We start from the raw sequence: 57,006 nt of genomic DNA, 5'->3' as shown, positions 1-57,006 counted from the left end.
GTCTGGGCGCAGGCGCATTATGTGGCGCTGGTCATCGCGCTGACGGCGTTTTTCTCGGTCTTCAACGTGCTGGAGGCCATGCAGCCGTCCCTCGTGTCGCGGGTTGCGCCGCCGACGGTCAAGGGCCTGGCCCTGGGTTTCTACAACACCAGCCAGGCCGCCGGGCTGTTCGTTGGGGGCGCGCTGGGCGGCTACCTGTCGTCGCACGTAAGTTCTTCGGCGGTATACGTATTGGCCGCCGTGCTCGCGGTAATATGGCTGATTGCCACCTGGCGGCTGACACCCCTGCCGCCACGCCGGACGGCGCGACAGGCCGCGGCGTCCTGATGGCGCCAGCGGGTCGTGCGTAACGGCTTGCAGGCAGGACCGAAATATCCGGGTCATACGAGCCACCCCGAATGGTGGCCCGGGCCCATCGAACGAATCATGACGGGCTGCGACCGGCGGCGTTCAGTGCCCCACCCGCCGACGCGCGCAGCCCGACATCGCAATTGAATCATTTGGAGAAAGTGGAATGGCATCCGTCAACAAAGTAATCCTCGTCGGCAACCTGGGACGCGACCCCGAAGTCCGCTACAGCCCCGATGGCGCGGCAATCTGCAACGTATCCATCGCCACCACGTCCAGCTGGAAAGACAAGACGTCAGGCGAAAAGCGTGAAGAAACCGAATGGCACCGCGTGGTGTTCTACAACCGCCTGGCCGAAATCGCCGGCGAATACCTCAAGAAAGGCCGCCCGGTCTACGTCGAAGGTCGTCTGAAGACGCGCAAGTGGCAGGACAAGGACACCGGCGCCGACAAATTCACGACCGAAATCGTGGCTGACCAGATGCAACTGCTGGGTGGCCGTGAAGGCGGCGGTGGTGGCGGCGGCAATGATGGCGGCGACCAGACCTACAACGCCCCGGCCGCCCGCCCGGCCGCGCGTCCGGCCAGCAGCCCGCGTCCCGCAGCGTCGCAGGGGTCGAACAACAATGCCGCGCCGAACTTTGCGGACATGGACGACGATATTCCGTTCTGATCGTTCAGGCAGTCTGGTACCCCGAACCCCGCGGCAACGCGGGGTTTTTCTTTGGGCACAACGCCACCCGTAGTCCAGCATGCTGCAGCATGGGCATAGGTGAGTCAGCCCCTCGCTCCATGGATCGACGGAAAGCCGATCCCTGATCATGCAGGTTTGGCCTTTTACGAGCAGAGGCCATCGCCAAGCGCAGGACGCGTTCGCGTTATTGCGTGGTTCGCGGCGCGCCGCTTCCCAGGCGCGTCAACCCGAACAACACCACCCCCAGCAGCAGCAACCCGCCGCCCCGCACCACCGTCTCCAGACTCTGCTGCGACGCCAGGAGCAGGCAACATCCGATCGACAGCCACGGCACGATGGTCGGCACGCGAAAGTGCTTCTCGGCAACGACGTCCTTGCGCAGCACAAGCACGGCAATGTTGGTGCTCAGGAACACCACCAGCAGCAACAGCACGACCGTGCCGGCCAGGACTTCGAGGGTGGACGTGAAGGTCAGGGCCATTGCGACGAGGGTGGTCCACAGGATGGCCATGCCGGGCGTGCGGCGCACCGGCAAGACGCTGGCGAGGCGGCTGGGCAGCAGGCCTTCGCGGGCCATGCCGTAGGTCAGGCGGCTGGCCATGATCATGGTGAGCAGGGCGCCGTTGGCGACGGCGACGAGGGCGATGACGGCGAACCAGCGGGGCGGGATGCCGAGGCCGGACGCGCGTACGACTTCCAGCAGCGGGGCCGACGAGTCGGCAAGTTGATCGATCGGGACGATCAACGATGCGGCCAGGGCCACCAGCACGTACACAAGGCCGGCGATAAGCAGCGACGCAAACAGGGCGATGGGGTAGACGCGGCGCACGTCGCGGACTTCTTCGGCCAGGTTGGCGGACGTTTCGAACCCGACGAAGGAATAGAAGGCAAGCAGGGCGCCGCCGAGCACGGCGACACCGGGCGACACGCCGGGGCGGAATTCGGTCAGCTGGCCGAAGTTGCCTTGTCCTTGAGACACCAGGTAGACGCCGCAGGCGATGACGATGAGCAGGCCCGAGAGCTCGATCAGCGTCATGACCAGGTTGGCGCTGAGCGATTCCTTGATGCCGCGGGCGTTGAGCAGGGCGATGGCGACCAGGAAGACGAGCGCGGCGGCGGTGGGGGGAACGGGAATGAACGCGCTCAGGTAGTCGCCCGCGAAGGCGACGGCCAAGCCGGCGGCGCTGGTCACGCCCGCGGCCACCATGCAGAAGCCGACCAGGAACGAGATGACCGGCCGCTTGAAGGCCTTGGCGGCATATACCGCGGCGCCGCCTGCGCGTGGATACTTGGTGACGAGTTCGGCGTACGACCCGGCCACCAGCAGCGCAAAGACCAGGGCGAGCAGCAGCGGGGCCCACAGTGCGCCGCCGACGCGGCCGGCGATGGTGCCGGCCAGGGTGTAGACGCCTGCGCCAAGCACGTCACCCAGAATAAAGAACAGCAACAGGGGGCCGGTAATGGCGCGGCGCAGGGGCTCACCGCTCACATCACGCATGGCCGGCTCACCGGTCGAAGGCAATTCCTGGGACGACATGGCATTCCTTGCGCGGCGCTAGGCATGCGCTTGAGTGAGAGTTGCCCCAACGTGCGGGCAGGGTCAGCGGCCGATAATCCGATAATCGAATACTGCGATAGTCCGATCCGCAAGCTCCGCCGATGGTGGCGTATCGCCCATCGCCAGACGCGAGCAATCGATCAGTCCAGGCTGCGCAATACCTTTCCGAGCTTGTCGAACAGTTCGTCGATCTGCGCTTTTTCGATCACGAGGGGCGGCGACAGCGCGATGATGTCTCCGGTGACCCGGATCAGCAGTCCATCGGCAAGGCGCGGCGGAAGGCTTCGAAGGCGCGTGCGCCGGGCTGCCCGGCTCGCGGCGCGAGTTCGATGCCGATGACCATGCCGATGGCGCGAATGTCGATGACGTTCGGCGCGTCGCGCAGCGCGAACGCGGCGTCGTGCCAGTACTCGACCACGCTTTGAGCATGTTCAAGAATGCCGTCCTGTTCAAAGATATCCAGCGTGGCGAGGCCGGCCGCGCAGGCCAGCGGGTGGCCCGAGTAGGTGTAGCCGTGCGCCAGTTCGATGCCGGCCGGGCCGTGCATGAAGGCGTCATACACATGCGGCTGGACCATGACGGCGCCCATCGGCACGACGCCGTTGGTGACCCCCTTGGCCGTGGTGACCATGTCCGGCATGACGTCGAAATAGTCGTACCCGAACGGGGTGCCCAGACGCCCGAAGCCGGTAATGACCTCGTCAAAGATGAGCAGGATGCCATGTTTGGTGCAGATGTCCCGCAGGCGCTTGAGGTAGCCCACGGGCGGGATGAGCACGCCTGTGGATCCCGACACCGGTTCGACAATCACAGCCGCGATGTTCGATGCATCGTGCAGCGTCACCAGCCGTTCCAGCTCATCGGCAAGCTCGGCGCCATGTTGCGGCACGCCGCGGCTGAAGGCGTTGCGGGCCAGATCGTGCGTATGCTGAAGATGGTCCACCCCCGGCAGCAACGATGCGTGGAAGGTCTTGCGATTGCCGGGAATGCCGCCCACCGACATGCCCCCGAAGCCCACGCCGTGATACGCGCGTTCGCGGCCGATGAAGCGCGTACGGGTCGGTTCGCCGCGCGCTCGATGGTAGCCAAGTGCAATCTTCAGTGCACTGTCGACCGATTCCGACCCCGACCCGGTAAAGAAGATCTGGCTGAAGCGGCCGCCGGTGTAGTCACGCAGGCGGTCCGCCAGTTCGAACGCCGACGGGTGACCCATCTGGAACGAGGGCGCGTAGTCCAGCGTGGCGACTGCCTTTTGCACGGCCGACACGATGCGCGGCTGGCTGTGTCCCAGGGGTACGCACCAGAGTCCTGCCGTTCCGTCGAGCACGGCGTTGCCGGCGTCGTCGCGGTAGTACATGCCTTCGGCCGAGACCAGCATGCGCGGGTGCGCCTTGAAGTCCCGGTTGGCCGTGAACGGCATCCAGTAGGCGGACAGGTCGGAAGGGGAGGGAGAGGAAGAGGAAGGGGATGCCATGCCGCAGCGTCGCTCAAGGAAGAGAGAGAACTGCGATTATGGCCAGCCGCGCCGCTGGCGGCCAGTCCCCTTTGGCTACGAGGTGAAAATCTGCCGGCGGGCCGCCTTGCTGCGCGAGGTACTCCGGAGGGCGATCAGTGCGGCCAACGGCACGCCGAACACCGCCAGACCCACCAGGATCTCGGTCAGCAGGGTCTGGCCGGCAAGGATGCCCCGGTGCCCATGCACAACCGTCGCGGCCAGCCACACGATGACGAAGGCCGCGTCGACGGCGCGGTTCGGCAGGCGCAACGCGCGCCCGGCGCCGAGCAGGATGCCAAGGAAGAGCACGCCGACAGCGGTCGCAATCAAGGTATGCATTGGGCGTCCTGAGAGATCTATGGATTTGCGGATACCGGCGCCCCCATCAGGCGTCAGCCTGGCTTTCAGCTCAGGCCAGGCCGCCGTTGGCGCGCAGAACCTGCCCATTCACCCAGCCCGATTCCTTGCTGACCAGGAAGGCCACGACCTTGGCGATGTCGTCGGTCTGGCCCAGGCGTTCCAGCGGGGGCATTTTGGCAAACTGCTGCACTTGCTCTTCGGTCTTGCCATTCAGGAACAGGTCGGTCGCGACCGGGCCCGGGGCCACCACATTGACGCGGATCTGGCGGCCGCGCAGTTCTTTCGAGAAGACCCGCGTAAAGGCTTCGACAGCGGCTTTCGTGCCGTTGTAGACCGCGTACCCCGGCAGGTTCAGGGCCAGGGTGGTGCTGGAAAAGTTGACGATGCGGCCGCCGTCATTGAGCCGCTTGCCGGCTTCGCGCAGGGTGTTGAAGGTGCCGCGCACGTTGACGCCAAAAGTCGACTCGTACAGTTCGTCGCTGGTCTGGGCCAGCGGCATCGTCGTCAGAATGCCGGCATTGTTGACAAGGACATCGACTTTGCCCAGTTGGCGTTCGGTCTCGTCAAACAGCCGCTGCACGTCGGCGGACTGCGCCACGTCGGCCTTCACGACAATGGCGCGGTGACCGTCGGCGGTCAGCGACGCGACCAATGCGTCGGCATCGGTGGCCCGGCTGGCGTAGTTGACCACGACGGCATAGCCATCATGGGCCAGGCGGCGGGCAATGTCCGCGCCGATGCCGCGGGATGCGCCGGTGATGATCGCGACGCCGGCATGCCCTGCGGCGGGGAGGGCATTCGGGGTGGCGTTCTGGGTCGAAGTCGTTGGGGTCGTCATGGCAAAAGCTCCTTGAATCAGCGTGGCAATGACTGCATGGTGCGCCATCGTGCGGGCCAGATAAAGCCCTTGGCCTTGACGTTATTATTCAAGATTGCACAACAATCTCCGTGCAACAATCGGTGTGCGCCCTTCTGGAATCCTTCCATGCCCATCGATACGCTTCGCGCGATGAAGGTCTTTGTCCGCATCTACGAACGCAAGAGTTTCACCCTTGCGGCCGACGACCTGAACATGCCCCGCGCGACCCTGACGCACACCATCAACGCCCTGGAAGCCCATCTGGGCGCCCGGCTGCTGGAGCGCAGCACCCGCCGGGTGGAGCCCACGCTGGACGGCGATGCCTACTACGAACGATGCCTGCACCTGCTGGCTGAAATCGAGGATGCCGAGAACGCCTTCCGTACCGTCGCGCCCAAGGGATTGTTGCGGGTGAACCTGCAAGGGTCGCTGGCGCGGCAGTTTGTCATCCCGGCTTTGCCGGCGTTCATGGACCGTTTTCCGGACATCGAACTGGCGGTGAGCGAGGCCGATCGTTTTGTCGATCTGGTGCGTGAAGGCGTCGATTGCGTGTTGCGGGCGGGAACGCTGGGCGACTCGTCCTTGACCGGCAGGCGGGTCGCTAGCCTGCAGCAGGTGACCTGCGCAAGTGCCGGGTACGTGCGGCAATTCGGCCGCCCCGCCTCGCTGGACGACCTGGCCAGCCACCGCGCGATCAACTATGTGTCGTCAACGGGCAGGCGCTATCCCTTCGAGTTCATGGTGGAGGGAACGCAGACAGATGTGGAGATCGGCGGCCGGGTGACGGTGTCCGGCGCCGAGGTCTATACCGCGGCGGGGCTGGCGGGGCTGGGCATGATCCAGGTGCCAAGGTATCGCCTTGCGACGCTGCTCGATGACGGCACGTTGATCGAGCTGCTGCCGCAGCACCCGCCGCCGCCCATGCCGGTGTCGGTGCTGTATCCGCAAAGCCGGCACATGTCGCCGCGCGTGCGGGTGTTCGTGGATTGGTTGACGCAGGTCTTTGCCGATGCCAAAACGGCAGGCGCGATCTAAGCGCAAGCGGCGAGCGCTTCCATCAGGGGCGAGCCGCGAGCGCTTCCATTACCGACGCCAGTGTCGGCATGCGCGCGGCCATCGCGGCGACCGACCCGGCGTCGACGACATCCAGGGCCGGCACTTCCGCCATCACCGGCACCCCGCCGAATCGTTCGATCGCTAAACGATTGCTCGGGGACGGCGGTCCGTTCATCACCACCCCCGCTACCGCGATGCCTGCTGCCTTCAACGCATGCAGGCTCAGCAGCGTGTGATTGATGGTGCCGAGCCCGCTGCGCGCAACCAGGATCACGGGCAGGGCCAGGCGCCCGATCAGGTCGATCATCATCGTGTCGTCATCGATGGGAACGAGCAGGCCGCCCGCGCCCTCCACCACCAACGGTGCGTGCGTTGCGGGGCAGGTCAGCGCATGGGTGTCGATCCGCACGCCCTCCAGCGGCGCGGCGGCCCAGGGGGGCAGCGGCGCCTGCAGCACCACGGCGGGCGCATGCACACGCGAGGGGGCCATGTCTGCCAGGAAGGCCACGCTGGGCGTATCGCCGGGCTCGTCCGCCACGCCGGTCTGCAATGGCTTCCAGTAATCGGCCTGCCAGGCCTTGGCCAGGATGGCGGATATCAGCGTCTTGCCGACGCCGGTGTCCGTGCCGGTGACGAAGACGCCGCGATGCGCGCATGTGGGGGTGTCGATCATGAAGCATCGCCCGCGCGTTGCCACACGCCATAGGCGATCTCGTACGTCACGGTGGCACCGTCATCCGTGAAGCGAGACAGCACCCGCCGAAAATCAGAAGGACGCAGCGCCCGGGCGCCCTCTCGCGGCAAGGTCGCGCCGATGCCTTTCAGGCTGCGCACAAAGCCCAGGCCGTCGGCAAAGCGCACGCGCTGTGGATCGATGGTGACGCTGCCGGCGTGGCCGGGCAGGGCGCGGGCAAGCGTTCCCGCATCGGGGTAATCCGGCGTGGCAGCCCGCAGATCGAAGTGGCGATGCGCGTCGCGCCATTCCTTGAAGGTATCGGCGGTCAGTGTACTGACGGCCAACGTGCCGCCCGGCGCCAGGCAGGCGGCCAGGCGTTGCAGTCCCGCGGGCAGATCGTTGAACCATTGCACGGCCAGGCTGGAACACACCAGGTCGTACTGCCCCACGTGGGATCCATCGGGATGTTCGCCGTCCAGGCAGGCGTAGTGCGCGGTACCCGTCAGGTCGATCCGACCCGTGTCGGCTGCCAGCCGGGTGGCAGCCACCATTTCTGGCGCAATGTCGGTAATCGTCCAGTCGGCCGCGGCAATATGCCGGGCCAACGCAGCAGTCAGCAGGCCCGTGCCGCAGCCGATTTCCAGGACCCGGGGGCGCAGCGGCAGGGGCAGCGCCGCGATCCGCGCAGCCAATGTCGACGCGGCATGCCGCTGCACGTCGGCATGGTCGTCGTAACGGGCCACCGCGCGGGCGAACCGTGCGGCGATCGCATCGCGCCGGGCGAGTGCGGTCATGAGCCGGACCCCGTCAGCGATACGTTCGGCGGCGCCTGCAGCAGCTGGATCACCCGCCGCACGGCATCCGCGCACTCGGCAGGGTGCGTCACCGGCAACAAGTGACCCCCTTCCGCAAGCATGACTGGCGGCGTGCTCGAACGCGTCGCGAACGTCATCGCCGTCATGGCCGGCGAAACGATGGGGTCGTCGTCAGCGGCCACCGCCACGATTGGCACCGGGCACGCTGCCAGTGCAGCCCGGACATCGTCATCGCGCAGCGCCGACAGGTCCGCGAACAGCGCATCCACATCGAGCCCGGTCGTTGCCGGATAGGGCGCCGCGCCGCATCGGGCCCGGAACGTGTTGACCACGCCCATCGGATCCTGCCGCAGCCGCTGCAGCATCCGGTCGATCAGCCGCAAGGGCGTCCCCGCAGCAAAGTCCGGCGCCGCCGAAAAGCGTGCAAAGCCGTTCAGGCAGACGATGCCCATGCAGTGCGGCGCCAGGTTCTTCAGTACACGCATCATTCCGAATGAATGCGCGACGGCGATGAAGGGCTCAATGGGGGGCTGAAGCAGCGCCGAACCCACGTAGCCGGCGTCGTAGCGAAGCTGCGAGATCGGCTGCGAAACTGACTGCGACGTCGACCGCGAAATCGGCTCCAATCGATCCGCCAGCGCATCGAACACGCCTGCATCGAAGCCCCACCCATGCACGAACCACAGCACCGGCGTCATGCCGCACTCCGCAGCGGATCGCGCGCCAGGGCGTCGAGCAAACGGTCCACATCGTCTTCGGTATGCGCGGCACTCAACGCAATGCGCAGGCGGCTCGTGCCTGGGGGCACCGTGGGTGGCCGGATCGCCACGGCCAGCATGCCGGCGTCGTTCAGCCGCGCGCTCAGGGCGACGGCGTCGCCCGCATCGCCCACCATGGCGGGCACGATCTGCGTCGACGACGCACCGGTATCCCGACCCTGCGCACGCAGCCCGTCACGCAGGCCTTCCGACAGCCGCGCCAGATGCGCGCGGTCGGTGTCCATGCCAGGAACGAGGTCCAGCGCCGCATCCATGGCCCCCAGGACCGACGGCGGCAGCCCGGTCGAATAGATGAAACCCGAGCATGTATTCACCAGGAAGTCGCACAGCGCCTGCGACCCTGCCACGTACGCACCAAAGCCCCCCAGGGCCTTGCTGAATGTCCCCATGATCAGGTCGACGCCACCCGGCGCCAGTCCCGACAGCCCCATGCCATGCGGGCCGAGTACGCCCGTGGCATGGGCTTCGTCCAGATACAGGAAGACCTCGTGCCGATCCGCCAACGCCGCCAGGGCCGGCACGTCGGCACGATCGCCATCCATGCTGAACACGCTTTCGGTCACGATGATCCGGCGCACGCCGGCTGCGGCCCGCTCGGTCAGCAAACGATCCAGGTGCGCCAGATCGTTGTGACGGAAACGGATCTGCCTGATCCCCGCGGCCTGGCACCCGTGATGCATGCTGGCGTGTACCAGCTTGTCGGTATAAACCTCGACCTGTCCGCGCGTCCCCAGTCCCCGGATCAGCGCCGGCAGCACACTGGCGTTCAGTTGCCAGCCACTGGCAAACAGCAACGCCGCCTCGGTTCCCTTCAGCCGCGCCAGCTTGGCTTCGACCTGGGTGTGCGCATCCAGGGTGCCCGTGACCAGCCGCGACGCCTGCGCACCCGCACCGTAGCGCTGCGCCCAATCCGCCGCGCGCTCGGTCAATAGCGGGTGCCTTGCCAGGCCCAGGTAATCGTTGCCCGAAAAATTGAGCAGCTCGCGGCCCGCGCTGACGATGCGTCCCGGCGCGGCCGCGGCAAGCGGCCGGACGCTGCGGCGCATATTGCGCGCGGTGGCATCGGCAAGGACCTGCTCGAAGCAGGGATCGAACTTCGACATGAATGAACTTGAAGATCAGAAGGGTGGCAAGGTCGGCAACGTCATTCGCCGAGGGCGAAGTGTAGTGGACAGGGCTCATTGCGCACCGCAGGCTCTATCCACGTCGCAATACGGCCTGCGCCGTCTGACCATAGGCGGCCCGGAAGCAGCGGCTGAAGTGCGACAGATCGCTGAAACCGAAGGCGAGGGCGGCATCGGTCACGCTTTGCGCCGACCCATTGGATAGCGCTTCATGGGTTGCCCGCAAACGCTGCGCCAGCAACCAGCGCATGGGCGTGACGCCTTCCGCCGCGAACATGCGGATCAGTGTCCGGGTCGATACATGGTGCGTGTGCGCGATGGTGACCGTATCGAGATCAGGATCGCCCAGCCGGTCCAGCATGTAGCGCTTGACCTCGCGCAGCCTCCGCGTCGCCGCGGTATCGCGCGCAGCCCGTTGCTCGCCTGCGTGATCGAGCGAGCTGTCCAGAAGGGTTGACCAGATATCCAGCGCCGCGTCGCACAGGCGGTCTGCCGTGGCGTCTGTCAGGCCTTCTGGCGATCGTGCGACCTGCCGCGCCAGGGTGGCCGACAGTCGTGCAAGCGGCATGTCCCGGGCGATGCGTTGGGCCACCATGCGTTCGGCGCCAGGAACGCGCGCCGTCAGACACGCACGAGGCATGACCACCATGATCGCCGCCGACGTCGATGCAAACGTCAACGAAAACGGACGGGCCTGGTCATGCAACGCCAGATCGCCGGGCGCAAGAACGGCAGTTCGTCCGTCCTGCTCGATCCACGTCGTTCCGCTTCGGGCGATCCACAGCAGGAAGTCGTCACGCGGATCGCGCCGGATATCGGCAGGTGAACGCGTGACTTCGAGCTGATCGCCATTCCGAAGTTCGGAGGCGATCTCGCTGATCGCGACGGGCCCGAAGGGGCGCACTCGCACGCTTGCCCGGAAGTGCTGGTCCGGGACGCCGCGGCTTTGCGTGGTCGAGTAGTTGCGGCAGGTGGCGTGGTGCCAGGTTTCGAAGCTATCGCCAGGCCGGACAAGGGCATAGGGCTGCATGGACAACTCCTGCGACGGAAGGATGGATGTCGCTCATGGCAAAGCGCGTGGCGCCTGCGGTCAAGCGTCTCGCATCCGGAAATTCTACTGTGGGATTTCTGTGTTCCCTTGCCTGGAGTCCACCATGCCGTATCAGCTCGAATCCATCGATCCTCGCAAGACCGCGGTCATCGTCGTCGACATGCAGAACGATTTTGTCGCGGATGGCGCGCCGCTCCAGTCCCGGCAGGCTGCCGAGATGATGCCCCGGCTCGCACGCACGCTTGACGCCTGCCGTGAACGGGGCATCCGTGTCATCTACACGTCGCACGTGCATCGCAGCGACGGCTGCGACATGGGCCGCTATAGCGATTTGTACCCGCCGGTCGCCAGCCGGGCCGCGCTCATCGATGGCACGGCAGGTGTGGAGATCCATCCCGGGCTGGCGCCGGCACCTGGTGAGCACGTGATCAAGAAGCACCGCTACAGCGGCTTTTTTGCGACCGACATGGATCTGATCCTGCGCGAATGGGGCATCGATACCGTGGCCATCACCGGGACGACGACCGAGAACTGCTGCCATGCCACGGCGCGGGACGCGATGTTCCACAACTATCGCGTCGCCTTCCTGTCGGATGCGACCGGAACGTTCGACTATCCGGATCTGGGCTTTGGCGCCATGAGCGCAGCGCAAGTGCACCAGGCGACGTTGACCATCCTGGCTTTCTCGACCGCCCACGTCATGACCTGCGAGGATTTCCTGGGGCGCGCTCTGGCCAGGTAGTCCGGGGGCCACACCCCGACATGGCTACACTCTGGTCGACTTGGTCTCCCGACCTGCTCGCACGGATGTGCCCATGACGCGTTCCCCCTCCTGGATCGAAGACGGCAGCCGCCATATCTGGCTGCCGTATACCCAAATGAAGACGGCCGCGCCGCCCTTGCCGGTGGTGCGCACGTCCGGCACGCGCATCGAACTGGCGGATGGCCGCAGCCTGGTCGATGGCATTGCATCGTGGTGGACAGCCTGCCATGGCTACAACCATCCGCACATTGCCGATGCCATCCGCGCGCAGTTGGAGGTCATGCCGCACGTCATGTTCGGCGGGTTGACGCATGAACCGGCGCTGCACTTGGCGCAGCGGCTGGCGGGCTTGCTGGGCCCAGGCCTGGACCGGGTGTTCTTTACCGAATCCGGGTCGGTGGCGGTCGAAGTCGCCATGAAGATGGCGATGCAGTATTGGCTCAATCGCGGCGAGCGGGGCCGGTCGCGTTTCCTGGTCTTCAAGGGCAGCTATCACGGCGACACGTTCGGCACCATGGCCGTGTGCGATCCCGAGGACGGCATGCATGCCCTGTTCAAAGGACTGCTCGCGGCGCACGACGTGGCGGCGCTGCCGGTGGATGATGCATCGATGGTGGCGCTCGATGCCCACCTTGCGCAGCATGCTGACAAACTGGCAGGCATCCTGGTGGAACCGTTGGTGCAGGGCGCAGGCGGCATGCTGATGCACTCGCCTGTCGTGCTGCAACGATTGCGCACGCTGGCCGACCGTCACGGTCTGCTGTTGATCTTCGACGAGATCTTTACCGGCTTCGGACGAACAGGCAGCCTGTTCGCGTTCGAGCAGGCGGGCGTCAAGCCGGACATCATCACGCTGTCCAAGGCGCTGACGGGCGGCACCTTGCCGCTGGCCGCCACCGTGGCAAGCGAACGCGTGTTCGACGCGTTCCTGTCCGACAATCCCGGCCATGCGCTGATGCATGGCCCCACCTTCATGGGCAATGCGCTGGCCTGCGCGGCGGCGCATGCGTCACTGGATCTGTTCGAACGGGAACCGCGCCTGGATCAAGCCGCGGCGATCGGCGCGGCGTTGCGCGAGGGGCTGGCGCCGTGCAAGGACTTGGCGTGGGTGAAGGACGTGCGCACGCTGGGCGCGATCGGCGTCGTGGAACTGACCCGCATCGACGACATGAACCGGCTCAAGCAGCGGCTGATCGATCAGGGGGTATGGGTGCGGCCGTTCGGGCGCATCGTGTATCTGACGCCAGCATTGACGATGGCGCCCGATGACCTGGAACGGCTGATCCTGGCGGTGAACACGGTGGTGGCGGCAGGGCCGCCCTGATCCCGAGCGCGCGGCGCCCGGATCCCTAACGCGCGGCGCGCCGCCCGGCGCGTTTGCTGGCCGGCACCTGCAGCGCTTCCGGATCGAGCGCGTTCAGGTGTTCATAGACCGCTTCCATGGCGGACTTCAGGCGCAGCACTTCAGCCTTGCCGAAGCTGTGGATCGCCACTTCCTCGAACTGCATGGCCAGCGGAATCAGCTCTTCCGCCAGCGCGCGTCCGGCCGCCGTCAGGTTGATCGCCACGACCCGCGCGTTGTCGTCCAGGCGGTGCCGCGTCACATAGCCACGCGATTCCATCGTCCCGATCAGCCGCGACAGCGTCGACACTTCCATGACTGTCGCCTTGCCCAGTTCATTGAGCCGCTGGTCGCTGCGTTCCCATAACGATGCCAGCACCCGGTACATCGGCAGGGTCAGGTCATACGGTTTGAGACGTTCGGTGAACAGTTCACCGATGCGCACACCCACGCGGTTGAGCAGGTATGGGAACGAGTCGGTCAGTCGATACATGGGTGTCTTCGGGGTGACCCGGGGTGGGAAAACCCCGAGCAAAAAAGGAGTGAAATCGACTGTACAACAATTGCAGACGCAACAGTTGTGTGTGAAACTTTGCCAACGGTTCACAGAGCCCCGGGTTCACAGAAACCCGATGGAGGAAGACACATGACTGCCCAAGCACTGACGCACGATGTCGCCGATCACGAATCCGTCCAGCGCGACTTTCGCCTGGCCATGCGCGGCATCGCATCCACCGTCACCATCGTGACCGCTGGCGACCGGGAACGCGGCCATGGCATGACGGCCACCGCGGTCTCATCCGTATCGCTCGACCCCGCCGCCTTGCTGGTCTGCATTCACCAGAAAACCCTGCTGCACGACATCATGTCGTCCACCGACGGCTTCTGCGTGAACGTGCTGTCCGAAGACCACATCGATCTGTCCAACGCCTTCAGCGGCGGCGTGCCCCCTGCGGATCGTTTCCTGACCGGCGACTGGTCCGAGACCGACACCGGCATCAAGTACCTGACAAGCGCCCAGGCGCGCATCTTCTGCAGCAAGCAGGTGGTCGTCCCCTTCGGCACCCACACCATCTTCATCGGCGCGGTGCACGACGTCCAGCTCGCCGACAACACGTCCCCCTTGCTCTACCGCAACGCGACCTATTGCCGGTCCACGCCCGTCGCGGCGCGATGATCCGCCGTCTCGCCCTCACGTCCTCTCGCCCTGGGCCACCCACGGGCGCATACCGAAAACAAGATCAAGGAGTTGACCATGAACAGTTTCGTGGAGCATGCCGTCCTGGACGCGCCGCCGCGCACCGCCTTCGACAAGGCCGCCTTGCTGCGCGGCATCGAAGCGCTGTCCCCGCAGATCAAGGCCGCCGCGCGGCAGACCGAACGTGACGGCCAGGTGCCCGACTCGCACATGCAGGCGCTGCGTGACATCGGCTATTTCGACATCGTGAAGCCGCGTGAATTTGGCGGCTACCAGGAACACTTCGACGTGCTGGTCGAGGCCAACCTGCAACTGGCCCGCAGCTGCGCATCGACCGCCTGGGTGGCTGGCTTGCTGTCGGCGCATCAGTGGCTGGCCGCCAGCTTTCCGGTCGAGGCGCAGCGCGATGTGTGGGGCGACAACCCCGACGCCTTGCTGTGCGGCTCGTACGCGCCGGCCGCCAAGGCAGGCGTCGATGCGGGCGGCTATCGGCTGAGCGGCAACTGGAGCTTCAGCAGCGGCTGCGAGAACGCCGACTGGGCCCTGTGCGCGGCCATGATCCCGGCCCTGTCGGGCGAAGGGCTGGAGCCCGCCTTCTTGCTGGTGCCCGCTGCCGATTACACGATCCTGGAAACGTGGGACGTGGTCGGCCTGGGCGGCACGGGCAGCAAGACCCTGGAATTGAAAGACGTGTTCGTACCGGGCCATCGGGTGCTGACCTTTGCGCAGACCACGTCGGGCAACACGCCGGGCGCCGGCCACTACGCCGACGACCTGGCCTTCCGGGTCCCGATGCTGACCGTGATTCCGTCCTGCCTGGCGTCGGTGGCCGTAGGCGCCGCGGCCGGCGCGCTGGACGACTATCTGGAAGCCACCGGGGCGCGCGTGACGCGCGGCGCCGTGGCCGGTGCCCATCAGAAGATGGCGGAATTTCCGACCATCCAGTTGCGGGTGGCCGATGCCGCGGCAAGCACCGATGCCGCGCAGGAAATCCTGCTGCGTGATCTGCGCCGCGTGACGGACAAGACGCTGGCGGGCCACGCCGTGACGGTCGAGGACCGCATCGTGAGCCGCCGCGGCCAGTCGTTTGCGGTGTCGCTGGCATTGCGTGCGGCAGAAGCCTTGAATGCATCAACCGGCGGTCTGGGCCTGAATCTGTCGAACCCGGTGCAACGCGCCTGGCGCGACGTCAATGCCGTCAGCCGCCACATCAGCATGAACTGGGACGCCGTCGGCACGATGTACGGGCAGATGGCCCTGGGCTTGACGCCGCGCGGCCAGTATTGACCTCCACCCCACCGCTTTATCCATTCGACAAGGATCCGAGATGACCGGAAAAATTGCGCTCGAAGAACACTTCGCCACGGAAGAGACACTGATGGATTCGGCCGGTTTCGTGCCGGACAAGGACTGGCCCGAACTGCGTTCGCGCCTGCTGGACATCCAGGACCGCCGCCTTCGCCTGATGGATGAATACCAGATCGAGACGATGATCCTGTCCTTGAATGCGCCGGCAGTGCAGGCCATTCCGGATACGAAGCAGGCGTCCGAAGTCGCGCAACGCGCCAACGATTTCCTGGCCGAGCAGATCGTGCGCCAGCCCACCCGCTTTCGCGGGTTCGCCGCGTTGCCGATGCAGTCGCCGGAACTGGCCGCGAATGAACTGGAACGGTGCGTGCGCGACCTGGGTTTTGTCGGCGCACTGGTCAATGGTTTTTCGCAGGTCGAGAACCCCGACCACGCCGTGTATTACGACCTGAAGCAGTACTGGCCGTTCTGGGAAAAGGTCCAGTCGCTGGACGTGCCCTTCTATCTGCATCCGCGCAACCCCTTGCCGAAAGACTGCGCCATCTATGACGGTCACCCGTGGCTGATGGGACCGACCTGGGCGTTCGGGCAAGAGACCGCCGTGCATGCGCTGCGCCTGATGGGTTCGGGACTGTTCGATGCCTATCCGGATCTGCGCATCATCCTGGGTCACATGGGCGAGGGACTGCCCTACAGCATGTGGCGCATCGACCATCGCAACGCGTGGGTCAAGACAACGCCGAAGTATCCGGCCAAGCGCAAGATCGTTGATTACTTCAACGAAAACTTCTACCTGACGACGTCGGGCAACTTCCGCACACAGACCCTGATTGACGCGATCCTGGAGATCGGCGCCGACCGCATCCTGTTCTCCACCGACTGGCCATTCGAGAACATCGACCACGCATCCGACTGGTTTGCGTCAGCAAGCATCAGCGAAGCCGACAGAAAGAAAATCGGCCATACCAATGCGGCGAAGCTGTTCAAGCTCAATATGTAGCCCCCCCGCGGCGCTGCGCGCCACCCCCAGGGGCGACACCAGCGGACCGGCAAAGCCGGATCTGCGGTGTCCCAGTGGGGGCAGCGCGGGTGCGGTGCGTTGTCTCGTTTGGCTAGAGGTGAAGGCCCTCTAGGGGTCGGCGTCTTTCCTTGATGGAGGTCATGGTGGACTGGTATCGCCAGATCCGTTGTGCCTCTGCGCGCGTCGTGCGTGGGCCGAGTTTGGGGGTTGCAGAGACTTTTTCGTATCGGAAGTGCGAGGTGGCACGTAGAGGCTGCCCGTTCAGGACAACAACCGTGGCATGGCCACCGATGGAGAAGACAATGAAGATCAGGAATCGCTGGTGGGTGGTGGTAGGGTCCGTGTTCGGGCTGTTTGTCGGCAATGGGCCGATCATGCAATTCACCTTTGGCGTGTTCCTGCTGCCGGTGACGAAGGCGTTCGGGTGGGAGCGGTCGACGACGTCGTTGGCCTTGGTGATCGGGTTGACGATGACGGCGTTGTTCGTGCCGGTCGCGGGCCGGTTGATCGATCGGTTCGGGATACGGGCGGTCACCTTGCCGTCCATTGTGTTGTTCGCCGCGGCAACCGCGTCGTTGGCCTTGTTTGCCGATACGCCCGCCAAGTTCATGATCATCTATGCGTTGATGGGCATTGCGGCGGCGGGGCAGACGCCGCTGCCATATGCGAAGGCGATCTCGGCCTGGTTCGATGACAAGCGCGGGCTGGCGCTGGGGGTGGCGATGGCGGGCGTGGGACTGGGCGCGGCGCTGGTGCCGCAGTATGCGCAGGCTTTGCTGACGGCGTTCGGGTGGAAGGGCGCCTATCTTGGACTGGCGGCGCTGACGCTTGTGATCGGGGTGACCGCGGTCTCGCTGGCGGTGCGTGAGCCGGACCAGATGCGTCCGGTGGCAGGTACGACTGCCGTGGCCTTGCCGGGTGCCACGGGTCGTGAAGCCTTGCGGTCGGGTGTGTTCTGGAAGCTGGCGCTGGCCTTTTTTGCAGTCGCATTGGCAACCAATGGCACCATCGCGCACGTCGTGCCGCTGCTGGTGGATCGGGGTATTGCACCGGGTGTGGCGACGACGGCCATGGCGTTTGCCGGTGCCGCCTTGATCGGCGGAAGGTTGTTGGCAGGCTATCTGCTGGACCGGATTTTTGCACCGTATGTGGCGGCTTTCTTCTTTGCGATTCCGTTGATCGGGATCGGCATGCTGCTCGCCAACCTGCCGCCGCAATACGCTGCGTTGTCGGTGGTGCTGGTGGGGTTGGGGCTCGGCGCCGAGGTCGATCTGATCGCCTTTCTGCTGTCGCGGTATCTCGGGCTGAAGAGCTTTGGCGAGCTGTATGGTTATCTGTTCGCAGCCTTCATGCTGGGCTCGGGCGCAGGGCCATACATCATGGGTCTGGCGTTCGACAAGACGGGTGGCTATGCGACCGCATTGTCAGCGCTGTGTGTGGCCTTGCTGGCAGCGTGCGCGTTGATGATGTCCCTAGGTCGCTATGTGTTCCCCAGGATGGAGTCCCCCCATGGCGCTTCGGGCCTTCCCCAGGGGCGACACCAGCGGACCGGCGCGTTGAGCCCCCCCTAGGCGCGGTAAGCCCCCCCATGGCGCTTCGCGCCTCCCCCAGGGGCGACACTGGCGGACCGGCGCGTTGAGCCCCCCCTAGGCGCTTTGCGCCTCCCCCAGGGGCGGCACTGGCGGACTGGCAAAGCCAGATCCACCGTGCCCTGGGTGCGGGTGGTAGCTGGCTTAAAGGGGTGTATCCAGACGTGTGCGGTACGGCGGGCCTGGGCGGGCGGGAAGGGGTGATCGGGTAGAGTAGGGGTCTGCCGCCTTCCTTGCCGTCCATCATGTCGCTTTCGCTGCAACGCATCTTTCCTGCCCTGTCCGAGCCTACGCTCCGGCGTTATCTGACCGGGCAGGTGGTGTCGGTCCTGGGCAGCTGGACGCAGAACGTGACGCTGAATCTGGTGGTGTATCACTTGTCGGGGTCGGGCGCGGTGCTGGCCTTGCTGAACTTCCTGCTGTACGGTCCGCAGCTTGTGATTGCCCCGATCGCGGGGGCGCGTATTTCGTCGCACAACGCCCGGCGGACCACGTTGGCTGTGTTGTACGCGTCGCTCGCGGTGGCGTGCAGTCTGGCGGTGCTGTCGGCATTTGGCGTGCTGACTTTGCCCCTGATCCTGGCGCACGCGATCGTGATCGGTGTGCTCACCTCGATCGAGTCGCCCGCGCGGCAGGTGCTGCTGGTGTCCTGCCTGGAAGACGCGGCGCTGCTGCCCAATGCGGTGGCCATGAACACCATGGTCTACAACGTGGGCCGGATGGTGGGGCCGACGATCGCGGCCGTGCTGTATCCCACCCTGGGTCCACCCGTCGCCTTCGCCACCTACGCGGTGGCCTTGTGCGTGATGGCGTGGTGCGTGCGGTCCATGGTGATCCAGCCGCGCATGACCAAAAAGGGCGACAGCCGCGGCGGCCTGCGCGCGGCGTTTGCCTACATCCTTGATGACCCCTTTACCGCCAAGTACCTGTCGATCCTGGCCTGCATGGGCCTGTTCGCGGGCAGCTACCAGACGCTGGTGCCGCTGATCGCCGACCGTGTGTTCCACGACGCGGCGACCTTCACCGGCGTGTTCTTTGCGGCCGCCGGGGTGGGGTCCCTGAGCGCAGCCGTGATCCTGTCATCGGCCATCGGGTCGATGATGACGCAGCGGTACCTGAGCGTGGCGCCGTGGATCGCGGGCGTCGCGCTGGCCGTGCTGGCGCTGGCGGGGCATGCAGCGCTGACGGCATTTGCGTTCTTTGCGCTGGGTTTCAGCCTGACCTTCAGCGCCACGTCCACCAATGCCACCATCCAGCGGCGTTGCCCGGATTCCGTGCGTGGCGCGCTGGTGGGCATGTATGGCATGGCCTACAACGGCACCATGCCCTTCGGCTATCTGTTGGTGGGCGCCGTGTCGGAGGCCCTCGGTGTCCAGGGCGCGTTCGGTGCAATGGCCGTAGTGCTCGGTGCCAGCCTGACGTTGCTGACCGTGTTGCATCGGGTCAAGGCGGCGCACTGAAGGGGCGCTTGGCCGCGCCTTTGTTGCGGGCCGTGGGCCGGCAGGTCAGTGTCGCTGGCACGCGGCGCACTGAAGCACCGCCTCCGCCGCGTCAATCCGCCGTTGCGCCTGACGCCTTCACCACCGCGCCCAGCCGCACGTTTTCCGACTTGATCAGCTTTTCAAACTGTTCCGGCGTGCCGCCAACCGCAGGCGTGCCAAGTGCCTCCCAACGCGCGCGCAGTTCGGGATCGGCGAACGCGGTATTGACTACCTGGTTGAGTCTGTCAACGATCGGCCTCGGCGTGCCGGCGGCCACTGCGATGCCGTGCCATCCGGACATGTCGAAGCCAGGCAGGCCGGATTCCGCCAGCGTGGGCACGTCCGGCAGGGCGGCGCTGCGCTGGGCCGTCGTGACCGCGATTGGCCGCAGGCGCCCGGCCTTGATGTATTGCAGCGAGCTGCCCACGATGTCCAGCATCACCGGCACTTGCCCGCCGACCAGATCATTCAGCGCCGGACCCGCACCCTTGTAGGGGATGTGCTGCATGGTGGTGCCGGCGGCGCGATTAAACATTTCACCGGCCAGGTGTTGCGGCGTGCCGCTGCCGGCGGACGCGAAGCTGAACAGTTCCGGCTTGGCCTTGGCCGCGGCAATGAAGGACTTCAGGTCCGTGGCCTTGACCACATTGGGATTGACCTCAAGCACCATCGGGAAGGCCGAGATCTGCACGACCGGTGCAAAGTCCTTGATCGGATTGAAGGGCAGCGCCTTGTACAGAGTCGGGTTGACAGCCATCGGACCGCTGGCGGCCAGCAGCAGGGTGTGGCCATCGGGCTCGGACTTGGCGACCTGGTCGGAGCCGATGTTGCCACCTGCGCCCGCCTTGTTTTCAACTACCACCGACACGCCCAGCTGCTTCTGCATCGATACCTGCAGCAACCGGGCCATCAGGTCGGTCGGACCGCCGGGCGGGTAGGGCACGATGAAACGGATGGGCTTGGAAGGATAGGCATCGGCCGCCATCAAAGTGGCGGGGAGCATGGCAGCGGGCAGCACGGCGGCGCAGGCCAGCGCCAGCAAGGTCTTCTTCAACATGGGTGTCTCCTGCGCTTTCAATGAGCGCGTGGTGTGTCGTGTGTCTTCTAGTTATATCCAGGCGCCGGATGGACTCCGGTCGCCGTCCTTCCTGCTTTAAATAGCCGTCGAAGCATTCAGCCGAACCGCCGCCGCACATCATCAGCCGTCGCCAGCCGGCGGCCACAGTCCAGTCCGGCCTGCGCCGCCTGCTTCACCAGCGCCGCGTTGTCGGGCGCGATGCTGCCATCTTTCAGGTACAGATTGTTTTCGAAGCCGACCCGCGCATGTCCGCCCAGCGCCGCAGCGGCGGCCGCGCACGCATGTTCGTGCTTGCCAAACGCGCACATGGCCCAGGGGTAGGTGCGATCATCGGCGGCCAGGAAGGGCAGCAGGTCCGCGGGCAGCGAGGTCTGGCCCGCGGTGTAGCGGCCCAACACGAACAGCAGGAACCAGGGCGCTTCGGGCACGATGCCGCGTTGCCGATAGGACTGCCACTGCGCCACGTCCGCGGTGTCATACAGAATCACCTGGGTCATGACGCGTTCGCGGGCCAGCCAGCTGAACAGCCTGGCGACGCGTTCGTCGGCTTGCGGTCCCACCGCGACTTCACGCAGGCCCACCGACACGGCTTCGGGCGCAACTGCCATGACCGACGCGACCTGTTCGTCGGGCGCATACACCTGCGCCGCTTCGGTGGTGATCTGGATGACCAGTTCCTTGCCGACGGCGCGGCGCACGGTCTCGGTCGCCAGCAGGTAGGCGGCGGGGTCCAGGCTGTGCCGCTCGTCTGCGGCACGCACATGCATGTGGATCATGGCCGCGCCGGCGTCCAGGCAGCGTTTGGCGGTATCGGCCAGGTGCTCGGGCGTGACCGGCAACGCGCCGTGGTCGGCCCGTTTCTTGTACGCGCCGTTCGGCGCCACGGTCAGGATCAGCGGTTCGGCAAAAGCGGTGGCGGCATCAATCATGGTCAGGTCCCGGTTGGAGCGGTGGCAGTTCCTTGGCAAGCAGGGTCAGGCCGGCCTTGAGCAGATCATCGTAGCGCTTGCGTTCAGCGGCAATGGTCTCGGGCGTCCAGGTATAGAAGCCCTGGCCCGTTTTCATGCCCAGATGCCCCGCGGCCACGCGGTCGCTCAGGGCTTTGGCCGGCAACGGCGAGTTGTTCAAGGTCGGATACATGGTCGCGCCGGCGGCGCAATGCACTTCGATCCCGGCATGGTCGCGCTGCATGACGGGGCCGGCGGCCAGAAAGCGGAAGCCAAAGCCGAAACGCACGGCGGCATCGACATCTTCGGGCGACGCAATGCCCTGGTCGATCATGTCGAAGGCTTCCCGCGACAGCGCATGCTGAAGCCGGTTGGCCAGAAAGCCCGGCAGGTCCTTCTTGACCAGCACCGGCACCATGGCGCAGCGGCGCATGAAGTCGGACAGAGCCTGCGCGTGTGCGAGCTCGCTTGCGCCGCCCATCACGACCTCGACCAGCGGCACCAGGTGCGCGGGCATGAAGAAGTGCAGGCCCAGCATGCGGCCGCCGGTGCTCAGGCCCTCGGCAATCGCGCTGATCGGAAAGCTGGAACTGTTGCTGGTCAGGAGGCAGTCCGGCCGGGCCAGTTGTTCCAGCCGGGCAAACAAGGCCTGCTTGATATCGACGCGTTCGGGAATGCACTCGATGACCAGGTCGATGCCCGACCAGTCGATGTCGTCCAGGTCGGCCACGACCGACACCAGATGCGCCTGGGCCGCATGCGTGTCGAGTGCGGCGGCCAGTGTGCCGGGCAGGGCCTCCCGGCGGGCGGCGGACGACTCGACGATGATAGTGGGGCAACTGGCGCGGGCCAGCACCGCGGCAACGTCGTTGCCCATGGTGCCGCCACCAACGACCACGGCGCGCGACTGGGACGGATACATCAACATGAGAAGGCTCCCTTCAAGACAGCCGGTCAGTCTATGCCCCGTCCGCTTATCGGTTAAGCGCTCGTTTTTGATATATTGATCGAAATTCAAGATAAATCAATGAAAGCCGACCTGTCCACGCACGATCTGCGCACCTTTCTGGCCGTGGCGGGCACGCTCAGCTTCAGCCAGGCGGCGACACAGCTGCATCTGTCGCAGTCGGCGGTGTCGTCCATCGTGCTGCGGACCGAAGCGGCCGTGCAGGCGCGCCTGTTCCAGCGGACGACCCGCAAGGTCAGCCTGACCGCCGCCGGCGAGCAGTTCGTGACGGATGCGACCGAGGTGCTGGCGCGTTTTGACGCCGCCGTCGGCGCCGTGCGGGACATTTCCCAGCTGCGCAGCGGGTCGGTGGCGGTGGCCGCGCTGCCCTCGTTCGCGGCCAAGCTGATGCCGGACCTGTTCGCTGCCTACAGCGCCCGCTATCCGGACATCCGGCTGCGGCTGATCGACACCTTGTCGGCCCCGGCCTTCGCCCTGGTCCAGCGGGGCGAGGTGGACTTTGCCCTGACGGCGGCTGACCCGGCCTATGCCGACCTGACCTACCAATCGTTGACCGAAGACCGGTTCGTGCTGCTGATGCCTCGCGGTCATCCCCTGGCCGGCGCCGCCCCGATCCCGTTCGCGTCCTGCCTGGCCTACCCGCACGTGTCCATGTCGCACCCGACCAGCGTGCGGCAATACGTGGCGGCAGCGGCCTTGCAGCACGGCGTGCAGTTTTCGCCGGCCTACGAGGTCGACCACCTGATGACGGTGGCGGCCATGGTAATGGCCGGATGTGGCGTCGCGGCGCTGCCGTCGGTGGCCGCGGCGGTGGTGGCGCAAGCTGGACTGGTGCAGCGCGACCTGGTCGACCCGGTGATCCGGCGGCCGATCGGACTGGTCTGGCGCGCCGATCGCGATCTGTCCCCAGCGGCGCGCGCGATGGCGGATCTGCTTCTGGACCGGGTCGGTGAGGGCTTGCTCACACCAGACGTAATAAATTCCTCAATTCTCTCCTGATCCTGCCGTAAAGGTGCTCACACTCGTTCGCGTGATTCCCACGGCCCTGGAAAACAGGCCGTTCCAGGCAATCCGGAGCGTCCGACAATAACGTGGGGTGGGAAACGATGGCGTCGTCTTTCAGTCTTGGTCAGCGTTCGCTGGCCAAGCAAGTCTTGGTATTGGCTCTGTCACTGAGCGCAATCATTTCAGGGGTGACCGCCGTCGTGGTGGCCGTGCAGGGCGTCCGCGCCGCTCGGCAGGCGGTCGAACGCGAAATGATGGCTTCCCTGGATTCCGTCAGCAGCAGCCTGGTGTCGTCCTACGAATCCACCCGTCTGCGGGTTGAACGCCAGTTGCTGGTGTTCCAGCGCATGCTGGGCGAACTGCCGTCCCCCGACGGCACCATGACCGAAACCGGCACCGCCGGCGAAGTCGTCACCGTGCGCGCAGGCGAAACCATCCTGAACGGCAATACGTCGGTGCTGCAGCGCATGCGCAGCTATACCGGCGCCGACCCGGAACTCATCGTGCGTCACAACAATCAGTGGATCCGTGCCGCGACCATGCAGCGTGGCGCCGACGGCCAGCCCCTGACGGGCGCTGCGGTGTCGTCCGACGATTTTGTCGTGAAAACGCTCGATACGTCGACTGCGGCGACCAACATCGTGTACCGAGGCGGCCGCTGGTACGCCATGCATGTGCGTCCTTTGAAAGACGACAACGGCAAGATCTTCGGCGGCCTGACGCTGCAGGTGGACCTGTCCGACGACGTCGCTTCCACGCTCAAGTACATCGAAGAATCGACCGTGGCCGGCTTCGGCTCCATGTTCGCGCTGACCTCGGGCGCAAATGGCAGCGCCGAATTCCTGGTGCATCCCACGTATAAGGGCAAGCTGGTGTCCGACACGCCGGAAGCCGATCGTCCGGAGTTCCAGAAGCTGGTCGATGAAGCGGCGGGCTTCACGGAATCTAAGATGACGACCGACGACGCCACGCAGTTCGTCGCGTTCAAGACCGTTCCAAGCTGGGGCTGGACCCTGGCCGCGCAAGGCGCCAAGTCGGATTTCCTGGCTGCCCAGTACAAGCAGATCGCCCTGGTCGTGGCGCTGCTGCTGATCAGCGGCATCCTGACCGGCCTGGTGGTGTTTGCCCGCATGTCGTTCGCACTGCGCCCCGTGCGTGACGTGGTTGCCGGGGTGACACGCCTGGGTGAAGGGGATCTGACCCGCGACGTGCCGACCGGCCCCGCTGGCTCGAACAACGAAATCCACATCATGGCCGAGCGCATCAACGCGACCCGGGTACGCATTGCCCAGCTGGCGCAGCAGATGAACGCGACGGGCTCGCAAGTGGCCGTGGCCACCACGCAGACCCTGCAGGCGCTGAACCAGATCGGCCGCGGTACCGAAGTCCAGTCCGAAGCGGCCAGCGGCGTCGCCGCCGCCGTGGAAGAACTGACCGTGTCGATCTCGCAGATCGCCGACAGCACTCGCGAAGCCAACGGCTTTTCCAAAGCGTCGAGCACGGCGGCCGAAGAAGGCTCCGCCGTGGTCAAGCAGACTGTCAGCGAAATCGAGAAGATGGCCGACCGCGTCGCCAATTCCGCCGAAGTCGTGCAGCAACTTGAAGCCTCGTCGCGCCAGATTTCCGCCGTGGTCAAGACCATTCAGGAAATTGCCGAGCAGACCAACCTGCTGGCACTGAACGCCGCGATCGAAGCGGCCCGTGCCGGCGAAGAAGGTCGGGGCTTCTCGGTGGTGGCCGACGAGGTGCGCGGCCTGGCCGAACGCACCAAGACGTCGACCGCGCAGATCGCATCGGTGATCGCCGCCGTGCAGAAGCAGACCACGATCGCCGCGCAGACCATGCGCGAGGTCAACACCGACATGCAGGCATCGGCCGCCGGTGCGCGCCAGGCCGGCACGGTGCTCAGCCGGATCCAGGAAGCCGCAAGCCGCACGGCAGAAGTCATCGCCGACATCTCGAACGCCGCCATGGAACAGAAGTCGGCGTCGGAACAGATTGCCAGCCGTGTCGAGCAGATTGCTCAGTACGCGGAAGAATCGGCAGCGGCCGTGCAGCAATCGGTCGCTTCGGCCGAATCGCTGCAGAACCAGGCACAGGTGCTGGACGAGACCATCCGTACACTGCGCACGTAAGCCACAGCAGGGCCCGCCGGTTTACCGGGCGGGCCGTGGCTATAATGCCGTTATGCGCCGCTTCGTTTTCCTGCTGATGATCGTCTTGCTGCCGCTCCAGTCCGTCTGGGGGAGCGCGGCCGCGTACTGTCAGCATGAATCCGGCGCCGCCAGGTCGAGCCACTTCGGCCACCACGAGCATGAGCATCGCGCGTCCGCCGACAAACGAACCGACGGATCCCTGGTCCCCGACCAGGACTGCACGATCTGCCACCTGATCGCCTGCCCCAGTGTCCTTCCCGTTGCCCCCGTCGTTGCCGCGCCTGCCGCGCGACCCTATGCGCCGCCTGCCGTGACCTTTGCAGTCATGTCGGCCCGCGTCGCCGAGCCCGAACGTCCCAATTGGCTGCGTCTCGCCTGACCGGCGAGACGACGTCCTTCTGCCCGGCGCCTGCCTGACTTCGTCAGCGTGCGTCCGCATCTGGACGGCCCCAGGCACGGATCTTCGATCCGCCTCGTCTCGCCTCCGATTGTCGATGACTCTGGATGCGATGAATGACGCCATGGTGGTTGCCGCCCTTGCTTGCGGCCTGCTCGATGTTCCCTGCGCACACGTACGCGCAGCTTGCGCCCCCGGCGCCGGCTGCCGTACCCGACGCACTATCAACTGTGTTGCCCGGCACCCCGCCTGCGCAGGCAGCCAGCCCTCTGATCCCCCCTGAACCGCTGACCCTGGCGCAGGCGCTGGCACGCGCGTCGGCTGGCAGCTTTTTCCTGTCCGCCGCTGCTCGCGATATCGACATTGCCGAAGGTGAGGCGATCCAGGCGGCGACGCGGCCCAACCCCGAAGTGGGCACCTCGATGGAGGACACCCGCTCATCCAGCCGCATCACGACCGCGCAGATCGGCCTGCCGATCGAGCTGGGCGGCAAGCGCGCCGCCCGGATGACGGCGGCCGACGCCAGCCGCGATCTGGCGCGGGCGCAGTTCAACGTGGCGCGGGCGCAGTTGCGGGCCGAGGTGATCGGCGCGTTCTTTGCGATCCTGATCGCGCAGGAACGCATTCGCCTCGCCCAGGCGTCGGTCGACCTGGCCAGCCAGGGCGCGCGCATCGCGGGCCGGCGGGTCGAGGCCGGCAAGATCTCGCCGGTGGAGGCAACCAAGGCCGGGGTCGAACAGGCCAATGCCGAACTTGCGCTGGCCGAAGGCCGTGCCGCGCTGCAGGTGGCGCGTGACGGCCTGGTGTCCTTGTGGGGCAACGCCGCCATGCCCTTTGGCGACGTGGGCGGCGTGCTGGATCACCTGCCCGAGCGGCCATCGATCGAGGCGCTGTTGCAGGCCCTGGCCGACTCGCCCGACGTGGTGGCCAGCCAGCGCGAGTCGGATCGCCTGCGCGCGCAGGTCGACGTGGAACGCACGCGCCGCTATCCCGACGTCACATTCAACGTGGGCGCACGCCGCAACAATGAACTGGGCCTGACGCAGGCCGTGGTGGGCGTCTCGATTCCGATCCCCGTCTTTGACCGCAACCAGGGCAACCTGTACCAGGCCTTGAGCCGGGCCGACCAGGCCCGCGACCAGCAGCAGGTCCTGGCCGCCAGGCTGGGCTTCGAGTTGCGCCGCGCGTCGGCCGCGTTGACGGTATCGCGCGAGTCGGCGGGCACCTTGCGCACGGCCATCCTGCCCGCCGCGCAGCAGGCGTTCGATGCCGCCACCCGCGGCTTTGAAGCCGGCAAGTTCAGCTTTCTTGAAGTGCTCGACAGCCAGCGCACCCTGTTCCAGGCCCGTGCGCGCTACCTCGACCAGCTGGCCAACGCCTACCAGGCCGCCGCCACCATCGACCGCATTCTTGGTCGCTAAGGACACCCTCATGGCAATTTCAAAGAAACAACGGGTCGCGATGGCGACGGTCATTCTGCTTGGCGTCGTCGCGGGCGCCGCGATGCTGTTCAGTGGACGCGACCACGGCAATGAAGCCGGGCACGACGACCATGGGCATGGCGAGCAGGCTACGCAGGGCGGTACAACGCAGGGCGGTGATGACGACGCAAGCCACGGCGCGTCGGGCAAGACGCCTGCCGCCTCAGCGCCCCCTGCCGCCGCCCAGAATCCGAGCAAGGCCGACACCCACGCGGGCGACGCCGTCAAACTCAGCCCGGCGCAGCTGTCCGCCTCGGGCGTGACGATCGCCACGGCCGGCCCGGCCACGGTACAGGACGCCACCGAATTTCCCGGCGAGATCAAGTTCAACGATGACCTGACGGCGCACGTCGTGCCGCGCGTTGGCGGCGTGGTCGAACGCGTGCCGGCCAGCATCGGGCAGCAGGTCAGGAAGGGCGACGTGCTGGCCGTGATCGCCAGTCCGGGCGTCTCGGACATGCGCAGCGAACTGCAGGCCGCACAGCGCCGGCTCGATCTTGCCCAGCGTTTGCATCAGCGCGAAAAGACCCTGTTCGAAGAAAAGATCTCGGCCGAGCAGGACTACCTTCAAGCCACCACCGCCCTGCAGGAATCGCAGATCGCCGTGCGCAACGCAACTGAAAAACTCGCAGCGATTGGCGCGCAACGCGGTGGGGCGCAGTTGAACCAGTACGAACTGCGTGCGCCCTTCGACGGGGTCATCGTTGAAAAGCACATCTCGCTCGGCGAGGCCGTGGCCGACAACGCGACCGTCTTTACCCTGTCCGACCTGCGTTCGGTCTGGGCCGAATTTGTCGTATCCGCCCAGGACCTGGGCCGGGTGCGGGTGGGGCAGCAGGCCAGCATCCGTGCCGCGGCGTTCGAGGCGCAGGCCACCGGCAAGGTGTCGTACATCGGATCCCTGCTGGGCCAGCAGACCCGCACCGCCACGGCGCGCGTCACGCTGGCCAATCCGGACATGGCCTGGCGGCCCGGTCTGTTCGTGACGGTGCGCGCGCTGGTCGATCGTGTGACGGCGCCGGTGGCCGTCGAGGTTGCGGCGATCCAGACCGTGGAAGACAAGCCATCGGTCTTCGTGGCCGATGGCGACACCTTGCGCGCGCGGCCGGTCACGGTCGGGCGGTCGTCCGCAACCCATGTCGAGATCGTCAGCGGACTGCAGGCCGGTGAACGCTACGCCTCGGGCAACAGCTTCGTGTTGAAGTCCGAGCTGGGCAAGTCCAGCGCCGAACATACCCATTGAGCGGAACGGCCATGTTCGAAAAACTGATCCGTTTTGCCATCGATCAACGATGGCTGGTCATGCTGGGCGTGGCGCTGGTCGCGGCGCTTGGCCTGTACAACGCCACCCGTCTGCCCATCGATGCCGTCCCCGACATCACCAATGTGCAGGTGCAGATCAACACATCGGCGCCGGGTTATTCACCGCTGGAAACCGAGCAGCGGGTGAGCTATCCGGTAGAGACCGCCATGGCAGGCCTGCCTGGTTTGCAACAGACGCGATCCTTGTCGCGCTACGGGCTCTCGCAAGTCACCGCGATCTTCAAGGACGGCACCGACATCCACGCCGCGCGCCAGTTGGTCAACCAGCGGCTGCAGGAAGCCACGGCCCGTCTGCCTGCGGGCGTCGTGCCCGTCATGGGCCCGATCTCGACCGGCCTGGGCGAGATCTACCTGTGGACCGTCGAAGCCGAATCCGGCGCCAGGAAACCGGACGGCTCGCCCTACACCCCGACCGACCTGCGGGAGATTCAGGACTGGGTCATCAAGCCGCAACTGCGCAACGTGCCCGGCGTGACCGAGATCAACACGATTGGCGGCCATGCCAAGGAATATCACGTCGCACCCAGTGTGGACCGGCTGTCGTCCTATGGCCTGACCTTGCAGGACGTGGTGACGGCGCTGAACCGCAACAACGACAACGTGGGCGCGGGCTATATCGAAAAGCAGGGCGAGCAGTATCTGGTGCGCGCGCCGGGCCAGGTGCGGACCGAAGACGACATTCGCGACATCCTGGTAGGCCGCGTGCAAGGCCAGCCGATCCGGATCCGCGACGTGGCGCAGGTCGGTATCGGCCGCGAACTGCGCACCGGCGCCGCCACGGAAAACGGCGCCGAGGTCGTGCTGGGCACGGTCTTCATGCTGATCGGCGAGAACAGCCGCACGGTCTCGCGCGCGGTCGACCGCAAGATGTCGGACATCAACCAGACGCTGCCCAAGGGGGTCAGGGCCGTCACCGTGTACGACCGCACCGTGCTGGTGAACAAGGCAATTGCCACGGTACGCACCAATCTGCTGGAAGGCGCGGCGCTGGTGATTGCGGTGCTGTTCGTGTTCCTGGGCAACCTGCGCGCCGCGCTGATCACGGCCATGGTGATTCCGCTGTCCATGCTGTTCACGTTCAGCGGCATGGTCACGTACCGCATCAGTGCGAACCTGATGAGCCTGGGCGCGCTGGACTTCGGCATCATCGTCGACGGCGCGGTGGTGATCGTTGAAAACTGCGTGCGGCGGCTGGCCCATGCGCAGCACGCGCGGGGACGCAACCTGACCCTGCAGGAACGCTTCGACGAAGTCTTCGAAGCCGCCCGCGAAGCGCGCCGGCCCTTGCTGTACGGCCAGTTGATCATCATGGTCGTGTACCTGCCGATCTTTGCGCTGACAGGCGTGGAGGGCAAGATGTTCCACCCCATGGCCTTCACGGTGGTGCTGGCGCTGATCGGCGCCATGCTGCTGTCCCTGACCTTCGTGCCGGCAGCCGTCGCCCTGTTCATCGGCAACCGGGTCGTTGAAAAAGACAACCGGTTGATGCAGGGTGCGTCACGGGGCTACCGACGGGGACTGGATGCGGCGTTGGCCAACGGCCCGGTCGTGCTGACGATCGCCGTGGTGGCCATTGCGCTGTCGGGCGTCATGGCAAGCCGCCTGGGCAGCGAGTTCATTCCCAATCTGGATGAGGGGGATATCGCCATCCAGGCGCTGCGCATTCCCGGCACCAGCCTGACGCAGTCGGTCGCCTTGCAGCAGCAGCTCGAACGCCGGCTGGTGGATCGCTTTCCGGAAATCGAGCGGGTGTTCGCACGTACCGGCACGGCCGAAGTCGCGTCTGACCCCATGCCGCCAAACATTTCCGACGGCTACATCATGCTCAAGCCGCGCGATCAATGGCCCGTGCCGCGCAAGACCCGCGCCGAGCTGCTGGCGGCGATCCAGCAAGAAGCCGCCCAGGTGCCCGGCAATGCCTACGAGTTTTCGCAGCCCATCCAGTTGCGCTTCAACGAGCTGATCTCGGGTGTGCGCAGCGACGTTGCGGTCAAGGTGTTCGGCGACGATCAGGCCGTGCTCAATCGCACCGCCAACGCCATTGCCGCAGTGTTGCAGCGCGTGCCTGGAGCAAGCGGCGTCAAGGTGGAGCAGACCACGGGCCTGCCCATGCTGACGGTCAACATCGATCGCCAGGCCGCGGCGCGCTATGGCCTGAACCTGGCCGACGTGCAGTTCGCCATCGGTACGGCTATCGGCGGACAGGAGGCGGGCACCTTTTTCCAGGGCGACCGTCGGTTCGCCATCGTGGTGCGCCTGCCCGAGAGCACCCGTAGCGACCTGGATGCCATGCGCCGCCTGCCCATCGCCTTGCCGGCCGGCGCGGGCGGACCGACCACCTTCCTGCCGCTGGGTGAAATCGCGAGCTTCGACCTGGCGCCCGGCCCCAATCAGGTGTCGCGTGAAGACGGCAAGCGCCGCGTGGTGGTCAGCACCAACGTGACCGGGCGCGACATCGGGTCCTTCGTGACCGAGGCTGAAGCGGCCATCAGGTCGCAGGTCACCGTGCCCCCGGGGTACTGGACAGGATGGGGCGGCACCTTCGAACAGTTGCAGTCCGCAACGGCCCGCCTGATGTGGGTGGTGCCCGCCGCGCTGGCGCTGGTGTTCGTGATCCTGTTCGCCATGTTCGGCAACCTGAAGGACGGGGCGATCGTGTTCACGGGCATTCCGTTCGCGCTGACCGGCGGCATCCTGGCTCTGTACCTGCGCGACCTGCCGCTGTCGATCACCGCGGCAGTCGGCTTCATTGCGCTGTCGGGCGTGGCCGTGCTCAACGGCCTGGTCATGCTGTCCTTCATACGTGGCTTGCGTGAAGCGGGGCATACGCTCGATCAGGCGATTCGGGAAGGCGCGGCGACACGGCTGCGCCCGGTGCTGATGACCGCCTTGGTGGCGTCCTTGGGTTTTGTGCCGATGGCACTGGCCACGGGCACGGGCGCCGAAGTGCAGCGGCCGCTGGCCACGGTAGTGATCGGCGGCATCCTGTCGTCAACGGCGCTGACCCTGTTCGTGCTGCCGGTGCTGTACCGGTTGGCGCATGGACGGCGCGAGCGCGCAAGGGCAGGGGCGCCGGTCCCGGCCTGAGCGGGCCCTGCCGGACCGCACCGGGTCGGGCGCCGGACGCAGTTGCCTACAGGGCGGCGGGTACACTTCCCGCTGCCCTGTTTTTCTGGATACGCCCTACCATGCCCGTGACGAGTCCGAGCTCTGTCGAACTGCTGGCTACCGCGCTGTTCGCCATCGCCATCCTGCATACCTTTTCCGTGCCGATATTCGCACGCCTGGCGCACAAAGACGGTCCGCACGCCGGCTTCTGGCACCTGATGGCCGAAGTGGAAGTGGTGTTCGGCGTGTGGGCCTTCGTCCTCATCGTCGGCATGGCCCTGCTGGCCGGCACGACGGGCGCCGTGGAATACATGGACACCCGCAATTTCACCGAACCGCTGTTCGTGTTCGCCATCATGGTGATCGCGGCCAGCCGGCCCATCCTTGACCTGGTCATGGATGCGGTGGCGGGCATCGCAGCGCGCGTGCCGGCACACCGCGCCGTCGTCACCTACTTCATCACGCTGTCGGTGGTGCCGCTGCTCGGGTCGCTGATTACCGAACCCGCCGCCATGACGCTGGCCGCGATCATGCTGCGCGACACGGCCTTTCGCCGCATCGACGACACCCGATTCCAGTACCTGACGCTGGGCGTGCTGTTCGTCAATATCTCGATAGGGGGTGTACTGACGGCCTATGCCGCCCCGCCGGTGCTCATGGTCGCGTCCACCTTCGGTTGGGACTCGGCCTTCATGGCGACCCATTTTGGCTGGCGCGCCGTCTGCGCGGTCACGCTCAACGCGGTGATCGCCACGCTGTTGTTCCGCGGCCTGCTGGTGCGGCATGTGCCGGCCAAGCTCGAGGTGCATCGCCACAAGATTCCCGTTGCCGTTGCCGCGGTTCACCTGCTGTTTCTGATCGGCGTGGTGCTGTTCGCGCATCACCCGGCGATTTTCATGGGCCTGTTCCTGCTGTTCATCGGCTACACCACGGCCTACAGCCGCTTCCAGGACCGACTCATGATCAAGGAAGGCCTGATGGTCGGTTTCTTCCTGGCCGGGCTGATCGTGCTGGGCGGGCTGCAGAAATGGTGGTTGCAGGACCTGCTCGGCAGCCTGTCGCCCATGGCGCTGTATTGGGGGGCGACGGTCCTGACTGCCGTCACCGACAATGCCGCGCTGACCTACCTGGGGTCCCTGGTGGAAGGCAGCAGCGAGGCCTGGCGCTACATGCTGGTGGCGGGCGCCGTGACCGGTGGCGGTCTGACCGTGATCGCCAACGCGCCCAACCCGGCGGGCTTTTCGATCCTGAAGCCGACCTTTGCGGGCGGCACCATCTCGCCGCTGTTCCTGGTGTTCGGCGCGCTGGGGCCGACCCTCGTCGCGGCGGTGTTCTTCCTGCTGCCGGTCTGAGTCGGGCGCAGACATCGTCCGGCGAACGCACCTGCCCGTCGTCCGGACGACGCATTTGCGTCGTGCCCGGACGATGTTTTTGCCGCGCTGCTGCACAAGGCGCGCTAAATACCGAAAAAGTCGCTAAAATTCAAGGCTTTGGTCGATTTCCCGCAAGGGTGCGGCCGGCGATGGTTGTGGCGCTCGATAATCGGGCGCGCCTGGAGTTCTGGTAATGCCTATCTATGCGTATAAATGCAGCAACTGCGGCTTTGAAAAAGATGCCCTGCAGAAGATGTCCGATGCCCCGCTGACGGACTGCCCGTCCTGTGGCGAGCCTGCGCTCAAGAAACAGGTCACGGCGGCCGGCTTCCAGCTCAAGGGGTCGGGTTGGTATGTGACCGACTTTCGCAATGGGAACAGCGCCGGCAACAAGCCCGCCACGGGGGTTGCGCCAGCCACGGGTGGCGACGCCGCCAAGACCGATACCGCCACTGCGGCCTCGTCCGACAGCAAGTCGTCCGACAGCAGCGGTGGCAGCAGTAGCAGCAGTAGCAGCAGTAGCAGCAGTGGCAGTGGCAGCACCCCGGCCGCCGCGCCCGCCGCGGCGCCGGCCAAGCCCGCGGCGTCCGGCACATGATCGGGCTGCGTCGCCCGACGGGTGCATCCTGTCCGCTGCGCGACGCCCCGATCCCGAACGTCTAACTGGAATTGCCTGTGCTCAAACGTTATTTCATTACCGGTCTGCTCGTCTGGATCCCTATCGTCATCACCCTCTGGGTGCTGGGCATGGTGGTCTCGACCTTCGAGTCGGTGGTGCCGGGTTTCCTGACCTCGGAAGCCCTGTTTGGCCGTCACATTCCGGGCTTCGGTTTCGTGCTGGTCGTGGCGGTCGTCATCCTGACCGGGCTGTTCACCGCCAACCTGCTGGGCCGCAAGCTGTTCGAGATCTGGGAAGGCCTGCTGAGCCGGATCCCGCTGGTGCGGACGATCTACAACTCGGTCAAGCAGGTCAGCGATACCGTGCTGGCGCCGAACGGCCAGGCGTTTCGCAAGGCCGTCCTGTTCCAATACCCCCGCGCGGGATGTTGGACGATCGGTTTCCTGACCGGCTCGCCGGGCGGAGAAGTCGCGTCGTTGCTGCCGGGTGAGCATGTCAGCGTGTATATTCCGACGACGCCGAATCCGACGTCGGGGTTCTTTTTGATGGTGCCGCGTTCCGAAGTCTTCGAACTCAACATGAGTGTGGACGCGGCCTTGAAGTACATCGTGTCGATGGGAGTGGTCGCGCCGGGCGGTATGCCGGCGCGCGGTAATTGACGCGGCCCTGCGCCGAGGTGCGCCGCCTGATGCGAGCGCCCCGGCCCGACCGCCGCTGATTCAGTCACCCGCTGCCCCCAACCCTGTCGACCTTACCCCCTATTTAGACGGAGATTCCATGCGTACCTGCTATACCGGCCAGGTCTCGAGCGAGCACCTCGGACAAATCGTGACCCTGTTTGGCTGGGTGCATCGTCGCCGCGACCACGGCGGCGTCATCTTCATCGATCTGCGCGATCGTGAAGGCCTTGCCCAGATCGTCTGCGACCCCGATCGTGTCGACACCTTCCAGATCGCCGAGCGGCTGCGCAATGAATTCTGCGTCAGCATCACCGGCCTCGTGCGCAAGCGCCCGGAAGGCACGACCAACGCCAGCCTGAAGTCCGGTGAAGTGGAAATCCTGGCGCATGACATCGACATCCTGAACGCTTCGGTGCCGGTGCCCTTCCAGCTGGACGACGACAACCTGTCCGAAACCACCCGCCTGACGCACCGCGTGCTGGACCTGCGCCGTCCGCAGATGCAGCAGAACCTGATGTTGCGCTATCGCGTGTCGATCGAAGTGCGCAAGTACCTGGATCAACTGGGCTTCATCGACATCGAAACGCCGATGCTGACCAAGAGCACGCCCGAAGGCGCCCGCGACTACCTGGTGCCGTCGCGTGTCAACGCCGGCCAGTTCTTTGCGCTGCCCCAGTCGCCACAGCTGTTCAAGCAGCTGCTGATGGTCTCGGGTTTCGATCGCTATTACCAGATCGTGAAGTGCTTCCGCGACGAAGACCTGCGCGCCGATCGTCAGCCCGAATTCACGCAGATCGACTGCGAGACCTCGTTCCTGAACGAACAGCAGATCCGCGATATCTTCGAAGACATGATCCGTCACGTCTTCAAGACCGTGAAGAACGTCGACCTGGCCAACCCGTTCCCCGTCATGCCTTGGAGCGAAGCCATGCATCGCTTCGGTTCGGACAAGCCCGACCTGCGCGTCTCGCTCGAATTCACCGACCTGACCGACATCATGAAAGACGTCGACTTCAAGGTGTTCGCCGGCGCCGCCAACAGCGAAGGCGGGCGTGTGGTGGCACTGCGCGTGCCGGGCGGTGGGGACATGAGCCGCAGCGAAATCGATGCCTACACGCAATTCGTCGGCATCTATGGCGCGCGCGGCCTGGCCTGGATCAAGGTCAACGACCTGACCAAGGGGCGTGAAGGCCTGCAGTCGCCTATCGTCAAGAACATCCACGACACCGCGTTGAACGCCGTGCTGGAACGTTCGGGCGCCCAGAACGGTGACATCATCTTCTTTGGCGCCGACAAGGCCAAGGTCGTGAACGATGCCATCGGCGCGCTGCGCGTCAAGATCGGCCACAGCGAATTCGGCCGCAAGCAGGGCCTGATGGCCGTGGGCGAATGGCGTCCGTTGTGGGTCGTCGACTTCCCGATGTTCGAATACGACGAAGAAGCGGGCCGCTACACCGCCGCGCACCACCCCTTCACGGCGCCGAAAGATGGCCATGAAGACCTGCTGACCACCAACCCCGCCGCGGCGCTGGCCAAGGCCTACGACATGGTCCTGAACGGTTGGGAAATCGGTGGCGGCTCGGTCCGTATCCACCGCGAAGAAGTGCAGAGCAAGGTCTTCCGTGCACTGAAGATCGACGCCGAAGAAGCCCAGCTCAAGTTCGGCTTCCTGCTCGACGCCCTGCAGTACGGCGCCCCGCCGCACGGCGGCATCGCCTTTGGCCTGGACCGCATCGTCACGATGATGACCGGCGCCGAATCGATCCGCGACGTGATCGCCTTCCCGAAGACCCAGCGCGCCCAGGACCTGCTCACGCAGGCCCCGTCCGCCGTCGACGAGAAGCAGCTGCGCGAACTGCACATCCGCCTGCGCATGCCCGAGGTCAAGACCGCCGGCTGATCGGCGCGTCGTTTTGCCGGGGTGAAGAACCCGTCCTGCCTTCGGGCAGGGCGGGTTTTTTTATGGGCGCCGCCGGTACCAAGAACGCTGGTCCTCTCGCGTTGCTAGGACATGTGTCGCAACTCGAGCGAGGTGTGACACAGGCCCAGGGTCCAGCGCTTGCATTGCTGAACGTCATCCGGCGCAATGGAATGTCAGTCCTCTCTTGAGTTCAAGCAGAGACCCGTAATGACAAAGGCCAGTCGTGTCATCCGAACATCACAAGAGACGTGCGCCCTTGGAGTTCAAGATCGAACAGACTGACCTCGGTGGTACTGCAACTGCGGTTGCTACGTGTGCTGCGACTTCTGCTTCAACTCAACGTGCCTTGCGCGTGCCGCGGCTCGCGTTTGCTGCCTCAACCCTTGCGCGCGGTGCGGCCGGGAACGGGGTAGGTGGCGTCGTTGAAGTAGTAGCCGTCGGCACGCCACTTGGCCAGGTCGGCACGGGTCTGCTCGTACGACACGGTGCTGTTCGTGTTCATGGGCAGCAGGCCATACAGCTCGCTGTCGCCCATCTGGCCGCTGGCCTTGGCCTGCATCAGTTCCTGGCGGACCTGGGCGGCGCTGACGGCGCTGGGGGTGACGTTCGTGGCGTAAGGATATTCGCCGGTGCGGTTGATTTCCTGGGCCTGGGCGCCGAAGGCGGCAAGGCCGATCAGGCTGGCGGATACGATGCTGAGAATACGACGGTTGTTCATGATGGTGCTCTCTTGAAAAGGGGTTGGAAGGGTCTGAAGCAATGACTGCTCGATGACCGTAGACACATGATCCGCCTTGGCTCGGTATATGGGAAATAGATACGCCATATCCCGGGTATATGCTTGCGTGATACTTGAAAACCGGGCAATGCACCGAATGCGGCACGGTCCTTCCGGAAATGACAAAGGCCAGTCATGTCATCCGAACATCACAGCGGACTCGCGCCTCTGGAGTTCAAGATGGAACAGACTGACCTCGGTGGTACTGCGACTGCGACTGCAATTACGACAACTGCGCAAACATCGACTTCAGTACTGACATCGCTGCACGTGCACGACGTGCGTCATCGGCGTTCAGCCGTGGCGGGCAGTGCGGCCAGGAACGGGGTAAGTCGCGTTGTTGAAGTAGTAGCCGTCAGCCTTCGATTGCTGCAGTTGCTGCTTGGTCTGGGCGTACGAGGTGTCGCTGTTGGTGTTCATGGGCAGCAGGCCATACAGATCGCCGTCGACGACTTCGCCGCGGGCCTTGGCTTGCATCAGTTCCTGATGGACCTGGGCGGCGCTGACTTCGCTGTTTTGCGAGGTGGACGATGCGTAGGGGTATTCGCCGGTGCGGTTGATGTCCTGGGCTTGGGCGCCGAAAGCGGCAAGGCCGATCAGGGTTGCCGACAGGGCGCTGATAACGTGGGTCTTGGTCATGATCTATCTCTCTCTGTTGTTGGAAGTGGTCGGTGCAGCGGGCTGCCTGGTGACCGTGAGAGAATGATCTGCCTGTTCTGAGTATATTGGAAATAGATTAGGCATATTCAAGCTATATGCACAAGTGATACCAGAACTGTGAACAAAGCGCGCAGCGGGCGGTCCACGCGCGCGATTCAAGTCCATGGCAACGGCGTGGTCAAGCAGGATGGTCGAACCGCCATCAAGCCGCAACTGCGTTCAAGCCGTATTCAGAAACCGCCTGACATTTCGCTGACCAACGCATCGGCCTGGACCGTCAGGCTGTCCACCAGCGCTTTCAGCACCGGGTCTTTCAGCGCCGCCTGCCGCACCAGCACGCCGATCTCGCGATGCAGGGGCGGGCCGGGCAGGTCCAGCACGCGCACTTTTTCGCCGCGCACGCCGGCCAGGAGGCCGGGCAAAATCGCGCATCCCAGGCCTTCGCGCACCATGCGCAAGATGACGGCCGGCTCGTCCAGTTCCATGATGTCGTTGACCTGCAGCCGCTGCCGTTTCAGGAACTGGTCAACGGGCTGGCCGCCATAGGACCGGCGGTTATACCGAATGAAGGGCAGGGTGCGCAACAACGCATCGAGCGAGCCCCGGCTGCGCAGGGGAGCAATCGCGACGTACGGTTCCTGCATCAGCGGCAGCCATTTCAGGTCTTTCGGAATGCCCAGGTTGGGCTTGATCATGACCGCGGCGTCGAGTTCCTGCGCATCGATCTGCGACAGCAGTTGCACCGACATGCCGGGCAGCACGTTCACGTGCACGCCGGGGCAGGCTTCGCGAAACGTCCGCAACGCGCGGGGCAGCAGGCCGATCTGCGCGGTCGAGATCGCGCCGATGGCGATCGGCGTGCTGGCCACGCGCGTGTGTCCGCCCTTGAGCGAGTCGTACAGGTCCAGGATACGTTCGGCCGTCGCCAGCGCCTGCCGGCCTTGCGCATTGAGCGCAACGGACTTGCCCGCGCGGTCGAACAGGGTATAGCCAAGGTCGTCTTCCAGGCGCTTGATCTGCGTGCTGACGGCTGATTGCGTCAGGCCGAGCCGATCGCCGGTGGCCGAGAACGACGCGGTCTGCGCCGCGGTGGCAAAGGTCTTCAGGTAGCGGATCACTTATCGAATTTCCTGGGGCTAAGGCTAGAAAATATTCGTTTCATATTAAGAGTTACGCTAACTACAATCAAACCTTTCCCGTTCAATTCGAGAGCATTCCATGGCGAACATCCCGCTGTTTCATCTGGCATTTCCGGTCGACAGCCTGGCACAAGCCCGCGCCTTCTACGGCGAACTTCTCGGCTGTCCCGAAGGTCGAAGCTCCGACGCCTGGGTGGACTTCGATTTCTATGGTCACCAGATCGTGGCCCACCTGTCGCCCGGCGAAGCCCGCAGCGCCAAGACCAGCGAGGTCGACGACCACGCCGTGCCGGTCCGTCACTTCGGCGCCATCCTGTCGATGGAACAGTGGGACGCGCTGGCCGACAAGCTGCGCGCCGCCGGTACCAAATTCGTCATCGAACCCTATGTGCGCTTCAAGGGCGAAGTGGGCGAACAGGCTACTATGTTCTTTATGGATCCCTCGGGCAACGCACTCGAATTCAAGGCTTTCGGCGACATGAGCCAGGTCTTCGCGAAGTAATTTCGCATCGGCCTTTCGCGGCGTTGGCTTCACCGTTTTTGTGTTTGTGTAAGGAAACGCCGCAATGTTGCGCTCTTCTCGTGTCCTGCTCGCCTGTGCCGCCCCCATGGGCGCTTCGGGCGTCATCTTTGCAGCGATGGCCACCCATCTGCAAGGCGGCGGCACCCTTTCCACCGCGGCATTGTTCCTGTTGATGCACGCCTGCGCCGTCCTCGGCATGGCGGCCCTGCTTCCCCACGTGGAAGGCGGCCGGCGTGGCTTGTGCGTGGCCGGCGCCTTGCTGGTGGCAGGCACCTTCCTGTTTTCAGGCGACCTGGTGCTGCGCCAGCTGGCCGGAATGAAGCTGCTGTGGGGCACCGCGCCTTTCGGCGGCGGCATGATGATCGTCGGCTGGCTGGCCGCCGCGGTTCCCGTTGTGTTCGACAAACGGGCGCGTGCTTCCTGACTGGGGCCTGACATGTTGAATCCGGTAACCACGCCGCTACACGGCGCGGTGGACAGTGCCCCTAGAATCCGTCATCAGGATTGAGGCAAGGCCGCCATGTCTATCGTCAGAGTTGTCAGCTACAACATCCACAAGGGGATGTCGGCCATGGGCGGGCGCGAGTCCGGCCAGGATCTCCGGCTGGGCCTGCATGGCTTGCGGGCCGACCTGGCCTTCCTGCAGGAAGTGCAGGGGCGCAATGACCGCCGTGGCACCCTGAACGCGCAGCACGAGATGCTGGCGGCGGCCCTGCGGCTCGAAGCTGCCTACGGCCGCAACGCCATCCGCCGCGATACCGATCACGGCAACGCGCTGCTGTCGCGCTTTCCGATCCTCTCGCATCACAACGAAGACATTTCCGACCACCGCATGGAGCAGCGCGGGTTGCTGCACGCCACGGTCAAGGTCGCGGACCATGAAGTGCATTGTTTCGTGGTGCATCTGGGGCTCTTCGCCGCGGGCCGGTCCCGGCAGATCGAGGCGCTGGTCAATCGTATTGGCAGCCTGGTGCCGTCGCATTGCCCGATCCTGATCGCCGGCGATTTCAACGACTGGACCAACGTGCTGTCCAAGGTGCTGGTCGAGCGCTTGGGTGTGCACGAGGTGTTCGCCACCGCCCCGCGCGGCCAGAGCACCGAATTGCCGCGCCTGCGGGATTCCGCCCGCGTGCTGGGCCAGATGCTCAAGGACCGGAATTTCTCGCCCCTGCGTCAAGGCATCGGCGCGCAGCCGCTGCGCATTGGCGCGGGCGGAACGATCCAGGCGCCGCGCCCTCCACGGACCTTTCCGGCGGTCTTCCCCTGGCTGCGGCTGGACCGCATCTATCAACGGGGGTTTTCGGTACGGCATGCCAGTGTGCTGCATGGCCGGCCGTGGACACGGCTGTCGGACCACGCGCCCTTGCTGGCGGAACTCGAGCTGCCGTAAGGGCAGCGGATCCAGGCTTACCCCGCAGGCGCCCGCAATTTCCCGCCCTTTCTTGCCGCGCTCACGATCGACGACGCGATCGTGAACACCACGGCCAGCGTCAGGGCGGCCGTCGGTCCATGGGACGGCAGCGCCGTGAACGCCAGTGCGGTCAGCGCCGCACCCCACGCCATCCCGAACTGACGCGCGGTCGCTTGCAGGCCGCCCGCGCCGCCGCTGCGCGCACGCGGCGCGGCGGTCAGCATGACGCGGTTGTTGGGTGTCTGGAACATGCCGAAGCCTGCGCCGGCCACGGCCATGCATCCCATCAGCAGGCCGTTCGGCACGGACGCGGGCAGCAGGATCAGGGTGGTCAAGGACAGCCCGAGCAGCGCCGTGCCGATGGAGCACAGCACGGACGGCGAGATCATTTCCGATACGCGGCCCGATACCGGCGCGGCGATCGCGACAGCCAGCGGCCACGGCATGATCAGCAGGCCGGTTTCGAGCTGGCTGCGCCCCATGGCCTGCTGGAAGTAGAAGGGCAGCGAGATGAAGGCGGCTGTCTGCGCCGAAAAGGCGCATACCGACGCACCGATCGAAAACGCAAACACCCGGATCCGCAACAGGTCCAGCGGCAGCAGCGGCACGGCCCGTGGCAATTCACGCCGGATCAGCAGAAAGCCGGCCACGGCCGACGCGGCCAGGGTGATCATGGCCGTGCCGAAATTGGACAGCAGGTGGTCCACACCGTAGATCAGCAGACCAAAGAAAAGGGCGCTGAGCAGCGCGCTCAGCCAGTCGAAAGCGCGCCTGGCCAGTTCCGTGACGGGCTGATGCTTGACCCCGAACGCCAGGATGGCGATACCGATCGGGACATTGACCGCAAACAGCCAGGGCCACGACGCCACCGACAGGATCAGCGACCCGATCACCGGCCCGGCGGCCGACGAGCAGGCGACCACCAGGGCGTTGAAACCAATGGCGCGGCCGAACTGCTTTTGCGAATAGATGAAGCGGAGCAGGGCGGGGGTGACGCTCATGGTCGCGGCGGCGCCCAGGCCCTGCAGCAGGCGAAAGCCGATCAGCACGTCGAACGACCCCGCAATGGCGCAGCCGGCCGACGCCGCCGTGAACAGCGCCATGCCCACCGCAAAGACGCGCCGGTAGCCGTAGATTTCGCCCAGGGACGAACACGGCAGCAGTCCGACCACGATGGCGAGTTGGTAGGCGTTGACGATCCAGACCGCCTGCGCCGGCAGGATCGCCAGGTCGCGGGCGATGGTCGGCAAGGCAATGTTGGTGATGGTCGCTTCAAGGACCGTCATGGCCATGCCTAGCAGGGTCGCGGCAAGTGCCCAGTATTTACGCGGCGTGGGCAGGCCATCTGTGACGTGCATGAATGGAAACGGCAGGGTCGGCACCGCGTGCGACAACGCGCGGGTCAGCGGACCGGGAAATTGAAGTAAGTGTCGGGGTAGGGTTCGTCCAGGAGGGTGAAGTGCCACCATTCTTCCTGTACGCCCGTGAACCCATGTTTGAGCATCAGGGTCGCGAGGAATTTCCGGTTATGTCGCACTTCCTCGGGAAGATCCGGATTGTCCGTGTGCGACTGTACATCAAAAAGGTCGAACGGCGTCCCCATGTCCACCTCGCCATTGGGCAGCAGTGCGCCGCGTGTCGGCAGGGCCACGGGGGGCTTGTCGATCGCGTCGGACCGGGGCGCCTCGGCCAGGGCGCCCGGGGGCAGCACGGCCAGGGTCAGGTCGACCGTGCTGCCTCGGCTGTGGCCCGAGCGTTCCGCGATGAAGCCGCGTTCGAACAGCAAGTCCTTCGGCACATTCGGGTAGTAGGCCGCCTTGGCTTTCTGGTCGGCCGGATCCTTGGCCCAGGCAATGAAATCGTCCACGGCCTGCTGCGGCCGGTAGCAATCGAAGACTTTCAAGGACAGGCCCGATGGCCGCAATTCGCGCTGGATGTCGCGCAGCCGGTGCGCCGCGGGCAGGGTCAGGATGCAGGTGGGCGCATGGTAGCCGCGCACTGGCCGACCCAGGAAGTTGTTGCTGCCGTGATAGCGGACATCCAGGGGAATGGTCTGCGCAACGTCGGTCAGGTGCACGAAACCGGCGGGAATGGACAACTCCGGACCGGGTTGCGCCATGAGCGGCGTGGTCGTCGCCATCGAAGTGAGCAGGGTGGCGGCGGCCAGGCAGGCGCCGGCCGTGGAAGAAGATCGTGTCATCGTGGGCTCCGCAACGCGGCAGGAATTGCGGTGTTGGATCGGTGTTGCATATTAGGCGATCGCGGGAAACCCTGAGTCGGAGCAGGTATACTCGCCCCCGTCATTGGGGAGTAGCCTCCCTCCGCAGCGGAGGGGCTTGCGTCAACATACTTGCCCGGCACACGGGCATGGCGCAGGCGGTTCAGTCTTGGCGAGACCTTTGATCGTGCCGCACACCGGAAGGGCCGGGGTGTCTGCGCGATCAATGGTTTTCATCGTCCGGCCCTCGGAGTCCCCTGCATGGAAGCGTTTCTCGTCTCGACCGGCATCGTTGCCCTGGCCGAGATCGGCGATAAGACCCAACTGCTCGCCCTGTTCCTGGCCGCCCGCTGGCGCCGTCCCTGGCCCATCATCCTGGGCATTCTTGCCGCCACCATCGTCAATCATGCGCTCGCCGGCGCGGTCGGCGCATGGCTCACCAGTTTCATCGGCCCGCAGGCCCTGCGCTGGATCCTGGGCGTGTCCTTCATCGGCATGGCCGTCTGGATGATGATCCCCGACAAGCTCGACGATACCGATACCGGGTCCGGCCGCTTCGGTGTGTTCGGCACGACCCTGATCGCGTTCTTCCTGGCCGAGATGGGCGACAAGACCCAGATCGCCACCGTGGCCCTGGTGGCGCAGTTCCAGGCGTATACCGCCGTTGTGGCCGGCACGACATTGGGGATGATGATCGCCAATGTCCCGGCCGTGATCCTGGGCGACAAGATGGCGCACAAGCTGCCCGTCAAGCTGGTGCACGGCATTGCCGCCTTTATCTTCGCCTGTCTGGGTGTGGTCGCCCTCATGGGTGGCCTGGGCTTCTGACGCATCAGGCTTTACCCCGCTTCCCATCGGCCCGGGAATCGGGGTAATCTGCAAGGAAATAGCACGTTCGTTCTTTTTTCGGATTGGCGGGTTTTGCCACCACGCGATACCCCGCCGTACACCGCCATACACCGAAGCACCCCCCGTACCTCCTTGGTACGCCCTGACTGGTCACCGCCTTCCCGCCATGCACGCGTCACCGAGCGCCACCCGCAAGACCGTTCCCTCCGAGCCCGAACGCGAGTCCCGGCACCGGAAGGGCGCGATGACGCGCGCGGCCATTCTTGATGCGGCCTTGCTGCTGTCGGCCCGTGAAGGCATGGAAGGGCTGACGTTGGGCATGCTGGCCGACGCCATGCAGATGAGCAAAAGCGGTGTCTACGCCCACTTTGGCTCGCGCGAAGACATGCAGGTGGCGGTGGTGCAGGAATACCGGCGGCGCTTCGAACTGGACGTCTTTTTGCCCGCCATCGGCCAGCCGCGCGGACTGCCGCGGCTCGAAGCGCTGTTCAGCAACTGGATCAACCGCGTGTCGCATGAAATCGCGCAGGGCTGCATCTACATTGGTGGCGCGGTCGAATACGACGACCGCAGCGGGCCGGTGCGGGCGGCCCTGATCGAATCGGTCGGCCTGTGGCGGTCCGCCTTGCTGCGGGCCTGCAAGCAGGCGATCGCCGAAGGCCATCTGCGTGCCGGCACCGACCCGCAACAGCTGCTGTTCGAAATGTATGGATTGATCCTGGTGCTGCATCATGATTCCCGTTTTCTGAAGCTGCCGGGCTGCGTGAAGCGCGCGTCCGACGGTTTTACGCGGCTGATCGATGCCTGCCGGGCGCACTGAACCCATTGCTGCAACCTTGATCTGACATCAATAACGATATTCAGCGTTCTGCCGGCGCCTACCTTGACCGCCAGACCGGCCCCATCGCTTCAGGAGAACTTTCGTGCCCCGCTATACCCCCCCGCTGCGTGACCAGACCTTCGTGCTGCATGAACTGCTGAATGTCATGGACACGTACCAGGCCATGCCGGCGCATGCCTCGCTGGATGCCGATACGATCAACCAGGTGGTCGAGGCGTCCGGAACCTTCTGCGCCGAGGTGCTGTTTCCCCTGAACCAGTCCGGCGACCAGGAAGGCTGCCACTTTGACCCGGCCACGCACGCGGTCACCACGCCCAAGGGCTTCAAGGCGGCCTGGGACAGTTTCTGCGCGGCCGGATGGCCCTCTTTGCATGCCGATCCGCAATTCGGCGGGCAGGGGCTCCCGGCCTTGCTGCAGAACGTGTTTTTCGAAATGCAGTATTCGACCAACCAGGCCTGGGCCATGTACCCGGGGCTGACCAGCGGCGCCTATGAATGCCTGCACGCGCACGGCACGCCGGAACAGAAGCAGCTGTACCTGCCCAAGCTGGTGTCGGGCGAGTGGACCGGCACCATGTGCCTGACCGAAGCGCACTGCGGCACCGACCTGGGCCTGATCCGCACGCGCGCCGTGCCCAAGGACGACGGCACCTATGCACTGACCGGCAGCAAGATCTTCATTTCGTCGGGCGAACACGACCTGTCCAAGAACATCGTGCACCTGGTGCTGGCCAAGCTGCCCGGCGCGCCGGAAGGCACCAAGGGCATCTCCCTGTTCCTGGTGCCCAAGTTCGTGCCCGATGCCAATGGCGACGCGGGCGAGCGCAACGGTATCTTTTGTACCGGCATCGAACACAAGATGGGCATCCATGCCAACAGCACATGCCAGATCACCATGGAAGACGCCACCGGCTATCTGGTGGCCGAGCCCAACAAAGGCCTGAACGCCATGTTCGTGATGATGAACGGCGCGCGGCTGGGGGTGGGCATGCAGGGCCTGGGCCTGACCGAAGTGGCGTATCAGAACGCGGCCGCCTATGCCAAGGATCGCCGCCAGGGCCGCGCGTTGTCGGAATCGGCGCGCGCCGATCAATCGGCGGACCCCATCATCGTGCACCCCGACGTGCGCAAGATGCTGCTGACGGCCCGCGCCTATGCCGAAGGGGGCCGCGCCTTCGGCTATTGGGTCGCGCTGGAGTACGACAAGTCCTTGCACCACCCCGACGAGTCGGTGCGCAAGACGTCGAGCGCGCTGGTCGGGCTGATGACGCCGATCGTCAAGGCCTTCATGACCGACAACGGCTTCCAGTGCGCATCGACCTGCCTGCAGGTATTTGGCGGCCATGGCTATATCCGCGAATGGGGCATGGAGCAGTACGTGCGCGATGCCCGCATCAATATGATCTACGAGGGCACCAACACGATCCAGGCGCTGGACCTGCTGGGCCGCAAGGTGCTGCGCGATAACGGCGCGACGCTGCGGGCTTTTGGCGAGCAAGTGCGCGCCTTCGTGGAGGAACATGGCGCGGACGAAGCCATGAATGAATTCATTACGCCGCTGGCCGACCTGGGCGACAAGCTGACCAAGCTCACCATGGAAATCGGCATGAAGGCCATGCAGAATCCCGATGAGGTGGGCGCGGCGGCCGTGGACTACCTGCGGGTGGTGGGCCACCTGGTCTATGCGTATTTCTGGGCGCGCATGGCCAGGATCGCGCTCGACAAGGAAAGCACCGGCGATCCGTTCTATCGCGCCAAGCTGGCCACGGCGCGCTTCTACTTTGCGCGGCTGCTGCCCGAAACGGCCACCCACATCCGTGCCGCGCGGTCGGGCGCCGCGGTGCTGACCGCCCTCGACGCCGACCTGTTTTAATGTCTATCGCCTACCTTGCCTGCGATGCGTCCAGGCAGGTCTCGACCATGCGAGCCGGCTGCGGCCGGTGCACTCTTTGCCAGGAAAATCATGCCGAATTTCATTGTTCGTAAAGTCGCCGTGCTGGGCGCCGGGGTCATGGGCGCGCAGATCGCCGCGCATTGCGTGAACGCCAATGTGCCCGTCGTGCTGTTCGACCTGCCCGCGCGCGAAGGTCCCAAGAACGGGATTGCGCTCAAGGCCATCGAAAACCTGAAGAAGCTGAGCCCCGCGCCGTTGGGCAGTCCCGACCTGGCGGCACTGATCGTGCCGGCCAACTACGAAGAGCATCTGGACAAGTTGCGCGAGTGCGACCTGGTGATCGAAGCGATTGCCGAACGCATGGACTGGAAGCACGACCTGTACAAGAAGGTGGCCGGCGCCATTGCGCCCGACGCCATCTTTGCGACCAACACGTCGGGCCTGTCGATCACCGAGCTGGCCAAGGGCATAGGCGAAGGCCTGCAGTCGCGTTTTTGCGGCGTGCACTTCTTCAACCCGCCGCGCTACATGCACCTGGCCGAACTGATTCCCACGGCCAAGACGGATCCCGCGATCCTGGACCGCCTGGAAACCTTCCTGACCACCACCCTGGGCAAGGGCGTGGTGCGGGCCAAGGACACGCCCAACTTCGTGGGCAACCGGGTGGGCGTGTTCGGGATCCTGTCGGCCATGATCGAAGCCGAACGCTTCAGCATTCCGTTCGACGTGGTGGACGACCTGACCGGCGCCAAGCTGGGCCGCGCCAAGTCGGGCACCTTCCGCACCGGCGACGTGGTCGGCCTGGATACCCTGGGCCATGTCATCAAGACCATGGAAGACCAGTTGCCCAACGATCCGTTCGCGCCGCTGTATGGCACGCCGGCGGTATTGAAGGGGCTGATCGAGAAGGGCGCCCTCGGCCAGAAGACCGGGGCCGGTTTCTTCAAGAAAGAAGGCAAGGCGATCTTGCGCCTTGATCCGGCCACGGGCACCTATGTGCCGGCCGATGCGAAGGCCGACGACCTGGTCGTGCGCATCCTGAAAAAGAAGGATGCGGGCGAGCGCCTGCAACTGCTGCGCGAATCGACCCACCCGCAGGCCCAGTTCGTATGGGCGATCCTGCGCGACACCTTCCAATACATTGCCGTGCACCTGGCCGAGATTGCCGAAACCGCACGCGATGTCGACTTCGCCATGCGCTGGGGCTTTGGCCAGACGCAGGGCCCGTTCGAACTCTGGCAGTCCGCAGGCTGGCTCAAGGTCGCCCAGTGGGTGCAGGACGACATCCGCGAAGGCAAGGCGCTGTCCGACACGCCACTGCCAGATTGGGTCACCAGTGGCCCCGTGGCGGAGCGGGGCGGGGTGCACACGCATCAGGGTTCATGGAATCCGGCCACGCAGAATTTCGAGGCCCGCTCGACCCTGCCGGTCTATACCCGCCAGGTATTCCGCGCACCCTTGTTCGGTGATGGCGTCGACGTGGCCACCACCGGCACCACCGTGTTCGAAGACGAATCGATTCGCCTCTGGACGCTGCCGAATCCGGGCCTGAACGAAGTGCTGATCGCCAGCTTCAAGACCAAGATGCACGCGATCGGCCCGGGCGTGAGTGCGGGCCTGCTCAAGGCGGTGGACCTGGCAGAAGCCGACTACCGCGGCCTGGTGATCTGGAACGACGGCGAACCGTTTTCGGCTGGCGCCGACCTTCAGGCCATGCTGCCGCTGTTCATGAGCGGCGGCGTGCAGGCCATTGAACCCGAAGAAGAACGCCTGCAGCAGGTCATGCTGCGCTTGCGCTATGCGCAGGTGCCGACCGTGGCCGCGATCTCGGGCATGGCACTGGGCGGTGGATGCGAAATGGCCGTGCATTGCGCGCGCCGGGTCGCGCATCTGGAAAGCTATATTGGCCTGGTGGAAGTGGGTGTGGGCCTGGTGCCCGGCGCCGGCGGCCTGACCTACGGCGCACGCCGCGCGGCCGAGGAACATGCCCTGGCGCCTGATGCGCCGCTGCTGCACTTCCTGAAGAAATACCTGATGCAGGCCGCGACGGCGCAGGTGTCGAAGTCCGCCATTGAAGCGCGCGCGATGGGCTATTTGCGCGACAGCGACCCCATCGTGTTCAACGTGCAGGAAGTGCTGTTTGTCGCGATCAAGCAGGCGATGGCGCTGCACGATGGCGGTTATCGCCCGCCGCTGCCCGTGCCGTTCGAAGTGGCCGGCCGCGACGGCGTTGCGACCATTCTGTCGCAGCTGGTGAACATGCGCGACGGCGGCTTCATTTCGGCCCACGACTACCACCTGGGCAAGACGATTGCCGAGATCCTGTGCGGCGGCGACATCGCGCCCGGATCGCGCGTCGACGAACAGTGGCTGATGAAGCATGAACGGCAGGCCTTCATGTCGCTGCTGAACCATCCCAAAACACAGGAACGCGTCATGGGCATGATGCAGACCGGCAAGCCCGTGCGCAACTGAGGAACCCGACATGACACGACAATTCCAGGAAGCCTATATCGTTGCCGCCTCGCGCACGCCGATTGGCAAAGCGCCCAAGGGCGTGCTGCGCCATGTGCGTCCGGACGATCTGCTGGTGCACGCGATCCGCGCCGCGCTGGCGCAAGTGCCCGGGCTGGACCCGGCGCGCATCCAGGACGCCATCGTCGGCTGCGCGATGCCCGAAGGTCCGCAAGGCCTGAACGTGGCGCGGATCGGCGTGCTGCTGGCGGGCCTGCCCGACACGGTGGGCGGCATGACCGTGAACCGCTTCTGCGCATCGGGCCTGTCGGCCATTGTGGCCGCCGCCGACCGCATCCGCAGCGGCGAGGCCGATGTGATGATCGCGGGGGGTGTCGAATCCATGAGCCAGGTGCCCATGATGGGCAACACGCCGTCGGTCAACCCGCGCGTGTTCGAAGGCAACGACAACATCGGCATTGCCTACGGCATGGGGCTGACCGCTGAAAAGGTCGCCGCCCAGTGGAAGGTGTCGCGCGACGACCAGGACGCGTTTGCGCTGGCATCCCACACCAAGGCATTGGCCGCGCAGCAGGCCGGCGAGTTCGCCGACGAAATCGCGCCGATCGAGATCATCGATCGCACGCCCGACCTGGCGACCGGCGAGGTGCGCGTGGTCAAGCACACGCTGAGCCTGGACGAAGGCCCGCGGGCCGACACCAGCCTGGAAGCGCTGGCCAAGCTGCGCCCGGTCTTTGCCGCCAAGGGCAGCGTGACGGCGGGCAACAGTTCGCAGATGTCCGACGGCGCGGGCGCGTTGCTGATCGTGTCCGAAAAGATCCTGAAGGAATATTCGCTGACACCGCTGGCTCGATTCGTGGCCGCGTCGGTGCGCGGCGTGCCCCCGGAAATCATGGGCATCGGTCCGAAAGAAGCCGTGCCTGCGGCCCTGCGCGCCGCCGGCCTGTCGCTCGATGACATGGGCTGGATCGAACTGAACGAAGCCTTTGCCGCGCAATCGCTGGCGGTGATTCGCGACCTGGGCCTGGATCCGTCCAAGGTGAACCCGATGGGCGGCGCGATTGCCCTGGGCCACCCCTTGGGCGCGACCGGGGCCATCCGCGCGGCCACGGTCGTGCATGCGCTGCGTCGCCATAACCTGGACTACGGCATGCTGACCATGTGCGTGGGCACGGGCATGGGCGCCGCCGGGATCTTCCAGCGGGTCTGAGGCAAGATCCCCGAGCCGGATGCTTGTGGCCGGCTTGGCCAACCAGGAGACGCTGTGGGTATCACGGTAGCGAAGGTGGATGGCGTCGCGCGGATCGGCTTTGCGCGACCCGAAAAAAAGAATGCACTGACGGGCGACATGTACGCCCGTCTGGCGCATGCCGTGATGGATGCGGACGCCGACAACGCCATTGCAGCGCTGCTGCTGCATGGCGATCGCCAGGCATTCACGGCCGGGAATGACCTGGAAGATTTCCTGGCCAATCCGCCCGGCCCCGATGCGCCCGTGTTCGATTTCATGCAGGCCCTGTCCACGGCCCGCAAGCCGGTCGTTGCATCCGTCAACGGCATGGCGGTCGGCATCGGCACGACGATGCTGCTGCATTGCGACCTGGTCTATCTGGCCGAGGATGCGCTGCTGGTGATGCCTTTCGTGAAGCTCGGACTGTGTCCGGAATTCGCGGCGAGCCGCCTGGTGCCTGCGCGTATCGGGCATGCGCGCGCGGCCGAAGCGCTGCTGCTGTCGGAACCGATCCGCGCGGCCGATGCCGTGGCGATGGGCCTGGCGACCCGCGTCTTGCCGCCCGATGAAGTCTTTGCCTTTGCCTGTGCGCAGGCAGCAAGGTTAGCGGGGTTGCCGCCCACCGCGGTGCGCGAAACCAAGCGCCTGATGAGGCAAGGTGATGCGGCGGGTGTGGCGCGTCAGATCCAGGACGAGGCGACCGTGTTTGCGGACCTGCTTCACAGTGACGACGCCAGGGCCGCGTTCAAGGCGTTTTTGGGCAGGCCCCGCGGCGGCTGATAGTGCAGGCAGCTGCCGAAGCATGGCAGCGCACGCGGCCGCACCCATTCACCAACCCGTCATAAACGCTAGGATTTGTTAGAGCGGCTTGGGAAGTTTTCCGGCCGGGAGTATCCTCTAGCCTCCATGCCCGACATACGACCTACACCGGCTGGCACGCCTGCCGGCCCGGATGGCCGCGCCGCAACTGCCGCGCCGTCGTCCCACGCCGCCCCGATCGAAAACCCCCGCGAACTGCTGCTCGCCGTCATGGGCGTGTGCGCCGTCGTGATCCTGGTCGCGCTCGACGCCACCATCGTCGGCACCGTCTTGCCCCAGGTCGCCACCGAACTCGGCGGCATGGCCTTGTACGCATGGGTCGGCACCGGATATCTGCTGTCCTCGGTCATCATGATCCCGATCTTCGGGCGCCTGGGCGACCTCTACGGACGCAAGACCTTCATTCTTGTATCGATCGGCATCGTCGCGCTGGGGTCCATTCTGTGCGGCATCTCGCAGACCATGCCGCAGCTGATCGCCGCGCGATCGCTGCAGGGGGTGGGCGGCGGCATGATGATCGCCACGGCATTCGCCGCCCCGGCCGACCTGTTCCCCGATGCGCTGCGGCGCGTCAAATGGCAGGCATTGATCTCGACCGCCTTTGCCGTGGCCAGCGGCGTCGGCCCGCTGATCGGCGGCGCCGTTACCGAGGCCATCAACTGGCGCGCGGCCTTCTTCGTGACCCCGTTGATGGCCATCGTGGCCTTTGCCCTGTTGTGGGTCTATTTCCCCCGATTGACGCCTGTGCACACCTCGCGCCCGCGCATCGACTGGCTGGGCGGGGCCTTGCTCGCCGTGGCGGTTGGTGCGCCCATGGCGGCGCTGGAGCTCGGGTTCGGGGAAGTGTCGCGGCCTTTGCTGGCAGGCGCGCTCGCCCTGGTTGGCGCGATTGCCATCGCCGTGCTGATTCCCTACGAAGCCCGGGTGACGTCGCCCATGCTGCCGCTGCAGGTGCTCAAGACCCGTGAGTCGCGCCTGCTGAATCTGGTCGGCCTGATGATGGGGGCGGTCATGTTCACGCTGATGTATTACGGGCCCTTGCTGCTGCAGGTCGAGGTCGGCATGACGCCGTCGCAGGCGGGCGGGATCCTGGCACCGCTGGTGGCCTGCATCCCGATCGGCAGCGTGATCAACGGGCGCCTTTTCCCGCGTCAGTCGCAGCCGCAGCGGCTCATGATGCTCGGCGCCATCGTGCTCGCGGTCGGATGCTTCGGCATCATGACGCTCGAGCGCGGCAGCGCCACGTGGTTCGCGGTGGTGGCCTTTTCGATCAGCGGTCTGGGACTCGGCTTCATCGTGCCGAACCTGACCCTGTTCATGCAGATGATTGCCGATCGCCGCGATGTAGGGGTGGCGTCGGCCCTGATCCAGACCACCCGTACGCTGGGCAGTGCCATCGGTACGGCGGCCGTCGGCATCATCATTGCACGCACGTCGGTGCTGACCGGCGTCAAGATCGGCATGGTGATGGCCGTGCTGTTCTGCATCGCGACAGTGGTGCTGTCCAGCCAGATCCGGATGAAAAACGCCCGCGCGTAGGCGGGCGAGGGTCCCGGGCTTGCCGGCCGGTCAGTGTATGAAGGTGTGGTACGCAATGATCGCCATGATCACGCCGGGCACCACCAGCCAGGACACCCTGGACAGCATCTCGGAGCGGTGCGCCGCGACCACCGGATCGGGTTCGACTGGCACTTTCATCACCTTCGCCTGCTCGTCGCGCTCAAACGTCTTGTCGGCGCATACCGAGAACAGCGAAAAGAAGTTATCCGTCATTTTGCGGGCGATTTTTTCGGCCTGGTCGGGCCGCAGCTCGGCCAGCCGTCCACCCAGGTCCGCATGCGCCTTGTACGCAAAGCGGGTGCCTTCGCCTTCGGGTTCGAGCACCACGTCGGCATCGCCCTTGGCATACCCCGCCGGACCGCCTTCGCCTTCGAAATGCAGATGATACGAGTGCGGCGGCTTCATGTCGGTCAGTTTGAGGCGGCCCTTGAAGCGGGCGCTGACCGGCCCGACGTCGGCGCGCAGGCCGACCAGATACTCGTTGTCGGAGACGCGTTCCAGCGTCTCGCAACCGGTGATGCAGACCTTGAGGGTTTCAGGAGCGATGAGTTTGTTCCAGGTGCGCTGCTGCGACGCCGGAACGAAACGTGAGTTGGCCAATTCCATGATGTGTCTCCTTCTTGGGCCGGAAGCAGATCACCACCGGCCGCGATGGGATGTCGTTGTCATGGCCCGCCTGTGCCGGCGGGCTCCGGAAAATGGTTTTTCCTTGGGGTCAATTTGCCACTATTCCCCCAGGGTGTCCAGCGGGGGGACCTTGGGTGCCGTAACGTCTGGTAAGGGGCGCGGCTGGCGCGACTCGTCGGTGGCCACGTAGACCAGGGTGGCTTCCGTCACCTTGACGACCTCGGAATCGAGCCGGATCCGCTCGGCATAGACCTCGACCGCGACCGTGACCGAGGTACGGCCGGTGGCAATCACCTTGGCGTAGAAGCTGACCAGGTCACCCACGAACACGGGCTGCTTGAACACGAACGACGTGACCGCCACCGTGGCGACGCGGCCGTTGGCGCGGCTGACCGCCGGAAGCGATCCGGCAATGTCCACCTGCGCCATGATCCATCCGCCAAATACGTCGCCATGGAAGTTGGCGTCGGAACGCATCGGCACCATGCGCAGCACGGGCTGGGCGTCGGGCAGGCGGTCGGCGGCGGGGAGGGCGGAAGCGGTGGTCGAGTGGGTCACGATAGCGAGTCTTGGGTGCGTGCAGGGGCCTTCAGTGTAGTGGCTGCGCGCTCGCGGCGCCGCCCGGCTATCGCCTACAATCCGCCAACTCGCCAGGGAACAGCATGGAAGCCAAGTGGCTCGAAGACTTCGTCGCACTCGCCGACACGCGGTCCTTTTCGCGCGCAGCCGAACTGCGCCACATCACGCAGCCGGCGTTTTCCCGGCGCATCCAGGCGCTGGAAGCCTGGGTCGGCACCGATCTGGTCGACCGCGCCGTCTACCCGACGCGGCTCACCCCCGCCGGTGAGACCTTTCGCGCCGAAGCCATCGACATGCTGGCGCGGCTGGACGAAACGCGCGCCATGCTGCGCGGCATGCGTCCGGCGTCGCGCGAGATCATTGATTTTGCGGTGCCGCATACGCTGTCGCTCACGTTTTTTCCAAGCTGGCTGAGCCGCATCCAGGCCGGTGGCGCGGCGCCCGCGTTCAGTACGCGGCTACAGGCGCTGAACGTGCACGACGCTGCCATGAGCCTGGTGCAGGGTGGCAGCGACCTGGCCATGGTGTACTGGAATCCGCGCCTGCCGGTCCAGCTCGATCCGCGCCACTACGACATGCTGGTATTGGGCACCGAGAGCGTCTACCCCTACGCGCGCCGCACCGCCGACGGCCGCCCCGAATACGCCCTGGACGGCAAGAACGACCGGCCCACGCCCTACCTGGGCTACACGCCCAATGCCTATCTGGGGCGGATCGCCGAGCTGATTCTGTCCGAAGCCAGGCCGCGCCCGGCGCTGGAACAGCGCTACGAAACCGACATGGCGGAAGCCTTGAAAGTGATGGTGCTGGCAGGCCATGGTGTGGCCTTCCTGCCCGACAGCGCGGTCCGCAACGACGTGGCCGCGCAGCGCCTGGTCTGCGCCGGAGAAGCCTACACCCAGAGCATGGAAATCCGGCTGTACCGCGAGCATCCGGTGGGCGGGGGCGGCAAGCCGGTGGTCAACGCCCTGTGGGCCTACCTGAGTGCGCAACAGGCCGGCGACGTCTGACGCATTTGGATGAGTCGCCGCGCCTGCCTGCGGGGCGTTTGCCTTGCGATGCACAAACGGCATTGGCTCATGTTGGAATAGCATTGGCGCGCCGCGGGGGGCGGTCCCTATAGTGTGTGCATCGCCGGCGCACTGTGCGCGGGCCGCAGCCGATGGAACCGCAATGAGCAATGCAGGCCATATAGACGCCTTCCGGATCGAGCACGATCTTCTGGGCGAACGCGACATTCCCGCAGCCTCCTACTGGGGCATCCACACGCTCCGGGCCAAGGAAAACTTTCCGATTACTGGTACCACGATCGGCGCCCAGCCCGATCTGCTGCGCGCGCTGGCGTGCGTCAAACAAGCTGCCGCGCGGGCCAATCGCGACCTGGGGGTGATCGCCCCCGAACGCGCCGCCGTGATCGTGCAGGCCTGCGAAGAAATCATGAACGGCGCGCTGGGTGACCAGTTCGTCGTCGACGTGATCCAGGGTGGCGCCGGCACGTCCACCAACATGAATGCAAACGAAGTGATCGCCAATCGCGCGCTGGAACTGCTCGGCCACGAAAAGGGCCGCTACGAAGTCCTGCACCCGATCCAGGACGTGAACGCATCGCAAAGCACCAACGACGTCTACCCGACCGCCCTGCGCATCGCCACCTGCTTTGCCATCGAGCGCCTGCTGGCGGCCATGGCCGAACTGCGCCAGGCCTTCGAAGCCAAGGCGCATGAATTCGACGACGTGCTCAAGATGGGCCGCACGCAGCTGCAGGACGCCGTGCCCATGACGCTGGGCCAGGAATTCCTGACCTACGCGGTCATGCTGGGCGAAGACGAACTGCGCCTGAGCGAAGCCCGTGCGCTGATGGTCGAAGTCAACCTGGGCGCCACCGCGATCGGCACCGGCATCAACACCGATCCCGACTACAGCCCGCTGGCCGTCAAGTACCTGGCCGAAATCACCGGCCTGCCCCTGGTGCGTGCCGCCAACATGATCGAAGCCACGCAAGATACCGGCGCGTTCGTGCAGATGTCCGGCGTGTTGAAACGCATTGCGTGCAAGCTGTCCAAGACCTGCAACGACCTGCGCCTGCTGTCCTCGGGTCCGCAGTCGGGCCTGAACGAAATCAACCTGCCCGAACGCGCGGCAGGCAGTTCCATCATGCCGGGCAAGGTCAATCCCATCATTCCCGAGGTCGTGAACCAGATCGCATTCGAAGTGATCGGTAACGACATGACGGTGACGATGGCGTCCGAAGCCGGTCAATTGCAGCTGAACGCGTTCGAACCCATCATCGCGTGGAGCCTGGTCAAGAGCATCTCGCACCTTGAGGCGGGCTGCACCACCTTGGCGCGCAACTGCGTCTCGGGCATCACCGCCAACCGCGAAAAACTGCTCGACGCAGTCAAGCGGTCGGCCGGTCTGGCCACCGCGTTCAACCCGGTGATCGGGTACGAAGCGGCCACCCGCGTCGCCCGCGAAGCCATCCGGTCGGGGCGTTCGGTGTCGGAACTCGTGCTGGAACTGGGCTTGATGGACGAGGCCACGCTGGCGCAGTTGCTGCGTCCGGAAGTCCTGACCAAACCCTATCGCTACGTGCGTCCGGTCGTCCCTGATGTGGTGCCGGTTGCACCAATCAACGATTCGTCCGAAGTGCCGCCACCTCCGCCTGAAGAAGTCGCGCACTGACATCGGGCCGGGCGCACTAAGGGCGGGCGCAAGCCTGCGATAGCACGAGGTTTTTCCGGTGGGAATCCGGGTTCGACGAAGTGTCGCAACACGGCGAATTTCGCACGAAAACAGCAGCGGAAGCGGCAACAATTCCGTGGCTGTTTTC

At 65.4% G+C, this 57,006-nt stretch carries 49 protein-coding genes, 2 pseudogenes and 1 riboswitch (1 of these 52 running past the window's edge); of the genes and pseudogenes, 32 read left to right on the top strand and 19 right to left on the bottom strand.

What is annotated here, in order from left to right:
* Window positions 1-327, top strand: partial view of an MFS transporter gene (locus IE116_RS12500; RefSeq protein WP_229828126.1) — the final stretch only. The gene continues 888 nt to the left of window position 1, outside the view; 327 of the gene's 1,215 nt are visible here — the last part of the coding sequence; the start codon falls outside the window, past its left edge; the stop codon is at window positions 325-327.
* Window positions 328-514: 187 nt separating this feature from the next.
* Complete coding sequence (gene ssb / locus IE116_RS12495; protein WP_189612870.1) at window positions 515-1,021, top strand: single-stranded DNA-binding protein; 507 nt, start codon at window positions 515-517, stop codon at window positions 1,019-1,021.
* Window positions 1,022-1,226: 205 nt separating this feature from the next.
* On the opposite strand, the gene IE116_RS12490 is transcribed toward ssb, so the two are convergent.
* The 4 genes and pseudogenes from IE116_RS12490 to IE116_RS12475 form a co-directional block, all read right to left on the bottom strand.
* Window positions 1,227-2,579 (bottom strand): APC family permease, encoded by a 1,353-nt coding sequence (locus IE116_RS12490; protein ID WP_229828125.1) that lies wholly within the window; start codon window positions 2,577-2,579, stop codon window positions 1,227-1,229.
* Between the two features lie 161 nt (window positions 2,580-2,740).
* Window positions 2,741-4,074: pseudogene (aptA, locus tag IE116_RS12485) on the bottom strand (omega-aminotransferase AptA).
* A gap of 75 nt (window positions 4,075-4,149) precedes the next feature.
* On the bottom strand, window positions 4,150-4,434 hold the full coding sequence (locus IE116_RS12480) for a hypothetical protein (protein ID WP_189612868.1): 285 nt from the start codon (window positions 4,432-4,434) through the stop codon (window positions 4,150-4,152).
* A gap of 70 nt (window positions 4,435-4,504) precedes the next feature.
* Window positions 4,505-5,293 (bottom strand): SDR family oxidoreductase, encoded by a 789-nt coding sequence (locus IE116_RS12475; RefSeq protein ID WP_189612866.1) that lies wholly within the window; start codon window positions 5,291-5,293, stop codon window positions 4,505-4,507.
* Window positions 5,294-5,446: 153 nt separating this feature from the next.
* Between IE116_RS12475 and IE116_RS12470 the strand changes: the two genes are divergently transcribed.
* A complete protein-coding gene (locus tag IE116_RS12470; protein ID WP_189614596.1) occupies window positions 5,447-6,349 on the top strand; it encodes a LysR family transcriptional regulator in 903 nt (300 codons plus the stop codon).
* A gap of 22 nt (window positions 6,350-6,371) precedes the next feature.
* On the opposite strand, the pseudogene bioD reads toward IE116_RS12470, so the two are convergent.
* The 4 genes and pseudogenes from bioD to IE116_RS12450 form a co-directional block, all read right to left on the bottom strand.
* Window positions 6,372-7,840 (bottom strand): annotated as a pseudogene (gene bioD, locus IE116_RS26130) (dethiobiotin synthase).
* Window positions 7,837-8,559: an alpha/beta fold hydrolase gene (locus tag IE116_RS12460; RefSeq protein ID WP_189612864.1), complete on the bottom strand. Its 723-nt coding sequence runs from the start codon at window positions 8,557-8,559 to the stop codon at window positions 7,837-7,839. Before IE116_RS12460 ends, bioD begins: the two are co-directional and overlap by 4 nt.
* Window positions 8,556-9,743: an aminotransferase class I/II-fold pyridoxal phosphate-dependent enzyme gene (locus IE116_RS12455; protein ID WP_189612863.1), complete on the bottom strand. Its 1,188-nt coding sequence runs from the start codon at window positions 9,741-9,743 to the stop codon at window positions 8,556-8,558. The genes IE116_RS12460 and IE116_RS12455 overlap by 4 nt, the downstream gene beginning before the upstream one ends.
* Before the next feature lie 94 nt (window positions 9,744-9,837).
* The gene (locus tag IE116_RS12450) at window positions 9,838-10,794 is read right to left on the bottom strand and encodes a helix-turn-helix domain-containing protein (protein ID WP_189612861.1); all 957 of its coding nucleotides are present in this window, start codon (window positions 10,792-10,794) and stop codon (window positions 9,838-9,840) included.
* 124 nt (window positions 10,795-10,918) lie between these two features.
* Here IE116_RS12450 and IE116_RS12445 point away from each other — a divergent pair, with 124 nt between their 5' ends.
* Together IE116_RS12445 and IE116_RS12440 are read left to right on the top strand one after the other, a co-directional pair.
* Entirely contained in the window at window positions 10,919-11,557 is a 639-nt protein-coding gene (locus tag IE116_RS12445; RefSeq protein WP_189612859.1) for a cysteine hydrolase family protein, read from the top strand.
* 73 nt (window positions 11,558-11,630) lie between these two features.
* Window positions 11,631-12,902: an adenosylmethionine--8-amino-7-oxononanoate transaminase gene (locus IE116_RS12440; RefSeq protein WP_189612858.1), complete on the top strand. Its 1,272-nt coding sequence runs from the start codon at window positions 11,631-11,633 to the stop codon at window positions 12,900-12,902.
* A 25-nt stretch (window positions 12,903-12,927) separates the two neighbouring features.
* Here the strand turns inward: IE116_RS12440 and IE116_RS12435 are convergent, their stop codons facing one another.
* Window positions 12,928-13,413 (bottom strand): MarR family winged helix-turn-helix transcriptional regulator, encoded by a 486-nt coding sequence (locus IE116_RS12435; RefSeq protein WP_189612856.1) that lies wholly within the window; start codon window positions 13,411-13,413, stop codon window positions 12,928-12,930.
* Between the two features lie 153 nt (window positions 13,414-13,566).
* Here IE116_RS12435 and IE116_RS12430 point away from each other — a divergent pair, with 153 nt between their 5' ends.
* The 5 genes from IE116_RS12430 (at window position 13,567) to IE116_RS12410 (ending at window position 19,496) form a co-directional block, all read left to right on the top strand.
* The gene (locus tag IE116_RS12430; RefSeq protein ID WP_229828122.1) at window positions 13,567-14,097 is read left to right on the top strand and encodes a flavin reductase family protein; all 531 of its coding nucleotides are present in this window, start codon (window positions 13,567-13,569) and stop codon (window positions 14,095-14,097) included.
* Between the two features lie 78 nt (window positions 14,098-14,175).
* A complete protein-coding gene (locus IE116_RS12425) occupies window positions 14,176-15,405 on the top strand; it encodes an acyl-CoA dehydrogenase family protein (protein ID WP_189612854.1) in 1,230 nt (409 codons plus the stop codon).
* A 40-nt stretch (window positions 15,406-15,445) separates the two neighbouring features.
* Window positions 15,446-16,426, top strand: a complete 981-nt coding sequence (gene tsdA, locus IE116_RS12420; RefSeq protein WP_189612852.1) for a gamma-resorcylate decarboxylase — start codon at window positions 15,446-15,448, stop codon at window positions 16,424-16,426.
* Window positions 16,427-16,749: 323 nt separating this feature from the next.
* Complete coding sequence (locus tag IE116_RS12415) at window positions 16,750-18,018, top strand: MFS transporter (protein ID WP_189612850.1); 1,269 nt, start codon at window positions 16,750-16,752, stop codon at window positions 18,016-18,018.
* A 263-nt stretch (window positions 18,019-18,281) separates the two neighbouring features.
* Window positions 18,282-19,496, top strand: coding sequence for an MFS transporter (locus IE116_RS12410; RefSeq protein ID WP_189612848.1), 1,215 nt, complete (start codon window positions 18,282-18,284; stop codon window positions 19,494-19,496).
* A 91-nt stretch (window positions 19,497-19,587) separates the two neighbouring features.
* On the opposite strand, the gene IE116_RS12405 is transcribed toward IE116_RS12410, so the two are convergent.
* From IE116_RS12405 to IE116_RS12395, 3 genes are all read right to left on the bottom strand, one after another.
* Window positions 19,588-20,574 (bottom strand): Bug family tripartite tricarboxylate transporter substrate binding protein, encoded by a 987-nt coding sequence (locus IE116_RS12405; protein WP_189612846.1) that lies wholly within the window; start codon window positions 20,572-20,574, stop codon window positions 19,588-19,590.
* Between the two features lie 116 nt (window positions 20,575-20,690).
* Window positions 20,691-21,524, bottom strand: coding sequence for a beta-keto acid cleavage family enzyme (locus tag IE116_RS12400; RefSeq protein WP_189612844.1), 834 nt, complete (start codon window positions 21,522-21,524; stop codon window positions 20,691-20,693).
* Window positions 21,517-22,470 carry a 3-hydroxyacyl-CoA dehydrogenase family protein gene (locus tag IE116_RS12395; protein ID WP_189612842.1) on the bottom strand — a complete coding sequence of 318 codons (954 nt, stop codon included), beginning with the start codon at window positions 22,468-22,470 and terminating at the stop codon, window positions 21,517-21,519. The genes IE116_RS12400 and IE116_RS12395 overlap by 8 nt, the downstream gene beginning before the upstream one ends.
* Window positions 22,471-22,569: 99 nt before the next feature.
* On the opposite strand from IE116_RS12395, the gene IE116_RS12390 reads away from it, so the two are divergent.
* The 10 genes from IE116_RS12390 to aspS all read left to right on the top strand — a co-directional run bounded on the left by IE116_RS12390 (window position 22,570) and on the right by aspS (window position 36,551).
* Window positions 22,570-23,508 carry a LysR family transcriptional regulator gene (locus tag IE116_RS12390; RefSeq protein ID WP_189612840.1) on the top strand — a complete coding sequence of 313 codons (939 nt, stop codon included), beginning with the start codon at window positions 22,570-22,572 and terminating at the stop codon, window positions 23,506-23,508.
* A 107-nt stretch (window positions 23,509-23,615) separates the two neighbouring features.
* Window positions 23,616-25,649, top strand: a complete 2,034-nt coding sequence (locus tag IE116_RS12385) for a methyl-accepting chemotaxis protein (RefSeq protein ID WP_189612838.1) — start codon at window positions 23,616-23,618, stop codon at window positions 25,647-25,649.
* Between the two features lie 52 nt (window positions 25,650-25,701).
* Window positions 25,702-26,049 carry a cation efflux protein, CzcI family gene (gene czcI / locus IE116_RS12380; protein WP_189612837.1) on the top strand — a complete coding sequence of 116 codons (348 nt, stop codon included), beginning with the start codon at window positions 25,702-25,704 and terminating at the stop codon, window positions 26,047-26,049.
* Between the two features lie 134 nt (window positions 26,050-26,183).
* Window positions 26,184-27,488 carry a TolC family protein gene (locus IE116_RS12375; protein ID WP_189612835.1) on the top strand — a complete coding sequence of 435 codons (1,305 nt, stop codon included), beginning with the start codon at window positions 26,184-26,186 and terminating at the stop codon, window positions 27,486-27,488.
* Window positions 27,489-27,498: 10 nt separating this feature from the next.
* Entirely contained in the window at window positions 27,499-28,791 is a 1,293-nt protein-coding gene (locus tag IE116_RS12370) for an efflux RND transporter periplasmic adaptor subunit (protein WP_189612833.1), read from the top strand.
* An 11-nt stretch (window positions 28,792-28,802) separates the two neighbouring features.
* Window positions 28,803-31,958: an efflux RND transporter permease subunit gene (locus tag IE116_RS12365; protein ID WP_189612831.1), complete on the top strand. Its 3,156-nt coding sequence runs from the start codon at window positions 28,803-28,805 to the stop codon at window positions 31,956-31,958.
* Window positions 31,959-32,059: 101 nt separating this feature from the next.
* Entirely contained in the window at window positions 32,060-33,331 is a 1,272-nt protein-coding gene (locus tag IE116_RS12360) for a putative Na+/H+ antiporter (RefSeq protein WP_189612829.1), read from the top strand.
* Between the two features lie 214 nt (window positions 33,332-33,545).
* Window positions 33,546-33,950 (top strand): FmdB family zinc ribbon protein, encoded by a 405-nt coding sequence (locus IE116_RS12355; protein ID WP_189612827.1) that lies wholly within the window; start codon window positions 33,546-33,548, stop codon window positions 33,948-33,950.
* A gap of 71 nt (window positions 33,951-34,021) precedes the next feature.
* On the top strand, window positions 34,022-34,630 hold the full coding sequence (locus IE116_RS12350; RefSeq protein WP_229828121.1) for a DUF502 domain-containing protein: 609 nt from the start codon (window positions 34,022-34,024) through the stop codon (window positions 34,628-34,630).
* Between the two features lie 118 nt (window positions 34,631-34,748).
* Entirely contained in the window at window positions 34,749-36,551 is a 1,803-nt protein-coding gene (gene aspS, locus IE116_RS12345) for an aspartate--tRNA ligase (RefSeq protein ID WP_189612825.1), read from the top strand.
* 397 nt (window positions 36,552-36,948) lie between these two features.
* Here the strand turns inward: aspS and IE116_RS12340 are convergent, their stop codons facing one another.
* From IE116_RS12340 to IE116_RS12330, 3 genes are all read right to left on the bottom strand, one after another.
* A complete protein-coding gene (locus tag IE116_RS12340) occupies window positions 36,949-37,290 on the bottom strand; it encodes a DUF4148 domain-containing protein (RefSeq protein WP_189612823.1) in 342 nt (113 codons plus the stop codon).
* 354 nt (window positions 37,291-37,644) lie between these two features.
* The gene (locus IE116_RS12335; protein ID WP_189612821.1) at window positions 37,645-37,989 is read right to left on the bottom strand and encodes a DUF4148 domain-containing protein; all 345 of its coding nucleotides are present in this window, start codon (window positions 37,987-37,989) and stop codon (window positions 37,645-37,647) included.
* Window positions 37,990-38,240: 251 nt separating this feature from the next.
* Entirely contained in the window at window positions 38,241-39,128 is an 888-nt protein-coding gene (locus IE116_RS12330; protein WP_189612818.1) for a LysR family transcriptional regulator, read from the bottom strand.
* A 100-nt stretch (window positions 39,129-39,228) separates the two neighbouring features.
* Here IE116_RS12330 and IE116_RS12325 point away from each other — a divergent pair, with 100 nt between their 5' ends.
* The 3 genes from IE116_RS12325 to IE116_RS12315 all read left to right on the top strand — a co-directional run bounded on the left by IE116_RS12325 (window position 39,229) and on the right by IE116_RS12315 (window position 41,062).
* Complete coding sequence (locus tag IE116_RS12325) at window positions 39,229-39,651, top strand: VOC family protein (RefSeq protein WP_189612816.1); 423 nt, start codon at window positions 39,229-39,231, stop codon at window positions 39,649-39,651.
* A 64-nt stretch (window positions 39,652-39,715) separates the two neighbouring features.
* Window positions 39,716-40,096, top strand: coding sequence for a DUF423 domain-containing protein (locus IE116_RS12320; RefSeq protein WP_189612814.1), 381 nt, complete (start codon window positions 39,716-39,718; stop codon window positions 40,094-40,096).
* A 96-nt stretch (window positions 40,097-40,192) separates the two neighbouring features.
* Window positions 40,193-41,062: an endonuclease/exonuclease/phosphatase family protein gene (locus tag IE116_RS12315; RefSeq protein ID WP_189612812.1), complete on the top strand. Its 870-nt coding sequence runs from the start codon at window positions 40,193-40,195 to the stop codon at window positions 41,060-41,062.
* A gap of 17 nt (window positions 41,063-41,079) precedes the next feature.
* On the opposite strand, the gene IE116_RS12310 is transcribed toward IE116_RS12315, so the two are convergent.
* A complete protein-coding gene (locus IE116_RS12310; RefSeq protein WP_189612810.1) occupies window positions 41,080-42,441 on the bottom strand; it encodes an MFS transporter in 1,362 nt (453 codons plus the stop codon).
* A 44-nt stretch (window positions 42,442-42,485) separates the two neighbouring features.
* Window positions 42,486-43,283, bottom strand: coding sequence for a M15 family metallopeptidase (locus IE116_RS12305; protein WP_189612808.1), 798 nt, complete (start codon window positions 43,281-43,283; stop codon window positions 42,486-42,488).
* A 93-nt stretch (window positions 43,284-43,376) separates the two neighbouring features.
* A riboswitch (yybP-ykoY riboswitch) is annotated at window positions 43,377-43,557 on the top strand.
* 5 nt (window positions 43,558-43,562) lie between these two features.
* On the opposite strand from IE116_RS12305, the gene IE116_RS12300 reads away from it, so the two are divergent.
* From IE116_RS12300 to IE116_RS12270, 7 genes are all read left to right on the top strand, one after another.
* Complete coding sequence (locus tag IE116_RS12300; RefSeq protein WP_179584592.1) at window positions 43,563-44,129, top strand: TMEM165/GDT1 family protein; 567 nt, start codon at window positions 43,563-43,565, stop codon at window positions 44,127-44,129.
* Window positions 44,130-44,394: 265 nt separating this feature from the next.
* Window positions 44,395-44,970: a TetR/AcrR family transcriptional regulator gene (locus IE116_RS12295; protein ID WP_229828443.1), complete on the top strand. Its 576-nt coding sequence runs from the start codon at window positions 44,395-44,397 to the stop codon at window positions 44,968-44,970.
* Window positions 44,971-45,073: 103 nt separating this feature from the next.
* On the top strand, window positions 45,074-46,864 hold the full coding sequence (locus tag IE116_RS12290; RefSeq protein WP_189612804.1) for an acyl-CoA dehydrogenase C-terminal domain-containing protein: 1,791 nt from the start codon (window positions 45,074-45,076) through the stop codon (window positions 46,862-46,864).
* A gap of 90 nt (window positions 46,865-46,954) precedes the next feature.
* On the top strand, window positions 46,955-49,360 hold the full coding sequence (locus tag IE116_RS12285) for a 3-hydroxyacyl-CoA dehydrogenase/enoyl-CoA hydratase family protein (RefSeq protein WP_189612802.1): 2,406 nt from the start codon (window positions 46,955-46,957) through the stop codon (window positions 49,358-49,360).
* A gap of 10 nt (window positions 49,361-49,370) precedes the next feature.
* Window positions 49,371-50,570 (top strand): acetyl-CoA C-acyltransferase, encoded by a 1,200-nt coding sequence (locus tag IE116_RS12280; protein WP_189612800.1) that lies wholly within the window; start codon window positions 49,371-49,373, stop codon window positions 50,568-50,570.
* Between the two features lie 54 nt (window positions 50,571-50,624).
* Window positions 50,625-51,371, top strand: coding sequence for an enoyl-CoA hydratase (locus IE116_RS12275; protein WP_189612798.1), 747 nt, complete (start codon window positions 50,625-50,627; stop codon window positions 51,369-51,371).
* Window positions 51,372-51,497: 126 nt separating this feature from the next.
* Window positions 51,498-52,949 carry an MFS transporter gene (locus IE116_RS12270; RefSeq protein ID WP_189612795.1) on the top strand — a complete coding sequence of 484 codons (1,452 nt, stop codon included), beginning with the start codon at window positions 51,498-51,500 and terminating at the stop codon, window positions 52,947-52,949.
* A 30-nt stretch (window positions 52,950-52,979) separates the two neighbouring features.
* On the opposite strand, the gene IE116_RS12265 is transcribed toward IE116_RS12270, so the two are convergent.
* On the bottom strand, window positions 52,980-53,576 hold the full coding sequence (locus IE116_RS12265; protein ID WP_189612793.1) for an SRPBCC family protein: 597 nt from the start codon (window positions 53,574-53,576) through the stop codon (window positions 52,980-52,982).
* A gap of 120 nt (window positions 53,577-53,696) precedes the next feature.
* Entirely contained in the window at window positions 53,697-54,155 is a 459-nt protein-coding gene (locus IE116_RS12260) for an acyl-CoA thioesterase (RefSeq protein WP_373302993.1), read from the bottom strand.
* 104 nt (window positions 54,156-54,259) lie between these two features.
* Between IE116_RS12260 and IE116_RS12255 the strand changes: the two genes are divergently transcribed.
* Window positions 54,260-55,186, top strand: coding sequence for a LysR family transcriptional regulator (locus IE116_RS12255; RefSeq protein WP_189612791.1), 927 nt, complete (start codon window positions 54,260-54,262; stop codon window positions 55,184-55,186).
* A gap of 163 nt (window positions 55,187-55,349) precedes the next feature.
* Window positions 55,350-56,858: an aspartate ammonia-lyase gene (gene aspA, locus IE116_RS12250; RefSeq protein WP_189612789.1), complete on the top strand. Its 1,509-nt coding sequence runs from the start codon at window positions 55,350-55,352 to the stop codon at window positions 56,856-56,858.
* Window positions 56,859-57,006: the final 148 nt, after the last annotated feature.

The organism is Pigmentiphaga litoralis (assembly GCF_014651835.1).
Classification (GTDB): Bacteria; Pseudomonadota; Gammaproteobacteria; order Burkholderiales; family Burkholderiaceae_B; genus Pigmentiphaga; species Pigmentiphaga litoralis.
The sequence above is the reverse complement of the archived record's forward strand: the minus strand, read 5'-3'. Positions and strand labels throughout refer to the sequence as shown.

What these genes read in the sequence shown, in the direction of transcription:
- IE116_RS12455 (WP_189612863.1), bottom strand. Translation starts at nt 9,743, where the DNA reads ATGTCGAAGTTCGATCCCTGCTTCGAGCAGGTCCTTGCCGATGCCACC.
- IE116_RS12400 (WP_189612844.1), bottom strand. Translation starts at nt 21,524, where the DNA reads ATGATTGATGCCGCCACCGCTTTTGCCGAACCGCTGATCCTGACCGTG.
- IE116_RS12320 (WP_189612814.1), top strand. Translation starts at nt 39,716, where the DNA reads ATGTTGCGCTCTTCTCGTGTCCTGCTCGCCTGTGCCGCCCCCATGGGC.
- aspA (WP_189612789.1), top strand. Translation starts at nt 55,350, where the DNA reads ATGAGCAATGCAGGCCATATAGACGCCTTCCGGATCGAGCACGATCTT.
- IE116_RS12460 (WP_189612864.1), bottom strand. Translation starts at nt 8,559, where the DNA reads ATGACGCCGGTGCTGTGGTTCGTGCATGGGTGGGGCTTCGATGCAGGC.
- IE116_RS12295 (WP_229828443.1), top strand. Translation starts at nt 44,395, where the DNA reads ATGACGCGCGCGGCCATTCTTGATGCGGCCTTGCTGCTGTCGGCCCGT.
- IE116_RS12435 (WP_189612856.1), bottom strand. Translation starts at nt 13,413, where the DNA reads ATGTATCGACTGACCGACTCGTTCCCATACCTGCTCAACCGCGTGGGT.
- IE116_RS12445 (WP_189612859.1), top strand. Translation starts at nt 10,919, where the DNA reads ATGCCGTATCAGCTCGAATCCATCGATCCTCGCAAGACCGCGGTCATC.
- IE116_RS12340 (WP_189612823.1), bottom strand. Translation starts at nt 37,290, where the DNA reads ATGAACAACCGTCGTATTCTCAGCATCGTATCCGCCAGCCTGATCGGC.
- IE116_RS12395 (WP_189612842.1), bottom strand. Translation starts at nt 22,470, where the DNA reads ATGTTGATGTATCCGTCCCAGTCGCGCGCCGTGGTCGTTGGTGGCGGC.
- IE116_RS12360 (WP_189612829.1), top strand. Translation starts at nt 32,060, where the DNA reads ATGCCCGTGACGAGTCCGAGCTCTGTCGAACTGCTGGCTACCGCGCTG.
- IE116_RS12385 (WP_189612838.1), top strand. Translation starts at nt 23,616, where the DNA reads ATGGCGTCGTCTTTCAGTCTTGGTCAGCGTTCGCTGGCCAAGCAAGTC.
- IE116_RS12305 (WP_189612808.1), bottom strand. Translation starts at nt 43,283, where the DNA reads ATGACACGATCTTCTTCCACGGCCGGCGCCTGCCTGGCCGCCGCCACC.
- IE116_RS12390 (WP_189612840.1), top strand. Translation starts at nt 22,570, where the DNA reads ATGAAAGCCGACCTGTCCACGCACGATCTGCGCACCTTTCTGGCCGTG.
- IE116_RS12430 (WP_229828122.1), top strand. Translation starts at nt 13,567, where the DNA reads ATGACTGCCCAAGCACTGACGCACGATGTCGCCGATCACGAATCCGTC.
- IE116_RS12415 (WP_189612850.1), top strand. Translation starts at nt 16,750, where the DNA reads ATGAAGATCAGGAATCGCTGGTGGGTGGTGGTAGGGTCCGTGTTCGGG.
- ssb (WP_189612870.1), top strand. Translation starts at nt 515, where the DNA reads ATGGCATCCGTCAACAAAGTAATCCTCGTCGGCAACCTGGGACGCGAC.
- IE116_RS12335 (WP_189612821.1), bottom strand. Translation starts at nt 37,989, where the DNA reads ATGACCAAGACCCACGTTATCAGCGCCCTGTCGGCAACCCTGATCGGC.
- IE116_RS12480 (WP_189612868.1), bottom strand. Translation starts at nt 4,434, where the DNA reads ATGCATACCTTGATTGCGACCGCTGTCGGCGTGCTCTTCCTTGGCATC.
- IE116_RS12325 (WP_189612816.1), top strand. Translation starts at nt 39,229, where the DNA reads ATGGCGAACATCCCGCTGTTTCATCTGGCATTTCCGGTCGACAGCCTG.
- IE116_RS12265 (WP_189612793.1), bottom strand. Translation starts at nt 53,576, where the DNA reads ATGGAATTGGCCAACTCACGTTTCGTTCCGGCGTCGCAGCAGCGCACC.
- IE116_RS12425 (WP_189612854.1), top strand. Translation starts at nt 14,176, where the DNA reads ATGAACAGTTTCGTGGAGCATGCCGTCCTGGACGCGCCGCCGCGCACC.
- IE116_RS12270 (WP_189612795.1), top strand. Translation starts at nt 51,498, where the DNA reads ATGCCCGACATACGACCTACACCGGCTGGCACGCCTGCCGGCCCGGAT.
- IE116_RS12405 (WP_189612846.1), bottom strand. Translation starts at nt 20,574, where the DNA reads ATGTTGAAGAAGACCTTGCTGGCGCTGGCCTGCGCCGCCGTGCTGCCC.
- IE116_RS12370 (WP_189612833.1), top strand. Translation starts at nt 27,499, where the DNA reads ATGGCAATTTCAAAGAAACAACGGGTCGCGATGGCGACGGTCATTCTG.
- IE116_RS12450 (WP_189612861.1), bottom strand. Translation starts at nt 10,794, where the DNA reads ATGCAGCCCTATGCCCTTGTCCGGCCTGGCGATAGCTTCGAAACCTGG.
- IE116_RS12255 (WP_189612791.1), top strand. Translation starts at nt 54,260, where the DNA reads ATGGAAGCCAAGTGGCTCGAAGACTTCGTCGCACTCGCCGACACGCGG.
- aspS (WP_189612825.1), top strand. Translation starts at nt 34,749, where the DNA reads ATGCGTACCTGCTATACCGGCCAGGTCTCGAGCGAGCACCTCGGACAA.
- IE116_RS12410 (WP_189612848.1), top strand. Translation starts at nt 18,282, where the DNA reads ATGTCGCTTTCGCTGCAACGCATCTTTCCTGCCCTGTCCGAGCCTACG.
- IE116_RS12280 (WP_189612800.1), top strand. Translation starts at nt 49,371, where the DNA reads ATGACACGACAATTCCAGGAAGCCTATATCGTTGCCGCCTCGCGCACG.
- IE116_RS12315 (WP_189612812.1), top strand. Translation starts at nt 40,193, where the DNA reads ATGTCTATCGTCAGAGTTGTCAGCTACAACATCCACAAGGGGATGTCG.
- IE116_RS12375 (WP_189612835.1), top strand. Translation starts at nt 26,184, where the DNA reads ATGACGCCATGGTGGTTGCCGCCCTTGCTTGCGGCCTGCTCGATGTTC.
- IE116_RS12475 (WP_189612866.1), bottom strand. Translation starts at nt 5,293, where the DNA reads ATGACGACCCCAACGACTTCGACCCAGAACGCCACCCCGAATGCCCTC.
- czcI (WP_189612837.1), top strand. Translation starts at nt 25,702, where the DNA reads ATGCGCCGCTTCGTTTTCCTGCTGATGATCGTCTTGCTGCCGCTCCAG.
- IE116_RS12285 (WP_189612802.1), top strand. Translation starts at nt 46,955, where the DNA reads ATGCCGAATTTCATTGTTCGTAAAGTCGCCGTGCTGGGCGCCGGGGTC.
- IE116_RS12300 (WP_179584592.1), top strand. Translation starts at nt 43,563, where the DNA reads ATGGAAGCGTTTCTCGTCTCGACCGGCATCGTTGCCCTGGCCGAGATC.
- IE116_RS12490 (WP_229828125.1), bottom strand. Translation starts at nt 2,579, where the DNA reads ATGTCGTCCCAGGAATTGCCTTCGACCGGTGAGCCGGCCATGCGTGAT.
- IE116_RS12365 (WP_189612831.1), top strand. Translation starts at nt 28,803, where the DNA reads ATGTTCGAAAAACTGATCCGTTTTGCCATCGATCAACGATGGCTGGTC.
- tsdA (WP_189612852.1), top strand. Translation starts at nt 15,446, where the DNA reads ATGACCGGAAAAATTGCGCTCGAAGAACACTTCGCCACGGAAGAGACA.
- IE116_RS12355 (WP_189612827.1), top strand. Translation starts at nt 33,546, where the DNA reads ATGCCTATCTATGCGTATAAATGCAGCAACTGCGGCTTTGAAAAAGAT.
- IE116_RS12440 (WP_189612858.1), top strand. Translation starts at nt 11,631, where the DNA reads ATGACGCGTTCCCCCTCCTGGATCGAAGACGGCAGCCGCCATATCTGG.
- IE116_RS12310 (WP_189612810.1), bottom strand. Translation starts at nt 42,441, where the DNA reads ATGCACGTCACAGATGGCCTGCCCACGCCGCGTAAATACTGGGCACTT.